51 protein-coding genes (2 of these 51 cut by a window edge) are annotated in these 57,671 nt (G+C 56.4%); 20 read left to right on the forward strand and 31 right to left on the reverse strand.

All coding sequences use genetic code 11. The features are described 5' to 3' along the window. The 11 genes from CSTAT_RS12005 to glf all read right to left on the reverse strand — a co-directional run. Positions 1-1,283 carry the 5' portion of a FadD32-like long-chain-fatty-acid--AMP ligase gene (locus tag CSTAT_RS12005; protein ID WP_075723625.1) on the reverse strand. It extends 568 nt beyond the left edge of the window, so the window shows 1,283 of its 1,851 coding nt (coding positions 1-1,283); the start codon lies at positions 1,281-1,283; its stop codon lies off the left edge, out of view. Positions 1,284-1,363: 80 nt separating this feature from the next. Then, positions 1,364-2,305: a cutinase family protein gene (locus tag CSTAT_RS12010; RefSeq protein ID WP_075723626.1), complete on the reverse strand. Its 942-nt coding sequence runs from the start codon at positions 2,303-2,305 to the stop codon at positions 1,364-1,366. Between the two features lie 46 nt (positions 2,306-2,351). Then, the gene (locus CSTAT_RS12015; RefSeq protein ID WP_075723627.1) at positions 2,352-2,852 is read right to left on the reverse strand and encodes a hypothetical protein; all 501 of its coding nucleotides are present in this window, start codon (positions 2,850-2,852) and stop codon (positions 2,352-2,354) included. A gap of 12 nt (positions 2,853-2,864) precedes the next feature. After that, positions 2,865-4,805, reverse strand: coding sequence for an alpha/beta hydrolase-fold protein (locus CSTAT_RS12020; protein WP_075723628.1), 1,941 nt, complete (start codon positions 4,803-4,805; stop codon positions 2,865-2,867). 423 nt (positions 4,806-5,228) lie between these two features. Next, positions 5,229-6,260, reverse strand: coding sequence for an alpha/beta hydrolase (locus tag CSTAT_RS12025; protein WP_075723629.1), 1,032 nt, complete (start codon positions 6,258-6,260; stop codon positions 5,229-5,231). A 167-nt stretch (positions 6,261-6,427) separates the two neighbouring features. Then, the gene (locus tag CSTAT_RS12030; protein WP_075723929.1) at positions 6,428-8,347 is read right to left on the reverse strand and encodes an arabinofuranosyltransferase AftB family protein; all 1,920 of its coding nucleotides are present in this window, start codon (positions 8,345-8,347) and stop codon (positions 6,428-6,430) included. Between the two features lie 146 nt (positions 8,348-8,493). Next, positions 8,494-9,501, reverse strand: coding sequence for a decaprenyl-phosphate phosphoribosyltransferase (locus tag CSTAT_RS12035; protein WP_066796763.1), 1,008 nt, complete (start codon positions 9,499-9,501; stop codon positions 8,494-8,496). Then, entirely contained in the window at positions 9,498-10,022 is a 525-nt protein-coding gene (locus tag CSTAT_RS12040) for a phosphatase PAP2 family protein (protein WP_075723630.1), read from the reverse strand. Before CSTAT_RS12040 ends, CSTAT_RS12035 begins: the two co-directional genes overlap by 4 nt. Beyond that, positions 10,015-11,961 (reverse strand): glycosyltransferase, encoded by a 1,947-nt coding sequence (locus CSTAT_RS12045; protein WP_075723631.1) that lies wholly within the window; start codon positions 11,959-11,961, stop codon positions 10,015-10,017. Before CSTAT_RS12045 ends, CSTAT_RS12040 begins: the two co-directional genes overlap by 8 nt. 207 nt (positions 11,962-12,168) lie before the next feature. Next, complete coding sequence (locus CSTAT_RS13685) at positions 12,169-12,777, reverse strand: three-helix bundle dimerization domain-containing protein (RefSeq protein ID WP_191374256.1); 609 nt, start codon at positions 12,775-12,777, stop codon at positions 12,169-12,171. Positions 12,778-13,272: 495 nt separating this feature from the next. Continuing rightward, on the reverse strand, positions 13,273-14,481 hold the full coding sequence (gene glf / locus CSTAT_RS12055; protein ID WP_066796772.1) for a UDP-galactopyranose mutase: 1,209 nt from the start codon (positions 14,479-14,481) through the stop codon (positions 13,273-13,275). Positions 14,482-14,638: 157 nt separating this feature from the next. Here glf and CSTAT_RS12060 point away from each other — a divergent pair, with 157 nt between their 5' ends. Further along, positions 14,639-16,900: an N-acetylmuramoyl-L-alanine amidase gene (locus CSTAT_RS12060; RefSeq protein ID WP_244892850.1), complete on the forward strand. Its 2,262-nt coding sequence runs from the start codon at positions 14,639-14,641 to the stop codon at positions 16,898-16,900. A gap of 681 nt (positions 16,901-17,581) precedes the next feature. Here the strand turns inward: CSTAT_RS12060 and glpK are convergent. The 4 genes from glpK to serS are packed head-to-tail and all read right to left on the reverse strand — an operon-like array spanning position 17,582 to position 22,175. Continuing rightward, complete coding sequence (glpK, locus tag CSTAT_RS12070) at positions 17,582-19,081, reverse strand: glycerol kinase GlpK (protein ID WP_075723632.1); 1,500 nt, start codon at positions 19,079-19,081, stop codon at positions 17,582-17,584. Then, complete coding sequence (locus CSTAT_RS12075; protein ID WP_066796786.1) at positions 19,081-19,905, reverse strand: Cof-type HAD-IIB family hydrolase; 825 nt, start codon at positions 19,903-19,905, stop codon at positions 19,081-19,083. Before CSTAT_RS12075 ends, glpK begins: the two co-directional genes overlap by 1 nt. 2 nt (positions 19,906-19,907) lie before the next feature. Then, the gene (locus CSTAT_RS12080; protein WP_075723633.1) at positions 19,908-20,867 is read right to left on the reverse strand and encodes a lysophospholipid acyltransferase family protein; all 960 of its coding nucleotides are present in this window, start codon (positions 20,865-20,867) and stop codon (positions 19,908-19,910) included. 48 nt (positions 20,868-20,915) lie between these two features. Further along, on the reverse strand, positions 20,916-22,175 hold the full coding sequence (serS, locus tag CSTAT_RS12085) for a serine--tRNA ligase (protein ID WP_075723634.1): 1,260 nt from the start codon (positions 22,173-22,175) through the stop codon (positions 20,916-20,918). Between the two features lie 129 nt (positions 22,176-22,304). On the opposite strand from serS, the gene CSTAT_RS12090 reads away from it, so the two are divergent. The 7 genes from CSTAT_RS12090 (at position 22,305) to CSTAT_RS12120 (ending at position 29,512) form a co-directional block, all read left to right on the forward strand. Beyond that, positions 22,305-23,057 (forward strand): GntR family transcriptional regulator, encoded by a 753-nt coding sequence (locus CSTAT_RS12090; RefSeq protein WP_075723635.1) that lies wholly within the window; start codon positions 22,305-22,307, stop codon positions 23,055-23,057. Positions 23,058-23,092: 35 nt separating this feature from the next. Beyond that, entirely contained in the window at positions 23,093-24,214 is a 1,122-nt protein-coding gene (locus CSTAT_RS12095) for a septum formation family protein (RefSeq protein WP_075723636.1), read from the forward strand. Positions 24,215-24,236: 22 nt separating this feature from the next. Continuing rightward, entirely contained in the window at positions 24,237-24,584 is a 348-nt protein-coding gene (locus CSTAT_RS12100; protein WP_066796799.1) for a metallopeptidase family protein, read from the forward strand. 230 nt (positions 24,585-24,814) lie between these two features. Then, on the forward strand, positions 24,815-25,576 hold the full coding sequence (locus tag CSTAT_RS12105) for a LamB/YcsF family protein (protein WP_066796801.1): 762 nt from the start codon (positions 24,815-24,817) through the stop codon (positions 25,574-25,576). Further along, entirely contained in the window at positions 25,576-27,129 is a 1,554-nt protein-coding gene (locus tag CSTAT_RS12110) for a 5-oxoprolinase subunit B/C family protein (protein WP_066796804.1), read from the forward strand. Before CSTAT_RS12105 ends, CSTAT_RS12110 begins: the two co-directional genes overlap by 1 nt. After that, positions 27,119-28,837: an acetyl/propionyl/methylcrotonyl-CoA carboxylase subunit alpha gene (locus CSTAT_RS12115; RefSeq protein ID WP_066796807.1), complete on the forward strand. Its 1,719-nt coding sequence runs from the start codon at positions 27,119-27,121 to the stop codon at positions 28,835-28,837. The genes CSTAT_RS12110 and CSTAT_RS12115 overlap by 11 nt, the downstream gene beginning before the upstream one ends. Positions 28,838-28,897: 60 nt before the next feature. Next, positions 28,898-29,512: a GntR family transcriptional regulator gene (locus tag CSTAT_RS12120; protein ID WP_066797996.1), complete on the forward strand. Its 615-nt coding sequence runs from the start codon at positions 28,898-28,900 to the stop codon at positions 29,510-29,512. A gap of 8 nt (positions 29,513-29,520) precedes the next feature. Here the strand turns inward: CSTAT_RS12120 and CSTAT_RS12125 are convergent, their stop codons facing one another. The 4 genes from CSTAT_RS12125 to pheA form a co-directional block, all read right to left on the reverse strand. Next, complete coding sequence (locus CSTAT_RS12125) at positions 29,521-30,288, reverse strand: putative hydro-lyase (protein WP_066796810.1); 768 nt, start codon at positions 30,286-30,288, stop codon at positions 29,521-29,523. Positions 30,289-30,326: 38 nt separating this feature from the next. Then, on the reverse strand, positions 30,327-31,490 hold the full coding sequence (locus CSTAT_RS12130) for an NRAMP family divalent metal transporter (RefSeq protein ID WP_156845167.1): 1,164 nt from the start codon (positions 31,488-31,490) through the stop codon (positions 30,327-30,329). A gap of 265 nt (positions 31,491-31,755) precedes the next feature. Then, positions 31,756-32,430, reverse strand: a complete 675-nt coding sequence (locus tag CSTAT_RS12135) for a histidine phosphatase family protein (RefSeq protein ID WP_066796816.1) — start codon at positions 32,428-32,430, stop codon at positions 31,756-31,758. A gap of 10 nt (positions 32,431-32,440) precedes the next feature. After that, complete coding sequence (gene pheA, locus CSTAT_RS12140; protein ID WP_066796819.1) at positions 32,441-33,355, reverse strand: prephenate dehydratase; 915 nt, start codon at positions 33,353-33,355, stop codon at positions 32,441-32,443. A 33-nt stretch (positions 33,356-33,388) separates the two neighbouring features. Here pheA and CSTAT_RS12145 point away from each other — a divergent pair, with 33 nt between their 5' ends. The 3 genes from CSTAT_RS12145 (at position 33,389) to CSTAT_RS13620 (ending at position 36,829) form a co-directional block, all read left to right on the forward strand. Continuing rightward, positions 33,389-34,516 carry an amidase gene (locus tag CSTAT_RS12145; protein WP_066796822.1) on the forward strand — a complete coding sequence of 376 codons (1,128 nt, stop codon included), beginning with the start codon at positions 33,389-33,391 and terminating at the stop codon, positions 34,514-34,516. A 14-nt stretch (positions 34,517-34,530) separates the two neighbouring features. Then, the gene (locus CSTAT_RS12150; RefSeq protein ID WP_066796826.1) at positions 34,531-35,268 is read left to right on the forward strand and encodes a CPBP family intramembrane glutamic endopeptidase; all 738 of its coding nucleotides are present in this window, start codon (positions 34,531-34,533) and stop codon (positions 35,266-35,268) included. A gap of 70 nt (positions 35,269-35,338) precedes the next feature. Then, on the forward strand, positions 35,339-36,829 hold the full coding sequence (locus tag CSTAT_RS13620) for an LCP family protein (protein ID WP_066796829.1): 1,491 nt from the start codon (positions 35,339-35,341) through the stop codon (positions 36,827-36,829). Positions 36,830-36,979: 150 nt separating this feature from the next. Here CSTAT_RS13620 and CSTAT_RS12160 read toward each other — a convergent pair whose 3' ends face one another. From CSTAT_RS12160 to CSTAT_RS12190, 7 genes are all read right to left on the reverse strand, one after another. Continuing rightward, complete coding sequence (locus CSTAT_RS12160) at positions 36,980-38,113, reverse strand: HNH endonuclease signature motif containing protein (RefSeq protein ID WP_066796832.1); 1,134 nt, start codon at positions 38,111-38,113, stop codon at positions 36,980-36,982. Positions 38,114-38,315: 202 nt separating this feature from the next. After that, a complete protein-coding gene (locus CSTAT_RS12165) occupies positions 38,316-39,236 on the reverse strand; it encodes a DUF5926 family protein (protein WP_066796835.1) in 921 nt (306 codons plus the stop codon). A gap of 32 nt (positions 39,237-39,268) precedes the next feature. Next, positions 39,269-39,985 (reverse strand): glycerophosphodiester phosphodiesterase family protein, encoded by a 717-nt coding sequence (locus CSTAT_RS12170; RefSeq protein WP_066797999.1) that lies wholly within the window; start codon positions 39,983-39,985, stop codon positions 39,269-39,271. 76 nt (positions 39,986-40,061) lie between these two features. After that, positions 40,062-40,958 carry a carboxylating nicotinate-nucleotide diphosphorylase gene (gene nadC, locus CSTAT_RS12175; protein ID WP_066796837.1) on the reverse strand — a complete coding sequence of 299 codons (897 nt, stop codon included), beginning with the start codon at positions 40,956-40,958 and terminating at the stop codon, positions 40,062-40,064. A gap of 1 nt (position 40,959) precedes the next feature. Next, complete coding sequence (gene nadB, locus CSTAT_RS12180; RefSeq protein WP_075723638.1) at positions 40,960-42,480, reverse strand: L-aspartate oxidase; 1,521 nt, start codon at positions 42,478-42,480, stop codon at positions 40,960-40,962. A 7-nt stretch (positions 42,481-42,487) separates the two neighbouring features. Continuing rightward, positions 42,488-43,543: a quinolinate synthase NadA gene (gene nadA, locus CSTAT_RS12185; protein ID WP_156845168.1), complete on the reverse strand. Its 1,056-nt coding sequence runs from the start codon at positions 43,541-43,543 to the stop codon at positions 42,488-42,490. 105 nt (positions 43,544-43,648) lie between these two features. Then, entirely contained in the window at positions 43,649-44,596 is a 948-nt protein-coding gene (locus CSTAT_RS12190) for an L-lactate dehydrogenase (RefSeq protein ID WP_075723639.1), read from the reverse strand. Positions 44,597-44,694: 98 nt separating this feature from the next. Here CSTAT_RS12190 and CSTAT_RS12195 point away from each other — a divergent pair, with 98 nt between their 5' ends. Continuing rightward, the gene (locus tag CSTAT_RS12195) at positions 44,695-46,623 is read left to right on the forward strand and encodes an alpha/beta-hydrolase family protein (protein WP_211273013.1); all 1,929 of its coding nucleotides are present in this window, start codon (positions 44,695-44,697) and stop codon (positions 46,621-46,623) included. Between the two features lie 10 nt (positions 46,624-46,633). Here the strand turns inward: CSTAT_RS12195 and msrA are convergent, their stop codons facing one another. Beyond that, positions 46,634-47,284 carry a peptide-methionine (S)-S-oxide reductase MsrA gene (gene msrA / locus CSTAT_RS12200; protein WP_066796850.1) on the reverse strand — a complete coding sequence of 217 codons (651 nt, stop codon included), beginning with the start codon at positions 47,282-47,284 and terminating at the stop codon, positions 46,634-46,636. Between the two features lie 149 nt (positions 47,285-47,433). On the opposite strand from msrA, the gene CSTAT_RS12205 reads away from it, so the two are divergent. The 5 genes from CSTAT_RS12205 to CSTAT_RS12225 all read left to right on the forward strand — a co-directional run bounded on the left by CSTAT_RS12205 (position 47,434) and on the right by CSTAT_RS12225 (position 50,778). Further along, a complete protein-coding gene (locus tag CSTAT_RS12205) occupies positions 47,434-48,036 on the forward strand; it encodes a superoxide dismutase (RefSeq protein ID WP_066838363.1) in 603 nt (200 codons plus the stop codon). A gap of 109 nt (positions 48,037-48,145) precedes the next feature. Further along, entirely contained in the window at positions 48,146-48,739 is a 594-nt protein-coding gene (locus tag CSTAT_RS12210) for a hypothetical protein (RefSeq protein ID WP_211273014.1), read from the forward strand. A 59-nt stretch (positions 48,740-48,798) separates the two neighbouring features. After that, positions 48,799-49,941, forward strand: coding sequence for an amidase (locus CSTAT_RS12215; RefSeq protein WP_075723641.1), 1,143 nt, complete (start codon positions 48,799-48,801; stop codon positions 49,939-49,941). 114 nt (positions 49,942-50,055) lie between these two features. Further along, positions 50,056-50,556: a hypothetical protein gene (locus CSTAT_RS12220; RefSeq protein WP_075723642.1), complete on the forward strand. Its 501-nt coding sequence runs from the start codon at positions 50,056-50,058 to the stop codon at positions 50,554-50,556. An 18-nt stretch (positions 50,557-50,574) separates the two neighbouring features. Next, on the forward strand, positions 50,575-50,778 hold the full coding sequence (locus CSTAT_RS12225; RefSeq protein ID WP_075723643.1) for a helix-turn-helix transcriptional regulator: 204 nt from the start codon (positions 50,575-50,577) through the stop codon (positions 50,776-50,778). On the opposite strand, the gene CSTAT_RS12230 is transcribed toward CSTAT_RS12225, so the two are convergent. Further along, positions 50,753-51,655 carry a LysR family transcriptional regulator gene (locus CSTAT_RS12230; RefSeq protein ID WP_075723644.1) on the reverse strand — a complete coding sequence of 301 codons (903 nt, stop codon included), beginning with the start codon at positions 51,653-51,655 and terminating at the stop codon, positions 50,753-50,755. The two genes, CSTAT_RS12225 and CSTAT_RS12230, sit on opposite strands and share 26 nt — an antisense overlap. A 97-nt stretch (positions 51,656-51,752) precedes the next feature. Between CSTAT_RS12230 and CSTAT_RS12235 the strand changes: the two genes are divergently transcribed. Beyond that, a complete protein-coding gene (locus CSTAT_RS12235; protein ID WP_075723645.1) occupies positions 51,753-52,934 on the forward strand; it encodes an MFS transporter in 1,182 nt (393 codons plus the stop codon). A gap of 35 nt (positions 52,935-52,969) precedes the next feature. Here CSTAT_RS12235 and CSTAT_RS12240 read toward each other — a convergent pair whose 3' ends face one another. After that, entirely contained in the window at positions 52,970-54,487 is a 1,518-nt protein-coding gene (locus CSTAT_RS12240; protein WP_083640871.1) for a TM0106 family RecB-like putative nuclease, read from the reverse strand. Between the two features lie 92 nt (positions 54,488-54,579). Here CSTAT_RS12240 and CSTAT_RS12245 point away from each other — a divergent pair, with 92 nt between their 5' ends. Continuing rightward, complete coding sequence (locus CSTAT_RS12245; protein ID WP_066796882.1) at positions 54,580-55,218, forward strand: DUF6474 family protein; 639 nt, start codon at positions 54,580-54,582, stop codon at positions 55,216-55,218. A gap of 146 nt (positions 55,219-55,364) precedes the next feature. On the opposite strand, the gene CSTAT_RS12250 is transcribed toward CSTAT_RS12245, so the two are convergent. Together CSTAT_RS12250 and CSTAT_RS12255 are read right to left on the reverse strand one after the other, a co-directional pair. Next, a complete protein-coding gene (locus CSTAT_RS12250; RefSeq protein ID WP_075723647.1) occupies positions 55,365-56,003 on the reverse strand; it encodes a response regulator in 639 nt (212 codons plus the stop codon). Between the two features lie 39 nt (positions 56,004-56,042). Continuing rightward, entirely contained in the window at positions 56,043-57,260 is a 1,218-nt protein-coding gene (locus tag CSTAT_RS12255) for a sensor histidine kinase (protein WP_066796886.1), read from the reverse strand. On the opposite strand from CSTAT_RS12255, the gene CSTAT_RS12260 reads away from it, so the two are divergent. Further along, on the forward strand, positions 57,259-57,671 hold the 5' portion of the coding sequence (locus CSTAT_RS12260; protein ID WP_075723648.1) for a DUF2020 domain-containing protein. 181 nt of this gene lie beyond the right edge of the window; the window shows 413 of its 594 coding nt (coding positions 1-413); it begins with the start codon at positions 57,259-57,261; the stop codon falls past the right edge of the window. The two genes, CSTAT_RS12255 and CSTAT_RS12260, sit on opposite strands and share 2 nt — an antisense overlap.

Below are 57,671 nucleotides of genomic sequence, written 5' to 3' on the forward strand. Positions count from 1 at the left end.
GGATCCACGATGGTCAGGTACTGTCCCGTAACCACCTGACCGTTGGACGCGAATGGCACGGTGTCATCCGATTTCTCCTGAGGCTTCGCCTCGCCATTGGCCAAGGCCTCGCGGTTAAAGTGGTTAAACACAGGGCGCTCATCATTTTGTGGCGTCGAAACCAGCAGCGATGCCTCAGCCAAGCCGTACGATGGACGCAGAACCTTGCGGTCTAGACCGAAGTCTTTGAATACCTCGTAGAAGTTCTCCACGGCGGTTTCGGTCACTGGCTCTGAACCAATGATGATGCCGTCGATATTGGACAAGTCCAGCTCTTCGCCCTCAGTTGGCTTGCCGTAGCGAGTAGCCAGCTCGAGTGCGAAGTTAGGTACAACGGCGTAGGTTGCTGCGAGCTTCTCGTCGATGTCCTTGCGTTTGAGCTGGTCAATCCAGCGCTTGGGCTGCTGGATGAAGTCACGCGGACGCATCATCTCAAATGGCAAGCCCATAATCACTACGAACAGCGACAAGATGATGCCCATGTCGTGGTGCAGCGGCAACCAGGTAACTAGGCGCAGCGGCATCTTCAGCTTCGCAGCAGCGTAAATCTGCAAAACGTTAGTCAAAATGGAGCGGTTGGTAAGCTCCACGCCCGCGGGCGTGCGGGTTGAACCGGAGGTGTACTGCAAGAATGCGGCTTGGTCGATCGGCATGACCGTCGACATCGCCAGCAACTGCTGGCCTTCCAGCGTCGACTGCGGGGTGACATAAGATTCCGCCAAGGAATCCGGCAAGGAATCAACCGACAAAATACGTGGACGCTCACGGGATGGCAGCGCCGAGAAGTGCGTGCGCACCGCCTGCGCCGATTCCGAGTTAGTCAGCACGAACTTGGGCTGGCAGTCTGCAAACACGGCGGTGAGGTGGTCCGCGTGGCCCGGCTCATTTGGATCATAAAGCGGCACAGGAACCATGCCGGCATACAGCGCGCCGATAAAGCCAAACAGGTACTCCGGGGAGTTACCTGCCAAGATGGCTACGCGGTCATTTAATTTGCCGACCTGCTGCAAGCGTGCGGCCACGGCCTTAATACGCGTATTGACTTCCTGGCGGGTAAATACCACCAGTTCGCCTTCGCGGGAGTTGGAGTAATCCCAATAGCGCAGAACCTTGCGGTCTCCGCCACCGGTGTGCAAGTCGCCTTGGTACAGCAACTCTGCCAAGCCCGCTAAAGAAAGCTGCGGGGCTAAGGTGATTTCTCCCTTATCGTTGTAGAACTGCTGCATTGCGGCATGCAAATCCATGGAATCTCCTTTTAAAGAAGTGTTAACTTAGGCATTTAAAACTATCAGTATTATTGTCTAAAACGTTACCTGATAGTAAGTTAGCCGCCGTTTATGATTTTCGATGCCCAGCCCACAACCCACTGATTGGTGGTCATGCCTGGGATAACATTGTCGTTGTAGGCATAGAGCGCGTGCACGCCGTTGGCGTCTATAAGCTCCATGGCGCGTTCTGCAGCATTGCCAATATTGTGTGGCGCGTCGCAGATGCTATCCGATGGCGCGCAGATCTGATAAGTCCTATCCGCCAAAGATCCGAAGTCATTCGGACGTGGCCCACGCATGGATGCGCCCGGCACAACCAACTGCACCAAACCGGTTACTGGCTGCAGCGCAATTTCTGCGCCGATGCCGTTGACTTTATTACCAGGATTAATACCGACGCCATTTTCACGACGGCCATCGGCAATCGCGGTTACGCCTGCGACGGATTCGGCAGGAATAACACCCGTGCCGCCGCCGATATCATCGGCAACGTCACCAACGATCACAGCGCCTTGGGAAAAGCCAGCCAAAATAAACTGCGTCTGTGGGCACTCACCGTGCATCCACTTGAGCTCACCTTCGAGCTTTGCGCGGCCTTCGTTGCGGGAGTCGTCGTAGCTCATCTCTTGTTGTGATTGAACACTGCGAAACTGCGCGGTATAAGGCAAGGTCCACACACGTACCTGGTCTTCACCGAATTGTTCTTTCAAAGGATTAGTTATAGACAGCATGAAAGAACGGGAGTTCGCCTGCGGGTTGAAGGGGTCATCGTCAGCCGATGATTCCCATGTACCTGGCGCAGAAATGAACTCATAAGCCGGGCACCATTCTGGTTGTTCCGGAGTCTCGGGCGCAGCTTCAGTAGACTCCCCAGGCGCCGGCGTGCGGTCGCCATCGCCGGATGGGCTGGAAGTCTCACGCATTAAGTACTGCGCGGCTCCCCCGCCGACCACCACTAGAACAATGATGACGGCGAGGATAGTCAGTGTTTTTCTCATAGGGGGAAGTTCTACTCCATTATCCTGGCAAGGATCAAGAATTTCGCTAGCAGTAGGCTGCCTGTGCCTGTTCGTTGATCAATGCAACGACTTCCTCAACGTCCTTGTCCGTGCGTTCTTGCTCTACAAGCTGTCCCGCGACGGCCAGTACGGTGACGTCATCGTCCGGGTCGCAGGCAGTGTGAGCTGCGCTAACAAGTTGGTTTTCTACTCCAGTTATGTCGACTCCGCCGCCGGCGACGGCATCGAGGAATCCAGCATTGGAAGTATCAACTTGCGGGGTGGGGGCTTGTTCTACTTCCTGCGCGCCACGGTCTTCAGGCGCTGGTTCGCTTTTGCTTGTCGATGCCTCCGTGCTCTCCTTCGAACTTCTCTCTTCTGAAGTTTCTGACTCAGACGAGGACAACAAATCGCCGTCACCGCGCTCTAGTGGTGCCACGGTGGCATCGGGAGATACTTCCGAGCCGCTTTCTACAGTGGCAGAGCCACACGCTGCCAAGGTGAAAGTAGCTAGCAGCGCGAGCGTGCCTGTCATTAGTCGCTTCATCGCTATTACTCCTTAGGACACACGGCCCATAATTTGGCGGATGGTGCCGCCTTGGAAGTCTTGCTTCAAGCCACCAGCTGGGATGTCTTCCTGGTCAGAGGTTGGGTAGCCGTACTTGCCGTTCTCGTAGCCGTTGTCGCCCCAGTGGTCAAAGATTTCACCGTAAGGGATGAAGTACGCGCCAGAGGAAGCGGACCAGTAGATATTGCCGTTTTCAAATTCCTGGAAGAAGCCGCCCTTGATCTTCTTCTCGCCACCGCGTGGTGCCCCAGCTGCGGAATTAGGGCCGCCCATCTCCTTGTACTTGGCGCCAATAGCGCCGTGGACGATGTAGCCCTTCTTGGAGTTTCCTTCCTTGGCTTCGACAAGGACACCGTTTTGGAAGTTCTGGAACTGGCCGCCACCTTCGATGTTGGTCACTGGACCAGTTGGGTACTTCAGATCGCCGTTTTCATAGCCATTGTTTCCCCAGATACCCATCATGGATTTGGTGACGGCATATGCGCCTGTCGATGCGGTCCAGTAGATTGAACCGTTTTCAAAGTGCACGAAGCGCCCCTTGCCATCCGGAGTGGTCTTCTCACCGGTAAGTGGGAAGCCCAACCACGAGCTTGGTCCGCCAATCTCGGCGTAGCGCGCGTTGATGCGTCCGAAGAGCGCGTGTGCGCCGTTATCTGGTGACCAGTACGCGGTTCCCTTAGAGAAATCCTGCGCCTTGCCGTCCTCCACGTCGTATTCATTGTTAAGGCAGTTACCAATATCGACGTTGCCGGTGACGGTTGCGATATCGCCGGTGACTTCACAGTCAGCACCGCGGTCGACTTCACCAAGGCCGAAGGTATCGGCGACATATGGCCACGCCTGGGTCATTTCGAACTGCCAGTATTCCCAGCTGTGAACACCAGAGGGGCGCAGCTTGGAGATGACATCGACGCCTTCGCGCTTTGCGCGCTTGACGAAGGAGTCAGTGGTCATGCGGGAGATCACCTCCAGTCCCATGCCAGCATAGTTAGCCTCGCCCTTGGCTACCGAGTTTTCCTGGCCATAGTCATCTTGGCCGGAACCAGCAGAGACATAGGTGGTGATGTCCTTGAGTTCTTTAATTCCCAGCTTTGGATCGTGGTTGTACCATTCCTGCGAGTAGGGCTCTCCCCACATCTTTGTGGAGTCGTATCCACCAGCATCCGCCTGCGCTGCCTGAATTGCCCGCGGCATACCCGTGGAGGTCGTATCCAAGTAGCCGGAGAAAGAACCGACGAAGTCGAACAGGTATGGGTGGCGCTCTGCCAAGTTCACCGCTGCGGTACCGCCCATGGATATACCGACGACGGCGCGCTGCTTGTTGGAGCGGAACTCATTGTCCAAAATTGGCACGAGTTCCTGGGTCAGGAAGGTCTCCCACATGTAGTGCTTGCCGTTATCAGGCTCAGCCCAGTCAGAGTAGAAAGAGGATTCGCCGCCCACTGGCATGATCACGTTGACGTTCTTGTCGGCGTAGTACTGCTCGATATTGGTCTCAATGGTCCAGCCGGATTCATCGTCACGCGCACGCAGGCCATCGAGTGCCCACACCTCTGGGAACTGCTTATCTGGCTGGGAGTACCAGTCACGAGCCAGGAGGATTTGTACTACCTGCTCATGCTCGGGCATGGCGGCAGACTTGATGTAGACCTTAACGTGGCGTGGGGAGAGGTACTCCACGCGGTTGACATCAACGCCTTCTGGCAAGCCTTCTACCTCTGGGTAGGTGGTGTTGATGGGATCGCGCTGCGGTGGGTTGCCTGGTGCAACCGAGTCAGAAAGGCTCGAGCCACCTGGCAACAAGGACTGTGCGCCTGCGAAAGGAATCAGGGATAACCCCAGCACGGCTGCGGTCGGCAGCGCTACCAGCGCCATGCGGCGACGCTTTGCAGAGGGGTTAGACACGGTGGAACGGGAATCTTTAGAGCGCATGAACATGTCCTCATCGTTGGTGTGTAGGTGAATTAAATTTATGTTCTCTCGCTAGAAAAAGTGGACACACCTGTATTCCATGCGCCACCAAGATGTGTGTGGCAACGGTAAACACACAAAATACGTTGTCAGTCCAACACTTGTTTAAAGTGTCATGAGATAGCCAAAAATCAGGTGCCACAGGTTGTGGCACCAAAGAGCGGTACTACCGTCATGCTCTTCCCATCTCCCGAAGGTTCCCCTCCTCCGGCAGCTGCGAATTTTAAAGTAAGTAGCTGTCTGTTGTGTGCTTAAGTTTAAGTTGAACTTCAGACTTTCGTGATGGCGACACACCGCACCATAAAGAAAACCACCCCGCCCCCTGCCTCTTGCTTTAAGCAAGAAATCAGGGGGCGCGGTGGTAATTGCGCTAGGACGAAAGTATTACCAAGCGTTCATGACATCCAGAACGCGGTTCTTGGTCTTGGACAGCTGTGAACCAAACTGGTTCCAGTTGTGAATACCAGTTGCTGGGTAGTTCGCGGTGAAGTTCACGCCCAGTGCGCGCGCCTTAGTATCCCAGATGCGGGTGGTGCCCAAGGCTACTGCTTCCAAAGCCGCGCCAGACAATGCGAGGTTCCATGGGTAATTCGCATCAGATGGACTTGGAATACCGGAGCCTGCAGAGATGTAGACATCAGCACCGCGCAGGTTTTCAATCTGGTTGAATGGGTCGTTTTCGAAGCGACGCGGGCTAATTATAGAGCCGTACATTGCGTTGAGGTTGAAACCGCCAGCATCAAGTAACGCTAAACGCATCAGGGTCTGCGCACCTGGAACAGTAGTCGCTAGGTAACCAGAGTAGGACAGAGTCTGGCGGAACTGGTCACGGTGCTTACCAGCCAAGGTGATGGCAGCGGTGCCGCCCATGGACAGACCAGCAATCGAGTTATTGGTTGGAGAAACACCGAACTGACGCTGCAGGTAGCCCTTGAGCTCCTTGGTCAAGAAGGTTTCCCACTGGTAGTTGACCGGATCAGTCAGGTCGTATTTTGCTGGACCATCCCAGTCAGCGTAGAAGGAAGCCGCGCCACCGATTGGCATAACCAAGGTGATGTTGTGTGGTTCGTACAGACGTGCCGCGTTGACGTCGTTGACCCAAGCGTTGGTGCGTTCGGTCGCGCGCAGACCATCAAGCAGGTACAAAGCTGCGTTGCCGCCGCGCTTTGCTGGCTGGATTTGAACCGGAACGGTACGACCCATGGAAGCAGACCACACGTCACAACGCTGAACCCAGTACTTAACGGGGTCCCAATCGCACTTGCCATTGGCGTCTGGGCGCAGCCAGTCACGGTTAGCAGCTTCTGCCTTCGGTGCGCCCGCAACAGTGAGCATGGTCGCCACCATGACTACTGCCGCGAGCACGGCGATGGCACGGCGATAAAACCCCGTGCTGGTCGCAGTAAGGAACTTCATGTTTCTCCTAATAACTTTTGCTACAACGTCCAAGTCGCAATTTTTATGTACTTCACATCTATCGCTTAGAAAGTCCCAAGCGTTAACATCACGAAAGGATAACAGTTGACGTAAGCGTAACGCACATCAAGTGAAATTAGTAGTTTTTAAAAATTCACTGGCAGATTCTACCGCTCAGAGAAGTTTTCCGGCAGGTAATCGTAAGGATCAGAGGAAAGCTGCATCGTACGGCCATCGCTAAGCGAAAATGCGATATTGGCCAAAAAGCGCTTAACCGTCAGCGGGTCGCGGTAGGTGGCAAAGAGCTTCTGGAATTCCTCCGTCTCCAATGCCGCACGCGCTGCCTTCGCGTCATCTTTATCAATCCACTCCGGCAGTTGCTCAAGGTCAGCTGCAGAATCTGCGACCTGCCAGATGCGGTCCAAATTCTTATCGTGCCCCACGCGCCCATCTTCGATCCGCGGCTGACGTGCAGCAATCGGAGTGGCAAGGCCGATATTGTCCAGGACACGCACATTCAGTGGGGCATTCATCGACGACATACCCATGTTGACCAAGTACACGGTGGGCGGGTCAGTTCGATTTTCATCGCGCGGGATGGGCTGCCAATCAAATTCTTCTGGTTCTGGTGTTTTCAGATAGCGCAGCATCATTGCATCGCCCGAATCCAACGCTGCGATTCCACCATCCCAGCCGTTCAGGAATGGGGATCCGTGGAAATCCTCGGCGTTCAAGGGCGGGTGGCCTTGCTCGCGGCCGGTGGCATAAGTCCAAAATTCACGCTCATCAACAATGATGCGCCCGGTATCAAACTCAGACCAATCATTTGGCAGACCGCGGTAGGCAATAACTAGTGACCAAAGAGCAATCGCTGCGGTGATGACCGCGCCAATAATGATATTTCCAAAGAGATTCAGTGGAAGCACAAATACTGGCAGCAGCAAGGCGAACAGTGGCAAGAGGAACATGCGTCCGTGCATGAAGTCACCGCCGACGCGCAGTACATAAATAATGTGTAAGAGGGCGCAGCCGACCAGCACGATGACCGCAGCCTTTTCGGAGCGGGCGTCATCCATCCACGTCCACATTGCGCGGCGCTGTTTCTTATTATCTGTCTCAGATGCGTCCCGGTACCGACGGCGCGAGGACAGAGCTTGAGCCCTCGCGGTTGCGAGATTCAACGGGTGCCTCAGCGCGAAGGCGCCGACAACGGCGAGCACCAAAACGGGCAACGACAGCCAATAAGGGCCAATGAAATCGCCTAAGTAGTTAAAGCCCGAGCCCCACTGTGAATCACTGGCGGATTTTGCCACCGCGGTGTGCGGGGTGAGCAGTCCGTAATAACCCATGCGGAAGATTTCATAACCACCGGGAACGGGCAAAGCTACTGCGAGGATTAAAAGCCACTTTTTCCAATTGCGGTGTGCGAGGAAAAGCACGATGCCCGCCACCCCGCCGTAGAGCGCAAGTTCGGGGCGTACCAGCCAGCTCAGCCCGGCCCAGAAGGCTAAAACGAGAGCGGAAAGATCTAGGTTCTTGCTGCCATCCGTGTTGCCGGCCCACCACAACAGCAGCGCCCACAGCACCGCGAGGTAGAAAATGGACAGACCCCACTCCAAACCGGAGGTAAAGAAGTCGCGGGCAGGCGGCAAGGAAATGTAGATCAGTACGCCTGCGGGAATGACCGTCCACGTGGACCAGTGCACGGGCGTTGCAGCCGGTCCACTTTCGGGTTTATACAACCGGGCGGTAGCCCAGCAGCCGATAACAACGGCGAGCACGGAGAGCCCGAGTGCGCAATACAGTGCGACGACCGCTAATTCTTGGCGGGTAATGATGTGCACCAGCGTGATGATGTACTGCCACAGCGTAGAAGTATTAGCCTCCACGCGTTCACCGGCGTTAAAGACTGGGCCGTTGCCAGCAAGTAAGTTACGTACGGTACGCAGCACGATGAGTCCATCGTCTGACATCCAGCGGCGCTGGAAACCGACGATAAACGCCACAACTCCGACGATCACAGCCGTACCGTAAGCCCACCAGGTGGACTGACGCTCTACTAAAGTACGGGTTGAGGCATGGTGCATGATTTTAGAGGTTACTCGGTGCCCACCCACCCGGGAAACTTAACACACAGGAGAATCACCTTTGTCTCCCCCGAGACGCCAAAAGCACCCCACCAAAGAAAAATTCCTGATGAGGTGCATTCGAGTTCTGCTTAAATAAGTTGCGCTTAAGCGAACAGCGGGAAGACGTAAACGGCCATGGCGATACATGCCAGCCACAGCAGTGCCAAGATCTGCAAGGTGCGATCTTCTAGGGCAATCTCATCCGGTGCGCCGCCGCGGCCGCGGTCCACATCGGCTGCGTAGCGCAGGATGGCGATGGTAAATGGCACCATGGAAATCTGGTACCAGACAGCCGCCCAGCCTTCAGTTTCATTAGCGAGCTGAAAGCCCCACAGCGAGTAGCTCATTACCACCGCGGTAGCCGAAAGAGTCCATACAAAGCGCAGGTAGGTCGGGGTATAGCCAGCCAAAGACTTGCGAATCTTGGCGCCGGTGCGCTCTGCCAGAAGAATCTCGGAGTAGCGCTTACCAGAAGCCATGAACAAAGAGCCAAAGGCTGCAACCAGCAAGAACCACTGGGACAGTTCGATGCCTGCAGCAACACCGCCGGCCATCGTACGCAACATAAAGCCGGACGAGACTAGGGCGATATCGATAACTGGCATGTGCTTCCAGCCGAAGCAGTAGCCCAGCTGTAGCGCGATGTAGACCGCAATGACCAGTGCCAGTTGCAAACCAGATGTGGCCAGGAAGGACAGCCCCACCGCCGCGACGATGAGCACAACCGACATGACATAGGCCAGGTTGACTGGCAGCACGCCAGCGGCGATTGGGCGGAAACGCTTGGTCGGGTGCGCACGGTCAGCGTCGACGTCGCGCGCGTCATTGATTAAGTAGATCGAAGAGGCGCCAAGGCAAAAGACGATGAACGCTAAGGCCACATCCAATAAGGTGCGGGTGTGAAAGAGCGCATCAGCACCGGCAGCTGCAGGAGCTGCCAGGACCAGAACGTTTTTTACCCACTGCTTAGGACGCAGCGCTTTGATCATGCCATCGGCAAGGTTCTTCGGCGGCTGGCGCTTGCGGGAGTCCTCAATACCCTGGGTATGTGGTTCAGGGTGGAAAAACTTCTGCTGGCCGTCACCTTCAAAGGTTTCAGGCTTCTCGGTCATGCAGTTTTCCTTTCATAACGAGTGATCGCTTCAGCGGTTGCCGCACCCAAAGCTGCTCCGAAAGCAGTATCGGTCGGATAATGCACACCGAGCACCATGCGTGAGAGCATCATGACTGGAATTCCGGCAAGCGGCGCGGAGGTTCCATACAGGCGTGCGACAGCAACCAAAAAGGCAGTAGTCGAGGTCGAGTGTGAAGAAGGAAACGACAATTTAGACGGTGTTCCAACTCCAACGCGCACGTAAGAATAATCTGGACGCTTGCGCCTGACAATTCGCTTGATGACAACAGAGGCGGCATGGGCGGTAAAAGCCGAGGCGCCCACGGCAATCCACTGCCGGCGACGTTTCTTATCCAGGCTCCAGCCCAGCGCCGATAGGCCCATCCAGCCCAGTGCGTGTTCGCCCATGTGGCTTAGACCGCGTGCGGTGGGCAAAACCCCAGGTGTATCGAAAGCTACATTCTGGATGCTTTCGAGAATGTGGGATTCAGCCGTGCTCAACTTATTCGAGCTACTCAAAGATCTTCCTCCAAGATTCACGCGAAGTTAGCTCCGGCAAGGCCTTGCGGTACTCAGTGCGCATCTCGTCGAAGTTGTCTTCAATATCACTTAGCAGCTCACGGGTTTGCTCCACTAGGTCACGCGCCAAGTCACGGTCGCGCTTGCGGAAAGCCACGCCAGTGCCGCCGGCGGTGGATACGGTCGCAGAATCGACGCGAGACAAGGTAAACCAGCGGGCCTCATCTGGGGTGAGGTTAAGCTGCGGTGCCTCGTGGTGACGCGGGTCTTCCTTCGACAGCAGGTGCTTTAGTCCCTTGACTGCCCATGGAATCTTCTTGATCTTGGCCAAGCGCCCACCAATGTTTTGAGTTGGCACACCTGGTGCACCGGTTGGCGCTGGCAGTTGGTCAGCAGAGTCGACGATGACAGCATCCGAGTAGTTAGAGCGCAGCTTAGCGATGCGCGGCAACGACGACTCCAGGATGTCAAAAAGTTGGTCGGGACCAGCCAAGAAGTCTTTCATGGCCTCAATTTGGATGGCCATGGTGGAGTATTCCATGCACATGGTGTGCTTCAAGGTGGACTTGAAGATGGAACGGGTAATGCCCTTGGCATCACCATCGTGGTACAACGCGGCGACAATCAAGCGGTTGCGCAGGTGGAAGTAGGCCTGCCAGTCAATGGCATCGTCCTTGTCTGCCCACGCCATGTGCCAAATAGCAGCGCCTGGCCAGGTCACGGTTGGGAAACCGTTGGCGGCAGCACGCAGGGAGTATTCGGTGTCATCCCACTTGATAAACAGCGGCAGCGGCTGGCCATTGGTCTCAGCAACGATGCGTGGGAATAGGCACATCCACCAGCCGTTGTATTCGACGTCGACGCGGCGGTGCAGCGCGCGCGAGTCATAGGAATTCGGATCCTTATGGCTTTGACCGTCGCCGATAGCTGAGAGTGGGTACTTGGCAAAGTCATGATCGTAGACGGCATGCGGAGCAGCCCCCCACATGAAATCGCCACGGTTGACCTGCTCACCGGTGGTACGCAGCTGGCTGCGCTCCTGCAGGTTCAGCATCTGACCACCGACGATGATGGGGCTAGCGGCATAACGTGCGGCTTGGACTGCGCGCAGGATGGAGTCCGGTTCAATCGCGATGTCATCATCCATGTACAAGATGAAAGGCGAATCGGTGTTTTCCAGCGCTTCAAACATGATGCGCGAGTAGCCGCCGGAGCCGCCCAGGTTGCCCTGGCGGAATTCACGGAAACGCTCTCCGAAGTGTGCGACTGCCTCGTCGTAGCCTGGCTCATCCGCGGGGTGCTGGTTGCCTTGGTCCGGCATAAGAACAAAGTCGATGATGCCATCAACCACGGGGTCTTCTGCCAGTGCCTGTAATGCCGCGACGGCATCGGTTGGCCGGTTAAAGGTCGGAATACCTACTGCGACGCGCTTTTCAGATGGCTCGATGATTGAGCCATCAGGCATGGTTTGCGGACCAGGAGCGGAAGGAGCGCACCATGCTGCCTGTGAGATGGTGGCCTCAGACTCTGCGGTGACATCGAACCAGAGCCAGCCGCCGTCTTCAAAGTTCTTTAAGGCCAGTTCAAACTCGTGGTGGCCAGAACTTACCAAGTGGTTAGCCACGGAGATGCGCTGGCCATCCTGCTTGGAGCGGTAGATAGAGATATTTGCTTCTCCATCAATATCTAAAGCCAAGATAATGGAGTCGAGCTGGGACCAGCGACGCCAGTAGGATGCCGGGAAGGCATTGAAGTAAGTCTGGAATGAGACTTCTTCACCCGCCGGTACCGTTAGCGAGGTCCGGTCAGACCAGCGCAGGCGCTCGCGGTTTTGTTCCGCTTCGATGATGTACAGCATGCGAACATCGAAGGGTTCGCCCCGCTTGGGCAATAAAATGCGCTGAACGGCATTGTCAGAAACAGTGTTGTTTGCTGTCACGATGGTTTCAATTCTCCCATTTCACTACAGTCTTCAAACATTCACAGTACTGGTTACCACCGTGGCATACCTTGCTCAACGCGCATCGGGGGCGCTGTTAATCACCTGAGAACTTAAATACGAAAAAAGGGGCTGCGGTGACGGTGTGGTCATCGCAGCCCCTTTAGTTCAGGTTGTGCTTGTTCTAGTTCACTTATATAAGCGAAACTAAGCGGAGAGTTTTACCTGCTCACTCTGTGGCGTGATGCCGAGCTTGTTGAGCATGTAGAGCACGCGTGCTTCCAAGTCATCAGCCAGTTCGCGGGTTTGCTCCATGTCTTGGGCATGTGCGATTGGCCAAATCTTGATGTCCTTGCCAGCTTCATCACGTGGGACGTCTGCGCCCAGGTAGATGATGTAGTCAGGGATGGTCACGGTACGAGCTTCGTGTACATGACGCTCATCTGCACTGAGTCCGCGCTCTCCCAGGACATATGCCATATGCCCCTCCGAGTGGTTTTCAGGATGCGATACTGCGCCGTCGACGATCAGTGCATCGCCAGCGTGCTTTTTGGTCAACGCGATCGCGGCCTTAACCAAGTCTGTATTGAGACCCGCCGCGAAGCGGACGTGGTTGCGGTGCGCGCCGAAGTATTCCATTACTTCTCGCTCAACCAGAACAGCGATGTAGTCATCCAAAATGGCCTTGCTCTTATGCTTCGTGATGATTTCATCAAGCTTGGCATTGATAGTCTTCGCATCATGAGCATGGCCATACGCCTCGTGCAAATCTTGACGAAGAGTTTCAAACCGTGACTCATTATTAACAATAAACATTTCTTCCCCCCACTCACTTTCTGGTATTTGGGTGTAAGGCAATTTAGCGTATCTAAATTCAACCTCTTGTTAACCTACCGTTAACTTTAGGTGAACCCATGGGCGCTGTCAAATAGTTGGCGCAAACCCAGTACTTTTTCAGCCGCGAATGTGCGGAAATCCTCCCCCAAGAATCGAAGTAAAACCGCAGGCCACAGACTTGAACTGAAAAACTCCCGACCCGTTTTGACTAAGTTAAATCTGTGTGCAGCCCTTCTACCCCCGCCCACAGTGCAAAACATGCGGCCTAAAACTCTCAACGCAAGGTTTAGGCCTGCCAGAGATAGAGCTCACAGACGATCTTTTATGTGGCGACGTCGTTGCCCCCGTGAGATTTCCCTATGGAAAAATCCCACCCCCGTTAACAACAAACGCCTGACGCCACCCGTGGTTAATTCCCGGGCAGCATCAGGCAGTGTCGCCAAGCCGCTAGCTAAATGCTTATCTACTCAGCACTTAGTGACCGCGCTCTTGCTCGAGCGGTTTACCTTCCGTAAAGAATGGCTCGAGCTTGTTATCAAACATCGACAGCGCAGAACCGATAGCCATGTGCATGTCCAAGTACTGATAGGTACCCAAGCGTCCGCCGAAGAGCACGTTATTTTCACGCGCTTCCTGCGCAGCGAGTGCGCGGTACTTCTTCAGCATCTCGCGGTCTTCCGGAGTGTTGATTGGGTAATAAGGCTCATCGCCCTTTTCTGCCGCGCGGGAGTATTCCTTCATAATGACGGTCTTATCCGCTGGATACTGCTTCTCGCGCTCAGGGTGGAAGTGGCGGAACTCGTGGATGCGGGTATAGGGAACGTCAGCATCGTTGTAGTTCATCACTGAGGTGCCCTGGAAGTCACCAGTGTTGAGAACTTCCATGTCGAAGTCCAAGGTACGCCAGCCCAAGTCGCCCTCTGAGAAATCAAAGTAGCGATCCAAAGGACCGGTGTACACAACTGGCGCCTCAGGGGAAGCTGCGCGCACTTGGTCACGAACCTCAAACCAATCGGTGTCGAGGGTGACATCGATAAGCTCTGATGCACACATATTTTCCAGCCACGCGGTATACCCATTAACTGGCAGACCTTCATAGGTGTCACTGAAGTAGCGGTTATTAAAGGTATAGCGAACCGGCAAACGAGTGATATTGCCCGCTGGCAAGTTCTTCGGATCGGTCTGCCACTGCTTCGCCGTGTAATCACGAATGAAGGCCTCATATAAAGGACGACCAATCAAAGAGATGGCCTTCTCCTCAAGGTTCTGCGCTTCATCCACATTCATTTCCGCAGCCTGCTCCTTGATGAGCTCACGTGCTTCATCTGGGGAGTAGTACTTGCCAAAGAACTGGTTAATCAGACCCAATCCCATAGGGAATTGGTATGCGGTGCCATCATGCATGGCGAAAACGCGGTGCTGGTAGTCGGTGAATTCCGTGAATTGGGTGACATAGTCCCACACGCGCTTATTAGAGGTGTGGAAAAGGTGCGCTCCGTACTTGTGAACCTCGATGCCGGTTTCTGGCTCTGGCTCGGAGTAAGCGTTGCCGCCCAGATGGTTGCGGCGCTCGATTACCAAAACGCGCTTGCCCAGCTGTGTTGCAGCACGTTCTGCAACGGTCAGGCCGAAAAATCCGGAGCCGACGACGATGAGATCGTAAGTCTTATCAAGGTTGGTCATAAAAGACACCCTATTAGATTCACTCCGCAATACTGCAAAGGCACGCAACGAGAAGTGCATCTGAGACCAACACGCCACGCGTTTCAACCTGCGCCACACTATTCACACCTGTATCATTAGCTCCAGCTGTTTACTAATACCACTATGGTCACTTAAGATGACCATCGGGAAGGCGCCGGCAACCGCCTTTTCGAACCCTGGCAGGACATCACTTGTTGAGGGCGAAGTAACTGATAGGGAGATTCCAGTGCAACAACGACGCCGACTCGTTCCCACGAAGTCCACGTGGGCTACCCCGGTGACCGCCACCTTGGCGGCTATCGCCGTGGCTGCGGCCGCGGCTTTCGGGGGCAACCAAATCCTTAATACGCAATCTGGTGGCTCAGGGCCTATCGATGCCACCTCTTCTTCCGCCAACTTTGGCGACGGCAACACTGTCGTGGTCGATGACCCAGCCATCGCTTCCCAAGGCGAAGGCGCAGGCCCTCGTGCGGTGAAAGAATTCCGCCAGGATGATCCTTTCTCCATGTTCGCGTTGACCTGGCAGGGACAAAAAGATGTCGCTGCCTTTGTCCGCGCCGAACAAGAAGACGGTTCCTGGGGCGAATGGTTCAGCGCCGAGCCTGTGGACGTAACCACTGAAGGCACCAACGGCACTGACCTCATCTTCGTTGGCGACACCAATGCCGTGCAGGTCTCCGTCGGCAATGTTGACCTAGGCATTCCTTCTGACCAAGAGGTCGAAGAAGAGCTCGATTCCAACGAAGACGCACAAGACGCGCCTGCCGATGATTCAGCTCCGGCTCCCTCGGATGCTCCAGCTTCAGAAGAGACAGCTGATACTCAAAATTATGACGCGCAGGTCGAAGCACCAGAACAAGAGAATTCAGCTTCCAATGGAGCAGAATCTGGCGAAACGGACGAAGACGTAGCCGAGACCGCACAGCGTGTTGGCCAGCAGGTATCTGCAGGTGTTGCTCCGAAGCCGAGTGATATTGGCAAGATTAAGCCCGTTGCCGATTCTGAAGATCTCCCGGCAGAAAGCGGTGCTGTCTCTGCAGCTGACCTCGAAGCTGTCTTTATTGACGGCAAGGCGCAAGATGGCGGCATTGCCAACATGGCTGATACCGACGGCATGCCGCCGGTAGTCACCCGCGCTGGCTGGGGCGCCAATGAGGGCATGCGCTGTTCCAACCCTGATTACACTGAGCCAACCAAGGCGCTAACCCTGCACCATACCGCTGGTAACAACAACTACACCCCAGCTGAGGCTGCCGCTCAGGTTCGTGGCATCTTCAAGTACCACGCACAGACTCTTGGCTGGTGCGATATGGGCTACAACGTGCTGGTTGACAAGTACGGCACCATCTACGAAGGCCGCTACGGCGGACTTGAGCGTGGTGTCATGGGTGCTCACGTAGGTGGCTTTAACAGCAACACCTGGGGCATTTCCATGATTGGTAACTATGAAACTGCGCAACCTTCAGCAGAGATGCTCAATTCTGTTACTAGCATCGCTGCATGGAAGGCCGCCCAATCTGGGTTTGATCCTTCCGGCACTGTGAGCTTGCGCTCCGGTGGTTTCAGCAATGCACGTTACGCAGCTGGAACTACTGCTACCGTGCCTACCTTCCACGGTCACTCCGACCTGCACTACACTGCATGCCCTGGCGGATACGTCATCTCGCGCTGGGATGAAATTCGCAACGCTACAAAAACCAAGTACAACGCGATCGCTTCAGGAAACGCGATCAGCCAGCCACCGACAGGCGACACCTCTGCTCCTGTCCTCGGTGGTAATGGCAGCAATGCGGGCAACGAGCAGGCCGGCACCAACGATCTAGCTGCCGTACTGCCCGGGCTATCATCGATAGCTCAGCGCGGCGCCAACCAGCAGGGCTCCTCTGATTTCAGCGATGAAGAAATCCAGGCTGTAACCGCGGTTGCCGCTGCGGTTGCGGGTCTTGCAATTACCGCTGGCGCAGTTACCCTGCCGGAATCCGGCGGTGAAGTCGCACCAGGTGTTAGCGCCGATGCTTTGCCTGGAATCATTTCCCAGTTACTAGCTATTGCCGGTAATGAAGAAGCAATCGCTGCTTTTGATTCCATCCTTAACATCTTTGGACCAATTTTGGGCGCACCAGTGGGCGGACCTGATTCTGAGAACGCGCAGCTTGTTTACCAGCTCTTTAACAACGGCGTAGTGCTATCTTCCGAAGACACCGGTACTCACGCGCTGATTGGTGAATTCGCTCGTGCCTGGGCACAAGGTGACACTGCAGCACAGTTGGGTCTGCCTACGACTGACCAGTACGCTGTGGGCGGCGAAGCCAGCGGCAATTCCGTCCGCGTGGATTTCCAGGGCGGCTACATCACCTACGATCCAAACACCGCAACCGTGGATGTGCACACCAACTAATCTTTGAGTGCCGCCATGCCGGTGGCAGCACTTGATTGAGAATCTCCTCCCCGCGGCGTCTAGCTTATGTACAGCTAGGCGCCGCTTTTGCAGGCCCAAAGTCGCTGAGTCGGGCAGTGGGCTCAGGTCTAATTCACTGGGGGATTTCAACCGAAAGGGAAATAGATGACTGTGTACTCCATAATTATGGCCGTAACTTTTCTTATTGCGGGATCAGGTTTGTTCTATGTAGCCAATAAAATGGCCCGCGGACAATTGCCAATGAACTCATGGGTCGGGCTACGTACGCCGAAACTTATGGCCAGCGACGAAGCATGGATTTAGGGACACAAAGCTGCCTCTGGCTATCTGAAATTCAGCGGGAGCGCTCTGGCTATCTTCGGAGTCCTTTGCCTCTTCATTGAAGAATCCGCCATTGGCTTACTGAGCATCCCTATTATTATCGTGCTGTTTATTGGCACCGTGCTAGCTAATCAGAAGGCCAATGCTGCGATCACACAATAAGAAACTCTGAGGTTTCTCCCATGATTACGTTCTACGACGCGTTAACAACCACTGTGGTTCTAACGGCGCTTTTATTGCTGGTATCGAGTGTTTATCTCATTTTCAAAGCAAAGATGCGGCCGACCACGGGACCGCTCGCGCTCACCTTCTACTTGAAGTTCTTCCCGCTGCGCAAAACTAGTCTTCCCAGTTAAAAGTACGCTCGACTGCTTTGTTCCACTCGGTATAAAGTCGGTCGCGTTCTTTAGTGTCCATATTCGGGGTCCAGCACTTATCCGTAGCTACTAGTTCCCCCAACGACTTCAAGTCTTCCCAGAAGCCTTGGCCCAGACCGGCAGCAAAAGCAGCACCGAGCGCCGTGGTTTCAATCTCACGCGGACGAATGACTTCTGTGTCTAAGATGTCAGCTTGTAGCTGCATGAGCAGTTCATTGGCCACCATGCCGCCGTCAACGTGCAGCGCGGTGAGCTCAATACCGGAATCAGCTTCCATGGCTTCAACAACTTCGCGGGTTTGGAAACACGTTGCCTCTAGGGCAGCGCGGACAATATGGGTGCGGTCGGCAAAACGCGTCAACCCGACGATAACGCCTCGGGCATCGGGACGCCAGCGAGGCGCGAACAGGCCGGAGAATGCAGGGACAACATAGACTCCGCCGTTGTCTTTCGCTGCGATCTTTTCACTGGACGTGGCATTTGGAATGATACCCAGCTGGTCACGCAGCCACTGAATAAGTGACCCGCCCACCGCGACTGAGCCTTCTAATGCGTAGACCGGCTTTTGCCCTTCGCACTGGAAAGCTACGGTAGTGAGCAATCCATTGCCTGACCAGCGGGGTTGTTCACCGGTATTAAGCAGCATGAACAGGCCTGTGCCATAAGTGTTTTTAGCTTCGCCCTCTTCAAAAGCGGCCTGGCCGAAAAGTGCGGCTTGCTGGTCGCCGAGCACACCAGTAATCGGGACTCTGGCCAAAGAGTCAGCTGCGCGTACGTGTCCAAAGTCGCCAATGCTAGGACGAATCTCCGGCAGAATCGACAGCGGCACGCCGACTTCTTTGCACAGCTCCTCATCCCACTGCAGGGTACGAATATCCATGAGCAAGGTGCGCGAAGCATTAGTGACGTCGGTGAGGTGCAAAGCCTTCTTGCCCTGATCCCCACGAGCACCGCCGGTGAGGTGCCATAGCAGCCAGGTATCGATAGTGCCGGCAAGAAGCTCGCCATTCTCAGCGCGCTCGCGCGCGCCCTCAACATTATCGAGGATCCATGCAATCTTCGGACCAGCGGGATAAGAGTTAGCAAGAAGACCAGTGCGATCCAACCATTTATCATCCGGGTTAAGGGCGTGTGAAGTGCGCGTATCTTGCCACACAATCGCGTTATAGATTGGTTTTCCGGTTTGCTTATCCCATACCACGGCGGTTTCTCGTTGGTTGGTGATTCCTAGGGCAACAAAGTCTTCGGGGGAACCATCCACATCCACCATTGCCGCGGACACAGCACGGCGGGCGTTGTACCAAATCTCCGTCGCATCGTGCTCCACCCAACCTTGACGCGGCATGATTTGCTTATGCTCAAACTGCGCGGAGGCACAAATTTGTCCTTCATGGTCAACAATAATGCACCGTGTTGATGTAGTGCCTTGATCAATAGCAGCGACGAAGCGTTGCTTTCCCATCAGAACCACCGTTCAAGGACATGCGCTACACCCGCTTCAGCATTAGAAACCGTCACCATATCGGCAGCGTCTTTCACCGCCTGGTCGGCATTCGCCATCGCAACACCAAGCCCTGCCCACTGCAGCATCTCAATGTCATTGGGCATATCGCCAAAAGCAATAACATCCTTTTGCGCAATACCATAGTGGCTGGCGAGGAATGCCACGCCGATTTCTTTGGTGATTCCAGGAGCAGCAACTTCCAACATTCCGTCCGGAATGGAGAAGGTTACATGCGCGACATCAGGATCCACATGCGGATTAATGAGATCGAAGAGTTCCTGCGACTGCATGTCAGGATTGCGGATGATCAGCTTCACCGCTGGCTGGCCAACCACACCGTGCACTGGCGCTACACCGAAGCCTTCGAAAGGTGCCTGCTCAGCATAGATTTCATCGACCACATACAATGTGTCCAACGGATCGTTTGAAGAAACGCCCGCGCGCTCCACAGCGAAGGAAACCTCCCCGTGGCGCGCCATAATTTCTTGCACGGTGGTGACAATCTCATTCATGGCGGCAGAATCCATTTCAATGGCGCGCAAAATCCGATCTTGGTCAGAGTCATAGACCACCGCACCATTGGACGTTACGCATAATGGGCGAAGCGGAATCTGTTCCAGAATTGGTTGAATCCAGCGATGAGGGCGTCCTGTAGCCAAAGCAAATTTCGCGCCGTCTTCCACCGCGCGGGTAACGACGTCGCGGTTGCGCGGAACTACTCGGTGATCCGGGTTTAGGAAGGTTCCATCAATATCCGAGGCAATAAACTTCGGAGCATCCATGGTTATTGTTGTTCCTTCCGCGCCCTCATAGCCATCTTCTTCAATTGTTTTTGCGCACGCTTGGCTAGCTTATCTTCTTGCTTGCGTGCGTCTTTAGCAGCTTTTTGCTCTGCCTCTTTGGCTTTTCGCGCCGCACGGGCAGCGCGGTCTGCCGCATCCATCCGGTTGGCTTCCTCCAACGAAGGCGCAGCACCATTCATGGACGCTGGACGCCAGGCAAGGCCGTCTTCGAAAGGGCCGTAGCGTTCATCGTAAAGCTGGCGTGCCTGCTCCAACATGGATTTCATGGCAAAGTACAGCGCGTCAATATCTTTGTCGGCATCACCGCTAGTGGGAATTGCTTCCCCCACCATCATGATGATCGGCGTCTTCGAGCGCCCCAGGTTTTTCACTCCGCCCTTGGGGTAGATGCGATGCGAGCCCCAGCACACCATAGGTAGCAACGGAGCATCGGCAGCATTTGCGATGCGCGCAGCCCCGTTTTTCATGTCCTTAATTTCAAAAGAACGCGAAATAGTAGCTTCTGGGAAAATGCCGACGAGGTTGCCCTCTTTGATGCTGTCCACCGCAACGCTTATCGATGAACCACCAGCAGACCTATCCACAGGAATGTGCTTCATCTTTTTGCCTAGCCACTCGATGAAGGAGTTGCCGAAGATTTCCTTCTTTGCCATAAACCGCACCATGCGCTTGCCGCGCAAATACGCAGGTACACCACCTAAAATGAAGTCATAATAGCTGGTGTGGTTCATCGCTAAGACCGCGCCACCATCGGCAGGGATATTCTCCGCGCCCAACACGGTAATGCGCAGCCCTTGTGCTTGCATGATGTTTCGTGCAAGCGAAACAATGCCCGCGTAAAGACGTTCTGTCCGCTCTTTATGGGGCGGCAGACGTTCTAAGTCAACAGGCACCCAGAAAATGCGGTCGCGCAGCTCGAGCGCGGTATTCGAATTAACCATGACGTTTCTTGTCTAGCTTTCTGTGTGCCCGGGATAGAAGGTTCGCAATTACTTGATTGGCTCCAGGATGTCCTTGCCCATCATTGGACGCAGTGCTTCTGGGATAACAACAGAGCCATCAGCCTGCTGGTTATTTTCCAGAATTGCAACCAGCCAGCGGGTAGTCGCCAAAGTGCCGTTGAGGGTCGCAGCAATCTGGGTCTTGCCGTTTTCATCACGGTAGCGAGTTTGCAGACGACGCGCTTGGAAGGTGGTGCAGTTCGAGGTCGAGGTCAGCTCGCGGTAAGCATCCTGGGTTGGAACCCACGCTTCGGTGTCGAACTTGCGTGCAGCTGATGCGCCCAAGTCACCACCGGCAACATCAATGACTCGGTAGTGCAGATTCATAGCATCGAGCATCTCGCGCTCCATGGCCAGCAATTGCTGGTGCTGCTTTTCCGCATCCTCAGGCTTGCAGTAGGTAAACATTTCCACCTTGTCGAACTGGTGCACGCGCAAGATACCGCGGGTGTCCTTGCCGTGGGAACCAGCTTCACGACGGAAGCACGAAGACCAGCCCGCGTACTGAATTGGACCATTGGAAAGGTCGATGATTTCATCTTTGTGGTAGCCCGCAAGTGCCACCTCAGAGGTACCAACAAGGTACAAGTCATCGCGTTCTAGGTAGTAGATTTCATCCGAGTGGTCACCCAAGAAACCAGTACCAGCCATGATTTCTGGACGTACCAGCACTGGTGGAATCATCAGAGTGAATCCAGCAGCGCGGGCCTTTTGCGCAGCGAGAAGCATCATGCTCAGCTGCAAGAAAGCACCATCACCGGTGAGGTAGTAAAAACGCGCGCCACCGATTTTCGCACCGCGCTTGGTGTCAATAAGTCCTAAGGATTCGCCCAGCTCCAAGTGGTCCTTAGGCTCAAAGTCGAACTGCGGCTTTGTGCCGTAGTGGTCCAAGACCACGAAGTCATCTTCGCCGCCGGCAGGTGCGCCCTCAACAACGTTGGAGAGCTTGTACTGCAGGGTTTCTACGTGCTCTTCGGCAGCACGCTGGGATTCTTCGGCCTGCTTGACCTTTTCTTTAAGCTCATTTGAGCCTTCCAGCAGTGCTGGACGCTCCTCCGGAGATGCTTGACCGATCTTCTTGCCGAAAGCTTTTTGCTCTGCACGCAGCTCATCGGCAGCTAAGATCGCAGATCGACGTGCAGCATCTGCTTCCAGCAGCTGATCAACAAGCTGCGGGTCCTCACCACGGGTGACCTGTGAGGCACGGACGACGTCAGGGGATTCACGGAGGAATTTAAGATCAATCACGAGCTCAATCCTACCGCACCCCTCCTCGCGTTACAGTCACAACCACCAGCCAGCAGCACTCCTATTTAAAGGAGAGTACATCGTCCATTCCGGTTGCAGTGGTCATAACCAGAAGCCTAGGATGGATCTATGTCCGAAGCGCCGATTCTTCCCCACAAGGAAATTATTGATGGCCCGACGCCGAAGCATGCCCAATTGCGCGAAATCCTCGCCGAGGTGTGCCGCACTACTTTAAAACCGGGCGATCCCCTGCCTGGTGAACGGCTTTTGGAAGATTTCTATGGCGTCTCGCGCATCACGGTACGCAGAGCAATTGGCGATCTAGTCGCGGCCGGCCGCCTGCGGCGTGTGCGCGGCAAGGGTACCTTCGTTGCCCCTAACCCACTGGTCTCACGCCTGCACTTGGCGTCTTTTTCCGATGAGATGGGCGCGCAAGATGTCTCTGCGAGCTCACGGATTTTGCTTTCCGGCCGGGCCACAGCACCGACTGATGTCAATAAGTTCTTTCAAACCGAAGAAAGTACTCCGCACATTCACCTGCGCCGCTTGCGCCTTGGCGACGGTGAGCCCTACTCCATCGATGATGGCTGGTACAACTCCGAACTGGCGCCAACTTTGCTCGAGAATGACGTTTATAACTCCGTCTATTCAATTTTAGAAAATGATTTTGACCTGCCCATTTCCGGCGCAGATCAAACCGTGACCGCCGTGGCAGCCGACGAAGAAGTCGCATCGCTTCTCGATGTCACCCCTGGCACACCACTTTTGCACATCATTAGATATTCCAGCTCAGGGGATAAACCCGTAGAGTGGTGTTCATCTGTATATCGCACTGACCGTTACCGACTGTCCACCCGAATTGCTCGCGCGCTGGAATTCTAGACTCGCCCAAACAGTCGGCTAAACTAAGGTTTCTTATGACTACTGCAAGCACATCGAAGGCCTGGAGATCCGCGGCCGCCCCACGCATTGCACTTGTCGCTGCTGCTTGTGCCGCTGCATTTTTAGGCACTTACGATTACGTCAGTGGCAACGCTGCACAAATTGCAGCTGAGTCCGATGTCATCAATACCACTACTTCTGCGCCATCGCCGGGCAATAGTTCTACGCCTTTTACCGAAGCTAGCGCCGGTGATTGTGTCACCTGGGATGTGGGAAGCGATGGTAATTTCTCTAATTTCAACGTTACCGATTGCGCCGATGAGCACCGATTCGAAGTCGCGACCGTAGAGAACTTGGCTATCTACCCCACCAGCGAATTCGGTCCTGAGGCTGAGATTCCGGATTTGGATCGCCAAGCTCAGCTGCGTGAAGAGCTATGCCAAGGGTCCACGCTGAATTACCTCGACGGACAGTTCGATCCTGCGGGTAAGTATTCTATTGCTCCTATTTTGCCGCCAGCCGATGCTTGGGTCAATGGCGATCGCACCATGCTCTGCGGTCTACAAACCACCAATGAAGAAGGCATCCCGCAGCGCACCGAAGGCCGCGTCTCAGAAGTAGACCAAGCAAATATTGCCCAGCCTGGCGAGTGCCGTGAGATCAGCGATGACCAAGTGCTGCGCACCGTCGATTGCGCACAACCGCACCAGATGGAAACCATCTCCGTGGTCAACCTGGCTGAAGAATTCTCGCGCGGTACTCCATCTATCGACGACCAGAATGATTTCCTTGCTTCACGATGCGCCGATGATGCCATCGCTTATCTTGGCGATGAGGAAAATCTCTACCAATCCACACTGCAGCCTTACTGGGGAACCATTTCAGAAACTTCCTGGAATGGCGGTACGCGTTCGGTGAACTGTTCCTTGATCCATGCCGGCGATGATGGCGATTCCTTCTCTGAAATCGTTGGCACCGCCACCGATGGCCGCGATGGTTTCACTATCAACGGCAAGGCTCCCGAAAAGCAGCCTGAGCGCAATCCCCTGCGTGGTTCCGAAGACAATAACAGCCCCGCTCCTAGCACTCCTGCCAGTGGCGATTCCACCAGTGGCGATTCAGCAGCAAGCGAGCCCGAGGCTGCACCAGCGCAGTAGCGTCGGGCATCGGTGAGTGCACATGGTGGAAGTTACTGAAGAGCGTTTCGATGAAATGGTCAACGATGCTCTGGACAAAATCCCAGACCAATTCGTTGCCAAGATGCGCAATCTGGTCATCCTGGTGCGCGATTTCAACGAAGACAGCCCCGGCATTTTAGGGCTCTACGAAGGCGTATCACTGACCGAGCGCACCCACCACCACACCGGCTTTTTACCCGACGCCATCTTCATCTATCGCGGTGCACTTCAAAATATGTGCTCCACCGAAGAGCAACTAGCCCACGAAGTTAAAGTCACCGTCTTCCACGAACTCGGACACTACTTCGGCTTTAGCGAAGAAGAACTCCACCGCCTCGGCTGGGGGTAACTCGCTATCGCTGCGTTACCGAGAAAGCAAAACTCACCAAAAGCACCGGGGAACACCCACACCGCGGACCCCACCAGAAAGAAACCTCCACCACGGCAGCAGGAAATCGCGCGCGAAAGGCGCGATTTCCCGGACACTTTAAATAATTAAAGTAATGGTCTTCACAAATCTTAGTGATTGGCGCTACACTGTTCCCATAGATTGTTCAACAACTTTTGGGATGGTGCTGTATGTCTTCGGTGCATATTGATCTGAATGCCGATCTAGGCGAAACCACCGCTGGTAACCCCGTTGCTGACGATGGAGCCATGCTGCAAATGGTCTCATCAGCCAACGTGGCGACAGGTTTCCACGCAGGTGACCCGCACTCCATTGCTGGCACGCTCAAAGCGGCAGCCGCAGCCGGCGTGACCGTGGGTGCGCACCCTGGATACAACGATCCAGCTGCGTTTGGCCGGCGATTTCTCGATTACGATCCGGCAGAGCTTGCCGATGAAGTCACGTATCAAATCGGTGCACTCGACGCCCTCGCGCGAGCCAACGGCACCAGGATTTCCTACGTGAAGCCACATGGCGCAATGTACAACGCCATCGTGCACCACCACGCACAAGCGCAAGCAGTTATCGATGGCATCAAAGCATTTGGCGACATCCCAGTAATGTTGCTGCCTGGTGGCGTGGCCGTCGAGATCGCAGAGAAGTCCGGCCTGACGGTCATTCGCGAGGCCTTTGCCGACCGCAATTACAATCCAGACGGCACGTTGGTCAGCCGTCGTGAAGCCAATGCGGTCTTGCACGACCCAGCCGATGTGGTTGTCCGCGTACTCGAAGTCGCAGAACATGGCTCGATCACGGCTATCGATGGCAGCGTCTTGCACGTCGATGCACAGTCCGTATGCACCCACGGCGATTCCCCGGGCTCCGTTAATCTTCTGCGCGAAGTGGTCGCGGAGCTAAACCGTCGCGATATCGAGATCCGGAGCTTTGCCTAATGCAGATCCACCCCGTTGGAACCCGCGCGCTGCTCATCGATCTCGATGGACTTAACCAAGTCATGGACTATCACGCAGCACTTAGCGCCCGCCCGCTAAAAAACCAGGTGGATTGCATTGCTGCAGCCACCACCGTGTTGCTTACTTTCGAGACTCCTGACTCAGCGCGCCATGCCGCGAATTTCTTAGAAGACTTCACGCCAGGACCTGCCAAGATGTCCGAGGCACGCACAGTAGAAATCGACGTACTTTATGACGGCGAAGACATCGATGAAGTAGCGAACCTTCTCGGAATGTCACGCGAAGGTGTCATCGACTGGCATACCTCCACCGAGTGGACTGCTGCCTTTGGTGGTTTCGCACCTGGCTTTAGCTACTGCGCACCCGCCAACCCTGCCGACGCGCGGTCAATTCCGCGGCGATCCAGCCCGCGTACCGCTGTCCCCGCAGGTGCAGTGGCTATCGCCGGCGATTTCTCGGCGGTCTACCCACGCCAGTCCCCCGGCGGCTGGCAACTCCTGGGAACCACGAATACGCCCATGTGGGATTCCCAAGCTGAGCCACCCGCGCTGGTCCAACCCGGTGACCGCGTGCGCTACCGGGCAGTGAGTTCTTTGCCCGAAATCTACGACGCTGGCTCTATCGCCAAGCGTTCCCCGGCGCGCCTCCCGCGCATGGAAGTGGTAGACGCAGGCCTTTTGACCTTGTACCAAGATTTGGGCCGCCCAGGATTCGGCGACCTTGGTGTGACTTCCTCGGGTGCGGCAGATAGGGCATCGGCAGCAACCGCAAATATTGCAGTGGGCAACCCCCGGCAGTCGACGGTTTTGGAAAACATCGGCGGCATGGAACTGCGCGCTTTAAGCGATACCGTCGTATGTGTAACAGGTGCCGCAGCGCGCGTCCGCCTCGGCGATATGCCAGTGCAGCTCGCACGACCGATTCTGGTCACCGCTGGCCAAACGGTGATCATCGAGCCAGCTGAATACGGCATGCGCAACTACGTCGCTATCCGCGGCGGGTTAATCGCCGACTCCGAGCTGGGCTCTTCGGCCACAGATGTTCTCTCCGGCTTGGGCCCAGCACCTGTCAGCGCCGGCGACATTCTTGGCGTGCTTCCACGCTCCACCGGTATGACTGACGGCCAACTGGCGAACCCACTGCGCGTCAGCCAATCCAACGATGGGCGCACCGTTGCCACGCTGCGCTGCGTGCTCGGCCCGCGCGATAACTGGTTCGGCGACAATGTCCAGCAGTTCCTAGATACCGAGTGGACCGTGAGCTCTCATTCCAACCGTGTCGGACTGCGCTTGGACTCAGACACCACCGTCGAGCGCGTACTCGATGGCGAGCTGCCATCAGAAGGCATGGTCGCAGGCTCCGTGCAGATTCCTCCCAATGGCAAGCCCGTGCTCTTTCTGCGCGACCACGCCGTGACCGGCGGCTATCCGGTTATCGCCACCGTTTTAGATGAAGATATTGATATTGCCGCACAGCTCCCACCCGGGGCTCTAGTGCGCTTTGAAGTTAAGGGAAACACTCATGACCATTAAGACTATTCTCATTGCCAACCGCGGTGAAATCGCCGTGCGCATCGCCCGTGTCGCACGTGACCTGGGCATTAAGTCCATTGCCATCTACTCGGAAGCAGATGCTGGGGCTTTGCACACGCAGCTTGCCGATGAAGCCTACGCGCTGACCGGCAACTCCGCCTCGGATACTTACATGAATGTCCCCGCGCTGCTCGATATCGCAACGCGCGCCGGCGCTGACGCGATTCACCCAGGCTACGGCTTCTTGTCTGAGAACGCCGATTTCGCCCGTGCGGTCACAGACGCCGGCATGGTCTGGATTGGCCCGCAGCCAGAGGCCATCGAGTTGCTTGGCGATAAGATTGCCGCCCGTCGCGTCGCCGAAGAAGTCGGCGCACCGCTGGCGCCTGGTACTTCTGACCCCATCGATGATTGGCAAGAAGCCCGCGAATTCGCCGAAGAGCACGGCCTTCCAATTGCGATTAAGGCAGCTTATGGCGGTGGCGGACGTGGCCTGAAGGTCGTAGACAACCTCGATGACATCGAGGAAGCTTTCAACTCCGCAGGCCGCGAAGCAATGGAAGCGTTCGGGCGCGCAGAGTGCTACGTGGAGAAATTCCTCACCCACCCACGTCACGTCGAAGCCCAGGTGCTTGCCGATACCCACGGCAATGTCGCCGTGCTTGGCACCCGCGATTGTTCTACCCAGCGCCGCTTCCAAAAGCTCATTGAGGAAGCACCCGCACCGGATCTCACCGATAAGCAGCGCACCGGCATTATCGAAGGCGCCCGCGCAATTTGCTCCAAGGTTAACTACACCGGCGCCGGCACCGTCGAGTTCATCGTCTCCGAAGACGGCACTATCTCCTTCCTCGAAGTCAACACCCGTGTGCAGGTTGAGCACCCAGTGACCGAAGCTGTGACGGGCGTGGACATCATAGCCGAGCAAATCCGCATCGCCGCTGGCGAGCCCCTGTCTTTCACCGAAGATCCAACCTCCAACGGCCATGCCTTCGAGTTCCGCATTAACGCCGAAGACATCCTCAACGGTTTTGCGCCGTGCCCAGGAAGTATCGTTAGCTTTGAACCCCCAACCGGCCCTGGCATCCGTGTGGATGCTGCCGTGCGCTCTGGCTCCATCATCCCGCCTTACTACGATTCGCTTATTGCCAAGCTGATTGTGTGGGGCCCAACCCGCGAGGTCGCGCTACGCCGCGCCAAGCGTGCCCTGCGCGAATTCAACATAGAAGGCGTACGCACCGTGCTGCCCTTCCACCGCGATATGATGGAAGAAACGGCGCTGACGGGCGACAAGCTCGGGGTGTTTACTGACTGGGTCGACCACAACTACCGCCCATCGGCCGCGCATCAGGTCGAAAAGGTCGAGGCCATCTACGCCCAGCGCCAGAACATCGCCGTGGAAATCGACGGCAAGCTCATCAACGTTGGCATCCCAGTGGAGTTTTTCAATTCCTCCGCCCCAGCCTCCAGCCCGAGCACAGACAGCGCGCAGAGCCCTGACGGCGCAGTCACTTCGCCTTTCGATGCCAACCTCGTCGCCTGGAAAGTCGCCGACGGTGACTCCGTTTCCGAAGGCGATGCCATCGCTACCGTTGAAGCCATGAAGATGGAATCTGCCATCAAGGCTCCACGCACCGGCACCATCAAGTTGCAGGCCAAAGAAGGCGACCGGCTTTCTACTTCCACGGTCATCGCGACCATCGAATAATGCCCGATCACATGAGAAAGCTAACCGCGCACCTTTAGCAGGTTAGCTAAACTTGTGGTTATGCTTTTTCAGTCCGTGGCATCCGCAATCAGGGATGCAATCTCTGCTGGTGAGTACCAGCCCGGTCAGCAACTTAGTGAAGTCAAGGCCGCAGAACGCTTCGAGTGCTCCCGCAATACCTTGCGGGAGGCTTTTACTGAACTAACAGCAGAGCGCCTGGTAGAGCGCATCCCCAACCGCGGGGTTTTTATTGCGACCCCGGATACGGATTATGTAAAAGACCTCTATCTCGCGCGCATGGCGCTCGAGCACGCCGGCGTGCTGTGGGGTGATTTCCCCGCCGCTGATCGCCTCATTGAGCTGGCCGCTTCCGCGCGTCGTTTTGCCGAAAGCGGCGACGCTCAAGCGGTATCTACCATCAACCAGCGATTCCACCGCGCGCTGGTGGCATCGCTGGGCTCAGAGACTCTCGATGAACAAATGAGCAGCCTGCTCGCACGCATGCGCCTGACATTCTTGCTGGCGCTGCCACATCTTCCCGATATCCACAACGAGCACATTGAAAACAACGTCCGCTTGGCCACTCTTATCGCTGCCGGGCAACGCGAAGAGGCTGCCACGGTTTCCCGTGACAGCCTCCTTAAGGCGTATAACTCAATCCGTTTTGTTCTCTAAGCCCTAAGCTACGGAACTTGGTACTCCAGGTCCCGGGCGTCAGTCACCAGCATCTTGCCTGGCTCATGCGTAATCGCCAGACGTGGGCGCGAATTCATCACCACTGCCTGTGGAGTTACACCGCACGCCCAGAACACCGGAATATGTCCTTCGGGGATTTCTACTGGCTCGCCGAAGTCAGGCGCGGATAAATCTGTAATTCCAATAGCCTCTGGGTTGCCCACGTGCACCGGCGCCCCATGCACCGATGGATAGCGGGAGGTAATCCGCACAGCATCGGCAACGCGGTCCGCAGGTATTGGCCGCATGGATACCACCTGCGGTCCCGAGAACATGCCAGCCGGCACGGTGGGGGTGCTGGTGCGATACATCGCCACGTTGCGCCCTTGTTCAATGTGCTCCAGCTTGATTCCGTTTTCTACCAGCGCAGTTTCAAAGGTAAACGAGCAGCCAATCAAAAAGGCCACCATGTCCTCGCTCCAGTACCCAGTCGCATCCGTGACCGTGTCCACGAGCTCGCCTTCTTCGAAGACGCGGTAGCTCGGAATATCGGTGCGGATATCGCCCTCGGGCAGAAGGGACGAGGAATACTCTCCTGCTTCCAAGACCCCGACGATGGGACAGGACTTGGGGTTGCGCTGCGCAAAAAGCAGGAAGTCAAAGGCGTATTCTTGCGGCACGGCCAGCAGGTTCGCCTGCATAAAGCCAGGCGCATAGCCTGAGGTTGTAGTCAGGTTCTCAGCGCGGGCAAGCTTGCGCACATCCGCAGCGGTCATCTCATGAGGTTGCACATCTGTCTCCTTCTGCTCCTGCGTTAAGCCCACATATTCACGATGCCAGAGAAAGCCTTGATGCCGATGTAGATTTCCAGAATCAGCGCCAGGGAACCAGCGACCAGCAGCCAGACTGGGTGCTTCACGCCTCCCAAGAGGTCACGGCGGCGGAATGCTACCCACATCACCAGGGCGAAAGCGATAGGCAAGATGATGCCGTTGAAAGCGCCCGCGAAAATCAGCAGCTTCTGCGGCGCGGAGTTCAAGATGACGAACAAGATGGTGCAGCCGATAACAAAGCCCACGGTGAGGAAGTTACGGATACGCGGTGCGACCCGCTGAGTGGTCACGAACGTAATCGAGGTGTACGAAGCACCGATAACCGAAGACAGACCGGCCGCGAAGAGAACCACACCGAATGCACGGAGACCGAAATCGCCGGCAGCGTGGAAGAAGGCATCGGCAGCAGTGTTGTCTTCAGACAGCGCCACACCGGTTGCAGCAACGCCTAGCACCGCCAGGAACAACAGCACGCGCATCACACCAGTGATGATAATGCCCATGACGGAGGTAGTGGTGATGTCTTTGACGTGCTCTGGGCCAGAAAGCCCCGAGTCAATCAGGCGGTGGGCACCAGCGAAGGTAATGTAGCCGCCGACGGTGCCACCAATCAGCGTGGTGATGACAAAGAAATCAATCTGCTCCGGCATCACGGCGTTCTTCAGAGCCTCGCCCACTGGTGGCTGCGAAACGATAGCCACGTAGAGCATAAGCAGAATCATGATGGCACCGAGTGCTGCGACGATGCGGTCTAGCGCAATGCCGGCCTTCTTGGACAAGAAAATGAAGATTGCGATGGCTGCAGACACTACGCCGCCGATGCGCGCGTCGATGCCTAACATCGCATTGAGGCCCAAGCCAGAGCCAGCGATGTTGCCGATATTAAAGACTACGCCGCCGATGAAGACCAAGATGGCCAAGAACCATCCGAGTCCTGGAAGCACGGTGTTGCCCAGTTCGTTGGCGCGTAAGCCGGAGACACACAAAACGCGCCAGACGTTGAGCTGGATTGCGATGTCCACGAGGATACTCAGCAAAATCGCAAAAGCGAACGCCGCACCCATCTGGACGGTGAAGACGGAAGTTTGGGTTAGAAAGCCCGGACCAATTGCTGAGGTAGCCATGAGGAACATGGCACCCGCCATCGCTCCTAATCCTCGTGGCGGATTCTTGGCTGGGGTGACTGTTTCAGCACTCACGGGAACTCACTTTCGTGATGGGGGTCGCACTTAAAATGTGATGCGCATCATCTTAAGCGTTTGTTGAACAATCCCGAAAGGGGCATTTAAGCTGCAGCCAATAGCAGCAGGTCACCACGTTACGACGGGGGTAGACCTGCCCACCCCCGGACACGAAAAAGCCCCACCGTAGAAACGATGAGGCTCCAAGACAACGCTGAGGCAACTGCTACTAGTCTACTTCTGTATCCGCCCAGCGCGTGACCGTCCACTTCCCGAATCCTTGGCCACGCGGCTCCAGAACCACGAAGCGGCAGTTTTGTATGTAGCCAGTAAAGGCGAAGTCTGCATCAATACCGGAGGCATGCGTTGCCACCAAACGGATCGCAGCGCCGTGGGAGACCACCACGACATCGTCGTCATCACCAAGTCCCGCGGCGATATTCTCCAGCACTGGCTGATAGCGCGCCAAAACATCCTGGTAGTTCTCCCCACCTGGACACCGGGCTTCAACATCGCCATCTAACCAGCCGCGCAGCGCCGTGGAATAACTACGATGCGCATCTTCCGAATTGCTCATCTCATAATCACCGGTAAAAACCTCATGAATTCCCGTGCGCACTTCAACGTCCACGCTAAAAGGCGGCAGCCCGACGGTGGATTCAAAAGAACGCGCAGCCAGCATCGCAGTCTGCTGTGCACGCAAAGCAACCGAGGTAACAAAACCGCGCAGGCGGCCTTGCTCGCCTTTCCATGCATCAACCAAATGAGCCAATTCAATGCCCACATCCGTGGCCTGTTCACGGCCGCGTTCGGTCAGTTCTGCCCCGGGTGGACGAGTATCCAGCAAACGTTCTACGTTGGAAAATGTTTGGCCGTGGCGCAGCAAGATGATTCGTCCAGTCATAACATCAAACCTAGCGACCCGCGCGCACCTTTGCTACCCAAGCCGTTGCCTTATCAAACTCCGTAGTATCCAGCTTCGGGCCAGACTGATCCGCTGCCGGCCAAGAACCAATAAAGCGCAAGTTATCCGTACGCAGCCACAGCGCGCGCAGCGCTTCAGACAAAGGTTCATCTTCAATATGGCCGGCCAAATCGATGAAGAAGTTATAGGTACCGAATTTCTTACGCGTTGGACGCGACTCAATGCGCAGCATATCTACATTGCGGTAGGAAAATTCCTGCAAGATGCTCGCCAAAGACCCCGGCTCATGCGGCACTGTAAACACCACCGAGGTGCGGTCATTGCCGGTGCGCTCAGTAGGCCGGCCAGGCTTACCGACGAGCACAAAACGCGTCGTAGCCCCCTTGACATCAGCTACAGAATTCGCCAGCACATCCAGGCCAAAAATCTCTGCCGCACGCTCCGGTGCAGCTGCCGCATCAACCTCACCGCGCGACACCGCCTCAGCCGCAGCGCCATTCGATGACGCCGGCTGGAACTTCGCATCCGGAATATTCTCCGTTAACCAGCCACGGACCTGCTGGTAGGCAACGGGGTGCGTGGCGATCGTGTGGACATCGTCAAGCGATAAGCCCTTTTTCACCATGATGGCGAAAGCGACCTCCAAGTCCACTTCCTGGTAGACCTGCAGCGCATCCCCTTCTGTAAAAGCATCAAAAGTAGTCGTCACCGCGCCATCCACGGAATTTTCAATGGCCACACACGCAAAATCCGCACGCCCCTCGCGCACGGCCTGGAAAGCCTCCGAGGGGGAATTAACGGGCAACTGCTGCACGTCACTGACCGCGCCCGCCTTCTCAAAGGCCACGAGCGCTGCCTCAGTAAAAGTTCCTGCTGGTCCCAAAAAAGCCACGGTTGAAGTCATGCCTTCTAATCTAAACCACTAACGTGGGTGTGTATGGATTCTAGGTTTAGCCTTTCGCAATTGTCCCGTGATTTATCGACGCTGACGCCGCAAGAACATGGCTTTACCTACATTGATATCTCGCGGCGCCCGCTTGCGGAAGGCCGGTTGTCGGGGTGGATTTTATCTGCGAAAGACCTCAATGATGTCGCCGGGATGCCCACGTCGAAGGGTGCCAAGCACCGCGCCTATAACGCTGAGACTTCCGATGCCACCATCGCCGCACTGGAGGAGCAAGGCGCGCTGATTGTGGGGAAATCTGCCACGCCGGAGCTGGGCCTGCGCGTGGATACGGAACCGGTGGATATGCCGCATCCGGCCAATCCGCTGCATCCCGGCGCGACTCCTGGCGGGTCTTCCGGCGGTGCCGCGGTGCAGGTGGCTCGCGGTTTGCTGCGCGCGGCACATGGTTCGGATGGCGGCGGTTCGCTGCGCGTTCCGGCTGCGGCCTGCGGCGTGGTGGGCTTCAAACAGTCCGGCACCGACTTGGGCGTTTCGGGGTTTATCACCCGCACAGTTGCCGATGCTGCCTTCCTCCACGACATCACCCCACGCCCCGCGCCCGCGCGCATTGGCGTGCTCAAGCAGCCACTTTTCGCGCACACCCGCATCGACCCGCGGCATCTGCGCGCGGTGGATGAGGCCGCCGCACAGCTTTCTGCCGCGGGCTACCCGGTCGAAGAGATTAAGCCCTACCCCACCGCCGATGTCACCTTTGAAGCTTTCCGGCATATTTTCACCTCGCGGCTAGCCGGCATGGATGCCGGTGAAGGCTACTTCGAGTGGGTCAGGCAGCAAGGTCTTAAGGTGTCCAAGCGCATGCTTGCCGATGCCCTCCGCCACGCCTCCGGTCTTCCCCGCCTTTTGGCCGATTGCTGGCAAGTCGATGCGATCCTCACTCCCATGCTTGCCTATACCCCGCCACCGATTGGCACGTTCTTGGCGCTGGACCACGAGGAGAACTTCATGGAACAGACCCGGTGGTCGCCGTGGGGTTCGTTGTTTAATGTCGCGCAGCTGCCGGCAATTTCCGTCCCGTGGTCCTCAATCGGCGTTCAAGTAGGCTCAATCACGCTATCTGATGCCGAGCTTTTGCACCTGGCATCGTCGCTTCACGCTTAAGGTTTTATTTCCTCATGACCGTTTCGGATTCCCCGCAGCGCATCCGCGCGGAAATTCTCATCGTCCTAGCGATTACCTTTGGTATCTCCGGCGTACGCGCCATCTTGCGGCTTGTCGATGCCCTCCTAGACCCCGCACCTTTAAACGAACAAAGCGTCACGCTGAATGCACCGCAGTCTGACTTGGCGTGGTTGGATATTGCGTTGCAGCTGTGCTCGGCTGGGGTGTTATTTGCCTATGGCGCGCTCGCGTTGTTTTTGCTCGCCGGCTCTGGGATTCGCTTGGCCATGCCGAAACTTTCCGATATCAGCTGGGGTGCCGGTCTCGCCGCCCTGATCGGCATTCCGGGGCTTGTCCTCTATGTCTCCGCCGTGCACCTGGGCCTGTCCATGGAAGTTATCCCTACCGCATTTACTAACCCGTGGGTTGAAGCGCCCGCGCTGCTGTTATGGTCGGGCGCCAATGCTTTCGGCGAGGAAATCGTGGTGGTCATGTGGCTGATGACTAGGCTCAAGCACCTCGGCTGGTCACTTCCCGCGATTATCGGCGCGTCTTCGCTGTTGCGCGGCTCTTATCACCTCTACCAAGGTGTCTCCGCTGGCTTCGGCAATATCATCATGGGCCTCGTCTTTTGCTACTTCTACCACCGCACCGGGCGCGTGTGGCCCCTTGTCATCGCACATTTTCTTATCGATGCCATCGCTTTTGTCGGTTATTCCTTGCTGGGAGATCTCTCCATATTCGGTCTGTAATCCCGCACGAATCCTGCGCGCCGCTGCAGATTGGTTCTAGATCAGGGCCTAAGGCTTGTAGTCTTAATCCATGAATTCTTCCGGCCATGACCCCGACCGCGAATCCCGCCGTGCTGGCGACCGCTCGTCTCGTTATGTCATTGGCGCCGATGGGCAGCCTTTAAGAGACCGCTACGGTCGCCCCGTCATGCGCCGCGAAGGTGGAAGTCCACAGCGTCCTGGGTCCCAGCGTCCTGCGTCCCAGCGTCCTGCGTCCCAGCGTCCCGCTCCCCAGGGTGGTGCGCAGCAGCCGCCCCGCACGCCGCGCAACCCGCAGCCGCAGAGCCGCCAAGAGCCTTCGGCCGGGTCTTTCCGTGCGGTCAATCCTTCCGCCAACCGTCAGCAGCCTGAGGCCACCCGCTTCGATATCGGCCCTCACGCAGCACGCACCACGGGTGCCTCTGCGGGGTCTGCCGCTGCTGGCACCGCTGGAGCGAATGCTTCCCAGCGACGCCCTCGCCAGCAGATGCCGCCGGAAGGCTATAACGACAACCAGGCACCTGTTCAGCGGCAATTTCAAGGCGCCGGGCAGGTCGGCGGATCCCGCGGTCGTGGAACCAGGCGTGGAACGGTCCGTGGTATTCCCCCACGTCAAGGCGGAGCCCGACGCAAACGTGGCAACCCCGTCAAGCGTTTCTTCGGCTGCTCAGGCTGGATTGTTCTCGCGCTGGTTATCTCCCTCGTGCTTTTTGTCTTCTGGACAGATTCTCGGCTCTCGCGCACCGATGCGCTGCCTCCTGGCAATGCCTCCAGCGGTTCCGGCACAAATTGGTTACTGGTTGGTTCGGACTCCCGCCAAGGCTTAAGCGAAGAAGACCAAGCTGAGCTCGGAACTGGTGGCGATGTCGGCATCGGCCGCACCGACACGATTATGCTGTTGCATATTCCACGTTCTGGCACAGCGCAATTGGTGTCTATCCCACGTGATAGCTACGTCAATGTGCCAGGATTCGGCTCCGATAAGATCAACGCTGCCTTTACCTACGGCGGCCCGCAACTGCTGGCACAAACCGTCGAGGAGGCAACGGGCGTCGGTATTGACCACTACGCCGAAATCGGTATGGGCGGACTTGCGAATGTCGTCGATTCCGTCGGTGGTGTAGAAATCTGTGTGGAAGAAGCCATCACAGATCCTCTCGCTGGTATTGATTTGGCCGCCGGGTGCCAAGACCTAAAAGGCGCCGACGCACTAGGCTATGTCCGCACCCGCGCTACCGCGCAAGGCGATTTGGATCGCGTACAGCGACAACGTGAATTCTTCGCCGCCCTCCTGGACAAAATCACCTCTCCAGCAACTTTGATCAATCCATTCCGCGCTATCTCTTTGATCAACAACACCTCGAAGTCGTTTATGGTCAACGAAGATGACCACGTCTGGCACCTTGCCCGCGTAGCACTAGCGATGTCTTCCGGCGTGGACACCGAAACCGTACCGGTCGGTGGATTCATGGACACCAACGTCGGCAACGTTGTCCTCTGGGACGAAGCCGGCGCCCAGGAGTTGTTTAGCTCCATGCAGTAAATCCTCGGAGTAAATGCTCCTGGCTAAAGCCAGTCCGCTTTACCGGCTCCGCGAGATCTGGTTTCTAAAAAGGGATCGCCAAATTACCCGATTAGACCGAGTTCCTAATCGGGTCTTGCGTGCTCACCGTCTACTGGGCGCGGCTGAGCGTTAGATCAGGTCCATCGCCCCCATGTTGCTCAGGTCATGCGTGTTGCCCACCAGCTTTCCGCCTGGGGTGTGCAGGCGTACTTTGCCGCGGTGACGTCGCATCCTGCCGCGTTTCGGCTTTCCGCGTTTTGTTTTCCCAGGTCTGTGCTTCTTGCGCGGGCCGTCGTCATCATTGACACCGTTGTGGTACTTGCACAACATGGTCAGATTCGATGGTTTGGTGTGTCCACCATTCTTGTGTGAGTCGATATGGTGAACCTGGCACCTATCGGCCGGCACATTGCAATCCGGCCACGGACAGACCAGATTCTCGGCCATGGCCAAGGTGCGCAGCTTCTCTGATGCGAAACGGGCCTCATAAAGATTCACGGGGCCGGCGGTGGGATGAAAGAGCCCAACGTAGAGCTTGTCACCAAGGGAGCCGGCCATCGCAGCGTTAATGAACTCAGCGCCCGTCATGGTCGTGCCATCAGAAAGCGCCACGATGACTTCCTCGCCGCGACCGCAGGAAACTTTCGCGAAATCATCGAGACCAATAGCAATCACAGTGCGGTACTCGGGCTTGATAAGCCCGGTGCCGCCTCCTTCGACTAAATCCCAGAATGGTTCTAATAGTGCTTCGGAACGAGGCTGGTCGTCGTCTTTGATGGCGGCGTCGAGGGTTTTCACTAGGTCAGTGATGCGGCGCTGCGTATCGGTAATACTGATGGTGCGCAGGCCGTCGATGACGCGTCCTACGCGCACGCCGCGCTGTTTCGGTTTGTTGCCGCCTTCTTCCGTGACGCGGGTTTTAGCGTAGGCTTCGACTTCTTCCAAAGAGCCCTCACGGGCAATAAGTTCGGCGCGCAGGTTCCACGCCGCACCGCGGGCTTTAAGCTTCTTCGCGTGTTTGTTGATCATCAACAGATGGTTGACGCTTAACTGGCGCTCTTCGGCAAGCGCGATGGCTTCACGTTGGATGAGCGGGGAGTCGCAGGGGCTAAAAAGGGTGTCTGCAAGTTTGGCGTATTTTTTGGCTAAGGATATTTCAATGCCGTCATCGGCGAGATCGTAGGGTGAGCACTCAGCACACAGCCGTAGGAATCCGATGCCGTTGCTGGTAAGAAGCTTGAAAGCTTTCATTAATTCGTCCATGACTTCGACACTAAAAGCCGCCGCAACCCCACGCTAGGGCAAGTTCAAAAAACTGCTCAAATTTCATATGACACGTCACCCAAACGGCATAGTTATCCACAGGTGCCGCCGAAAACGCCGAAAAGCACAGAAAAAGCCTGCTTTCGCACCCCCTCGGGAGCCAGAAAGCAGGCCTTGAGCCACGCGAGCGTTAACGCGGGTACTAGCGCAGGGTCACCTGACGCGACTTCAGGTTCTCCAGCTGCTTGCGCTCATCAGGATTGAGCTGTGCATCATTGTCGATTTCGGCCTTCAAGGCCTTCTCGACGCGAGCAAGCTCGGACTCATAAGAGTCATAAGCAACATCTGGCTGCAGGTCAAAAACCGGCGCAATCAAACCGTGGGTACGGAAAACACCAGCGAACTTGGTGCCCTCGCCAAGGTTCATCTCACCACGAGCAGCAACGCGGGCAATCGCGTTCAACAAACCGGTTTCGTTCTCAATTGGGAATACCCAGCGGATGTGCGCTTTATCCCCGCCGGAGTTAGCCCAGAACAAAGTGCCATCGATATCCGCACCCACCTGGTGGGATTCAATGACAGTCTCATTCGCCTGGTTCAGGGTCTGCGCGATCTCTGGGGTGATCTGCGTGCCCTCAGGAATCCACCATGCGAAGTCCTGGTGGTCAGTAATCTCCAAAACAGCAGACTCATCGACCAAGTCCTTGAGATCTGGCTGCGCGCCATCAGCGGCGGTTGATTCCAAAGTCTCGCCTGGCTGCGCGTTCTTTGCCCAGTTCAGAGCATATGCCAGGTCACGACCTGGGTTGTGGGTGTGCGTGCGAACCTGCAGCGCAACATAGGCAGCGCCGCCAGCTTCCGCGTCGCGCACCATGCCTGCCGATGCCCCCGGCAAAATCGAGCACACGTACACGTCACGGTCAAAGCCCTTGACACTGAGCTTTGCGGTGGCGGAAGGAACGAATTCCTGCAGCGCAATAAGCTGGGTTTCAGCAGCTAAACCGCCATATGGTCGGGGATCCTTTTCCAAAGCCGCACGCTCTGCCGCACGGGCAGCAAGCTTAGCTTGGCGGCGAGACATACCCTCAGGTAGTTCTTCTTTGTTCTTTTTCTTCTTGGCCATGCCCTACACGATACAGTGACGTTTTAACCTGCTCACATTTGAATGGCGTGCAGCGCGACTTCGGGTTGGTTGGTGGCAAGAATGTCGACACCGTTGGCCCAAGCCCATTTCATGTCTTCAGGCTTATCGATGGTCCACATGTACGTCGGCAAACCATGCGCCCCGATGGCAGATGGTTGTAGTTTGCCGCGCAGCAAAGACATGCCCAGGCCCGTTGGCTCAGAGAGCAAGACGTCAGGACGGTTGAAATGGCGTTCCCAATCACGGCGCAGATAAATCCGGTCCATGTGCGGCGCCAGGGATTTCATGCGGCGGATAGCCCGGTGGGAAAAGGAGATGATGTGAATGCGGGGGTCATCGATAAGCCCTGCATAACGCAGACGAAGCACCACCTGCTCCTCCAAAATGTCCCCCGCCGCACCCGGGTGCTTGGTCTCAATATAAAGATGCTGGCCGCTTGGCTCCCACATCTCTAAAAGCTCATCTAGCAGCAGCGGATACTGCTGCGGATGCTTTTCACTACCGATGTCGGCGAGCTTTATCTCCGCCCAATCCAGTGCAGAGAGCTTACCGATGCGATCTGAAGTCCTATCCAACGTTGCATCATGATTGACCACGACCTTGCCATCCCGCGACATCCGCACATCGCATTCTATGCCATGAATAGGCAGCTCCAAGGCCTTTTCAAAAGCCAGCGGGCTTAGCTCCGGGTACTTTCCCGAATAGCCTCTGTGCGCAACAATCTTCAACGTCGGACGTCCCTTAAGGTCTGCTTTCTCGTGCTCCACCGACTCTAGTTCACTGCTGACGAAGGCGTCGGTATGCTCAGGCGAGATCGAAGCCTAAATCGAGGACGCGGTTGGAGTGGGTCAACGCGCCGACGGCAATGTAATCGACGCCGGTGCCGCGATAAGCAGCGACGTTGTCGAAGGTAATGCCTCCACTGGCCTCGGTGCGCACGCCAGCCGGGTGACAGATTTCCACAGCGGCTTTGGCAATATCCGGCGACATATTATCGAGAAGAATCAGCTCCGCGCCGACATCTACTGCCTCGGCGACCTGCTCAAGCGTGTCGCACTCGACCTCCACGGGAAGAACTGGGAATTGCTCGCGGACGGCTCGAAATGCGGCGGCCAGCGAACCTGTGGCCAAGATGTGATTGTCCTTGATCAACGCGCTATCGCCTAAGCCCATGCGGTGATTGGTACCGCCACCGCAGCGCACCGCGTACTTCTGTAAAACACGTAGGCCTGGAACAGTCTTGCGGGTATCGCGCACCGCAGTTCCTGTGCCCTCCAGCGCCTTGGCCCAGTGATGGGTAGCCGTGGCCACGCCCGATAGCTGGGATACGTAATTTAGAGAAGTGCGCTCGGCAGTCAAAAGGGTGCGCACCGGGCCCGTTGCCCGCAGGATGGGGTCGCCTGCGGCAACGGTCGCGCCGTCCTCGCGCAGGATTTCAATATCGAGGTCAACGCCATCACGCTCGGCAGTAATCTGCAGAGCCAGCGCCGCGACGGGAACGCCCGCCAAGCAGCCAGGCTCGCGGGCGACGATTTCCGCGGTACCGGTGACATCGGCACCAATGGTGGCGAGGGTTGTCGCGTCCGGGCCCCAGGCGAGATCCTCATCGAGGGCCGCTGCAATATGCAAGCTTGTCGCCTCTACATCAAGACCGGCCGCATCCAGCGCGGTATGAATGGTGCTCACTGGTGAGATGGTCATATTATGCTCCTGCAAAGTGGTAGTTCTTGGTGGTTGCGGCAGCGTTGTCGCTACGACGGTGACAGCCGAGTGAGTCGGTTCGCTCGCGTGCAGCTTGCACGATGGCAAGACCGGCCGCGGCCATATTCGTGGAATCTAAGCTTGCATCATTCAACTCCGCTGCCTTAGGCAGCGATGAGAGGATGTCTAACGCGGCGCTCAGGCCGGCATCATTACGGCTAACACCAACATAGGAATCCATCGCTGAGCGGATGGTTGCAGCTCCGTCAACAGGCGTGACCTGCGTTCGTGCGATTGGATTTTGAGCTTTCCCGGCGCGCTTTGAGATGGCCAGGCGGTTCCCGCATCGATGGCCCGCTACGAGTGCTTCCGTCAAAGAATTCGAGGCCAGCCGGTTTGCGCCTTGCACGCCCGTGCCGGCGACTTCGCCGATGGCGCTAAGTCCTTTAAGGCTGGTGCGCCCGTCAAGATCAGCCGCGACGCCGCCGCAATGATAGTGCGCGCCTGGGCGGACTGGAATGGGATCGACGGTGGCATCGATGCCGCGGGCCAGAAGTTCGGCGTGGATCGTCGGAAAGCGTTGCGGGAAATCAATAATTGAGCGGGCATCGAGAAAGACCTGCTCAGCGCCGGTATCCTTGAGGTGGTTGATAATTTCGGCGGAGACCACATCGCGTGGGGCAAGCTCGGCCAAAGGGTGGAGGGCTTTCATGAAGCGGGTGCCCTGGGCATCGATAAGCACTGCTCCTTCGCCGCGAACTGCCTCCGAGATGAGCACATCGCGACCGCCTGTGCGGGGAAGATCCAACACAGTGGGGTGGAACTGCACAAATTCGATATCGCGCGTGGCTGCCCCGGCGCGCAGGGCCATGGCCAGGCCATCAGCGGTGGCAACGGCCGGATTGGAGGTCAGCGTCCACAGCGCGCCGACACCGCCGGCGGCCAGCACGACGTCATCGGCAAGCCAGCGACCAACCTGGCCATTATGGAAGCCGCGCACTCCACACACGGTGCCATCGGCGGTGGTCAACAGGTCAATCGCGCGGGCATGGGAGATGATGTTAATGCCGCGGTCACGGGCTGCCCGCAGGAGAGTTTTCTCCACTTCCCACCCAGATTGGTCGCCGGCGTGCACGATGCGACGTAGGCTGTGCCCGCCCTCTAGGTGCAGGTCATCGGCGAATTGGGCACCGTGGGATACTAGGCGGTCGATGGCTTCTTTTGCCTGCTGGACTAGTTCGGTGACGCGGGCGCGGTCGCCGTGGAAACCCCCCGCGGCCATCGTGTCCTCGATGTGCAGGTCAAAAGAGTCTCCCGGGGAGATGACTGCCGCAAGGCCGCCTTGGGCCCATGCCGTGGAGCTGTCCGCCGGCTCACCGCGGGTGATAACGGTAACCGAGCGTGTTGGGTCTGCCTCAGCAATGGTCAGCGCAGCGGTGAGTCCTGCCGCGCCGGAACCGATGATGAGCACGTCGGTGCGCTCGGCAAAGCTCTCAGCAGGAGTGATAAGTTCCGTGGTCATGCTTTTCCTATTCGCCGGAGCCAGGGTTGCCGATGGCAATCATGCGCTCGACCGCGGTGCGCGCGGCATCCGCAGTCTGCTTCTCGACGAATACCTCATCCTTTCCCTCCTGCAAGCACTTGAGTAACTTTTCTGGGGTAATCATCTGCATGAATGGGCACGCGGCCTGCGGGTTGACCGGCATGAACTCCGTGGTCGGGTTGGCTTTACGCAGCTGGTGCAACATGCCGATTTCGGTGGCGACTAAGACGCGCTCACTGGTGGTCTTCTTGGCCTCTTCCAGCATGCCGCCGGTTGACAGGATGTGCGTGTTGTCGCCTGGAATTTCACCGGATTCCGCCATCCACAAAGCGCTGGTGGTGCAGCCGCATTCTGGGTGGACGTAGAGTTCCGCACCCTCGTTGGCACGGACCGTATCCACCAAGGCACTCGGGGAAATATCTGCGTGCACGTGGCATTCGCCTGCCCAGACGTGGATATTCTTGCGGCCGGTCACGCGACGTACGTGTGCGCCGAGGAACTGATCTGGGAGAAATAGAATTTCTTTGTCCTCGGCGATGGAACGCACGACGTCGGCAGCGTTGGAGGAGGTGCAGCAGACATCGGTGAGCGCTTTGACCTCAGCGGTGGTGTTCACGTAGCTAACCACCACCGCATCAGGGTGTTGTGCTTTCCACTCACGTAGTTGGTCGGCGTTAATGGTGTCCGCCAAAGAACAGCCGGCATTAGCATCCGGGATAAACACGCGCTTTTCCGGCGAGAGGATCTTTGCGGTCTCAGCCATAAAGTGCACGCCGCAGAAAATCACTTCATCAGCGTCTGTTTCCGCCGCGATGCGCGAAAGCCCCAAAGAATCTCCGACGTAGTCAGCTACGTCTTGGATCTCTGGCAGCTGGTAGTTGTGCGCCAGGATGACAGCATTGCGCTGGCTTGCCAGTTCACGGACTGTTTCCATCCAGTCAGTTTCTACGGTGGTGTCTAATTTGATTGCCATGGTGGGTCCTTTCTTTTGGGTTTTTGCCTCACAGTCGATAACCCCGGCTACGGTAGCACCACCCCCCATCAAAATAAAAAAGTGACCCACCGCACGGCAGGCGTAATGCGTTTTCGCAATCGCCAGCATGCAGCGGGAACACCCGGAATTAGCCCCGCGGGCTAAAACTGAATTTTAATCGAATACTTGGTTCTTGATGTCCAGTAGCGTGTTCACGGAGGCATCGAGACGCTCTTTCTCGTGCTCGTCGAGGTCTAGCTCCAGCACGCGAGCAACGCCCCCACGATTGATAATTGCTGGGGTCCCGAAGTAGATGTCGTTGTAGCCATAGTGGCCATCGATATACGCAGAGACTGGCAGCGCAACGTCTTGGTTCTGGATAATCGCGCGAGTAATGCGCGCCAGCGCCATGCCGATGCCATAGCTCGTCGAGCCTTTAGCATCGATGATGTGATAGGCCGCATCACGGGTTTGTTCAAAGATTTCTTCGATACGTTCGTTGAACCCCGGCTCTTTTTCCGCCCGGCGCGCAAGCGGGACGCCACCAATATTTGCCGAGGATACAACTGGCAATTCAGAATCGCCGTGCTCACCGATGATGTAGGCATGCACTGACGTGGGCGCGATACCTGCCATTTCCCCGAGCATGTAGCGATAGCGCGCAGAATCCAGCACCGTGCCCGAACCGATGACGCGCGAGGTCGGCAAACCGGAGGCTTTCCACACGGCATAGGTCAACAGATCTACTGGGTTGGTCGCTACAACAAAAAGGCCATCGAAGCCTGCCTCCATGGCAGATTCAACGATGGCATTCATGATAGTGACATTCTTATCCACCAAGTCCAGGCGAGTTTCGCCGGGCTTTTGCGCAGCGCCTGCGCAAATCACGACGATGGATGCATCCTTGCAATCTTCGTAAGTGCCTTCAGTTACTCGCGTGCGCGAAGGCGCCCACACCACGCCATGGTTTAAGTCCATGACGTTTCCTTTAAGCTTCTTTTCATCAATATCGATGATGGCGAGATGGTCAACGGTTCCCTGGTTTACCAATGCATATGCGTAGGCGACACCAACATCACCCGCGCCGATGAGGACAACTTTGTTTCCAACATTTGGGCTCATACTTCTTCATTATGCGCGAGGTTTTACAACGGCGCTGCCCAGTCAAAAATCGACTACTATGTATGCAGAAAATTTCGCGTTCTGGGACAATAGTACCCATGAGCAAAAAAGCACGTAAGCCCCGGATAGGACAGCTTGCGTGCTCGTTACTTCAGAAAATTTCGTGCCCTCAGCCGCAGTCGGTGGAGCCGCGAAAAAGTGTGGCGCCGCCTCTTCCCCGTTCCCTGCGGCGAGTAGCCCTTGAAACCGCGTCATCGTCACTGAAACTAGCCTCAGGTGCGCTGCAGGTATCCATCATCGGTTTAGAAGTGCTCAGCGATATCACCCCAGCGGTGCGCATGGCACGACGCAATCGACTTCCGCACAATATGGCAGCAGGCATTTTAGGTGCGGAAGTTGCAACCTGGGCAGCAATTTGGCCCTCACTATTGCCTAGGCCCTGGTGGGTAACGGCGCTCAATGTGGCCATAGGGCAGGCCATCGGACATTTCTTTGCCGCATCGGCCGCTTTTGGCTTGAAGAATGCGCTACGCGCTGCCGGAAAACGCCCGCAGGATCATCTCACTCCGCGGCTCAAACGCAATGCTCACTGGGTCTTGGGAACCATCACTATCGCGGCCATGGCTAAATCCGTGCGCAACCAGGGCATTCAGGCAGACCTGGTCGGTAAATCGCTGGACCGCGGCCCAGTGCAGGCTGCCCTCGGCCTTTCCCTCGGCTCCCTGGGATACGGTGCGCTGTTATTGCTCGGAGAAATTGTGCAATTTACCGTCTCCAAAATATCCCAACAGCTGGGGCGTGCAGTGCCAATGTTGGTGGCCTGGCCTCTGGCTGTAACAACATTTATCGTGGTCATCGTCGCTTTATCTGACCGGGTAGTATTGCGCCGTTTCATCCACTCTGCATCGGTACGCGCACAAAAGATTAATAGGTCAGTCTTTCCTGGCTCCATCATGCCGTGGGAACCAGAACGCTCCGGCAGCCCGTGGTCTTATGAACATTGGACAGCAGTGGGAGCCCATGGCCGCCGCTTTTTATCCGGCGGTCCGCGTGCACGTGATATCGCGGAAGTCATGGAATTTACCCGTGCCCGTGAGCCCATTCGGATTTACGCCGGTCTCATGTCCGGGCGGACAGTACGAGGACAAGTACGTCGCGTGCTCTTAGAAATGGAAAGAACCGGCGCTTTTCACCGCAACACCATCGTGATTCAGATGCCCTCTGGTTCCGGCTGGGTCAGTGAATGGATGTCTGCTGCCCCAGAATTTCTTACCAAGGGAAATTGCGCTTCAGTAACCCTACAGTATTCGATTCTGCCATCGGCTTTTTCTTATGTCGTCGACAAGCAAGCCCCTATTGATGGAGCACATTCACTTATTCGCGCGGTGCGCAACCGACTTGATTCCATGCCCGAAGATAACCGTCCCAAGCTGTACTTATCGGGCGAATCCTTAGGCGCGTATGCACACCTCGATGGCTATGACAACTTTGAAGATCTCCTAGCCTCCTGCGACGGTGCAGTATTTACCGGCCCACCAAGCATGACAAAACTGCTTGCCAATTTAGAGCACGATCCGGGCTCTCTGGAACGCGCACCTATCGTCGACGGCGGCCGACATATCCGCTTTGCCGCAGCACCTGCGCACACGCGTCACGATGCCTTCGGTCGCAGCTATAGCCATGAATGGCAACGACCCCGAGTATTAATTGCCCAGCACACCTCTGATCCCATCGTGTGGTGGTCCCGCAAACTCATCTACCGCCGCCCCACGTGGATGCATGAGCCCGCACCATCGACGCTGTACGCCGATACTTTTCACGACATGGGCTGGGCGCCGCTGATTAGTTTTTGGCAGATCGGGCTCGACCAAATTAACTCTTTAAACGTCCCCGGCGGACACGGGCACAACTACTACGAAGAAACCTTCTGGTACTGGGATTCGGTGCTCGGATCCCAGTCACGAGCACCACTGACTCCGCGGCTAGCGCAGCGCGCGGAGAAGTGGATACGCGATCACCCCAGCTAATTGGCACAAACTAATCGCACTTCACGCCGGTGGAGTGGTGTGGGCAGTAGCCATTAGGCACCTTGTAGAGGTATTGCTGGTGCTCGTCTTCTGCTAGATAGTACTCGCCAGAGTCAGTGTCACTGAGCAGTTTGACCTCAGTGGTCATGGCGCCAAAGCCGTTTTCGGCGAGCTTCTTGTCATAGCTATCCACCAGTTCCTGGATGATTTCCAGTTCTTCCTGAGTACGTGGATAAAACGCGGAACGGTACTGGGTGCCCACGTCATTACCTTGCCTAAAGCCCTGGGTTGGGTCGTGGGCTTCAAGCGCCATCACCACGAGTTCCTTCAGGCTAATCTTTTCCGGGTCATAGGTAATTTCTACGACCTCAGCGTGATTGGTTTGGCCACGGCAGACCTCAAAATAAGTCGGGTTGGGGGTGGTACCGCCGGCATAGCCTACCGATGTAGATTCCACCCCATCTGTCTCCCAGTACATTTTTTCATGACCCCAGAAACATCCCAGCGCTACTAATAGGGAGCGTTGACCTTCCTTCCACGGACCGGTAATCGGAGTGCCTAAAACCGCATGCGGCTTAGGCTCCAAGATAGGTTCTGCGCGGCCGGGTAATGCATCTTCTTTAGCAACAAGTTGAGGGGTAGGTGCAAATAAGAACGACATAGAAATCGTCTCCTTTCTGTTTTTAATCAACATACACCACCACCTAAAAATTCCCCGACCAGCAAGTTCACAGTATTCGGGCACAATATCGTTGCCAAAATATTGTTTCGGAATATCATGGGATACGTACCCAACGAAAGGAAACACTCATGGCTGTTTATGAACTACCAGAACTTGATTACGCTTATGACGCACTGGAGCCACACATCTCCGCTGAGATCATGGAGCTGCACCACTCCAAGCACCACGCTACCTACGTAGCTGGCGCAAACGCTGCTCTTGAGGCTTTGGAAGCAGAGCGCAACGGTGACGCAAACCCAGATAAGGTTCGCGCACTGTCCAAGAACCTGGCGTTCAACTTGGGTGGCCACACCAACCACTCCGTATTCTGGAAGAACCTTTCTCCAAACGGTGGCGGCGAGCCAACCGGCGACTTGGCAGAAGCTATCAACCGCGACTTCGGTTCCTTCGACAAGTTCAAGGCTCACTTCTCTGCTGCAGCACTTGGCCTGCAGGGCTCCGGCTGGGCGGTTCTTGGTTACGATCACATCGCAGGCCGCCTGATCATTCAGCAGCTGACCGATCAGCAGGGCAATGTTTCTGTAGACTTCACCCCACTGCTTATGCTCGATATGTGGGAGCACGCTTTCTACCTGCAGTACAAGAACGTTAAGGCTGACTACGTTAAGGCAGTCTGGAACGTCTTCAACTGGGATGACGTTGCAGAGCGTTTCGCAGCTGCGTCCAAGTAATTAAAGTTTCTTAGCGCAGCCTTTAGTGCGCGGAAACACACCTGCCCCTGCCGGCTTCTTCTGATTTTCAGAAGTTCCGGCAGGGGTTTTGGCATTTGAGTACTTTCCCGTGACGATGACACAGCACTGGCGAGGGGTTATATCTCAGACCTGTGAAACCGAGTTCCTAGATGTGGAATCTTTCATTACCTCTCAGAATGGGCAAGGTTTCCTCAGTGCCCATTTGAAGGCTGCGATTAATGTTTGGGAAAATTCCGCGGTCATTTCGGGATCTCAAGTTGTAGACGGCGTGAGCACGCAATACCCCACGTCATACTTGGTTGAAGATGACTTATATGTTGGCGCCGATGACGATATGTTCCTACTATTCGCGGAAGCGGAACTCTCCAACACTCCAGTAGCACCATTATTTTGGTTTAATAAAGCCCCAATCTTTCAGCAGCTATCCGACAACCAGGCATTAGCCGCCGTCCCATGTTCACAATTAGCTAAGGGAGGAAGCTTCGAGCTCAGCGGAGATTTATCGGTGTCAGCATCAAGTGATTACGTCGAAATACACCTCACTGAGAAGAACGGCCTAATCAGCACAGTTGTCGTTGAAATTGAACTAGACGGCTCAACCACGAGAACAGATTTGGGCATAAGCCCTAGGGACAATGAAGTACAAGTAGCTCGCCCACCTGCCCGTAAAATAAATGAGTGACTTAACTGCCACCTTCTGCTCCGACCAGCTTGCCCTGTGCTGGCTCTATGATGGGGCGCATGACGGAATCAATTTCAGATCTTGCCAATGCCCTGGACCATCTCACTCCGGAAGAACACGGATTTTCCTATATTGCCCTTGACCGCGAGCCGGTAGCGCAAGGCGATTTGTCGGGGTGGATTATCCCGGCCAAAGACCTTTATGACGTTGCAGGTATGCCCACCACCTTCGGCTCCAAGGCGCGCACGCGCATGGCAACGGAGACAGACCCTTTCATCACCGCCTACGAAGCGCGCGGAGCACGCATTCCTGGAAAGTCGGTGTCTTCAGAGCTGGGATTAACCGTGGATGCCGAGCCACGCGACCTGCCGGCGGTAGATAACCCAATCTGGCCAGGACATACACCAGGTGGTTCCTCGGGCGGTGCGGCAGCGATGGTGGCGCGCGGGCTGGTGCGCGCCGCACACGCCTCTGACGCGGGTGGATCCATTCGTATTCCGGCGGCTGCCTGCGGAATTGTCGGATTCAAGCCATCCGCCGATACGCTCGCCGTGCATGGCTACTTGACTACTTCCGTGCAAGACCAGGCATTTTTGCACCAGATTGAGCCGCGTCTAGAGCGCAAACTTCGTATCGGCGTGCTGACCACCCCAATTATCGCTAAGACACAGGTGCAGCAGGAGTACCTCACGGCAGTGGCAGAGGCCGCACAGCAGCTTGCCGATGCCGGCCACGACATCATCGAGGTCGGCGACTGGCCAGAAGCCGAGATAACTTTCGGGCATTTCACCAACCTATTTTCGCATCGGTTAGTGGAATTGGAGCACTATGACTACATCGCTGAGTGGCTGCGCGAAAAGGGGCTTAAGGTAACGCCAGAACAGGTCACGGGGTCCGAAGTCTACGCCCGCGAGTTGAAAGGCAAGCTCGCAGAGCATTGGGGTGTGGATGTCATTCTCAATCCCACCATCGCATCCGATCCGCCAAAGATTGGCGCATTCTCATCCCTGCCGCCGGCAGAGAACTTCGCAGCCCAAGCCAAATGGGTGCCGTGGACATCGTTGTTCAATATCGCGGGTACCTGCGCGATTTCATTGCCGTGGCCGGTGCCGGGCCGTTTCCAGCCAGCGGCGGTTCATTTGGGCTCGCTGACTTTAGACGATCCTGAGCTATTAGCGCTGGCAGAAGGCCTACACGTCTAATACAGTCGCGCCGCCACCCAACCAAACCTGTAAAGTTCCCTTGACACGCAAAGGGCGCTTTACATATGCTGAGGTTAGTTCACACGCACACCACTTCCAAGAGGAGCAATTCTCATGAACACCACGGCAGCACATGGCGCAGCAAATAACGTGGAGCAGCCCAAGCCGCGGTCTCGTTTCGGGCGCTCGAAGTTCGGCGGTTCGCCGGCGGCACTGATCGCCGGTTCCATAGTGGCCGGTTTGGCGGCCGCTTTTGCGGCGGCGTTAATTCTCTGGGCGATTGTGCATCCGGAAGAATCCATAGGGTTGTACCTCGGCGTCTTCACGCTGTGCTTGTTCCCCGTAGCATCGGCAGGAGCGTGGGTATTCATGGTCGACCGCGACACTATCGTGGGCGCTACACCGAACCCCGAAGACTCCATTGAGTCCACGTGGTATGACAACGCGACGCAGAATACGTTCCACATCATTTTGTTCGCCATCGGCGCCTTGGGGGTAGCCAGTGCCTTTACGGACGTGAAGCTTTCGCTAGGCGCATTCGCGATCGCCAGCTACGTCTTTATCCTGGTTGCTTTCGGCGGCAGCTACTATCTCAACAAGCGCCGCGATTCATAAGCCGGCCCTACTAAGACTATGGACAATAACTTGAAATCCCTGCGCGAGCAGCACGGTCTTTCGCAACAAAAGCTTGCCGATGCCTTGGGCGTTTCCCGCCAGACCATCATCAGTATTGAAAAAGGCCGCTACGATCCCTCACTGCCGCTCGCGTTCCAGCTTGCCGCGCAGTTCGATTGCGCCATCGAGGACCTATTTATCCCTGATTCCCCGACGCCCTAATAAAATCCCGGAATTGTTTCACCGGCGGGGCATCATCTCCGTCGCGCCACACCATGCCGAGTTCACGGTAGCGCGCGGGCTCGAGTGGAATTAAGTTTGTGGCATTTAGATACGGGTCGTCTAAAGGCAGCAGTGCGCAGCCCAAACCAGCGGTGACCAGCCCGGAGACCGTGGTCAGTTCCATGGATTCAAACACGAACCGCGGCACAAAGCCCGCCTCAGCAGCCAAAGAATTTAATAGCATGCGCGTGCCGTAGCCAGGCAACATACCGATAAAGGGTTCATCGGCAAGCTCTGCCATGGCGATGCTTTTTCTTGTCGATGCCCAATGCCCTTCCGGCACCGCAATCGCCAGCCGTTGCATCTCCAACTGGTGCCAGCGCAGCTGAACTTGGCCCGGCGCGGCCAGATCCTGTGGCTTCGGGCCCACGAGCGCGATATCACTGACCCCAGCGCGAATCCGATCCGTCAAATACTGCGCCGCTCCTTGGTGCAGCGCAAATTGCACATGCGGGTACATCTGCCGGTAGCTACGCAAAAGGTCAGGCACCATCCAGGTGCCCAAGGAGTGCATGAAATCTAGGCGCACACGGCCGCGTCCCGGATCCATCAAGCGTGCGACGTTATCTATTGCCTGCGTGCGTTCATCGATCATGGCTTGTGCGTGCGGCAAAAATGCCTGCCCACGGGTGTTTAGGGCCAACTTGCGGCCATGGCGCTCAAACAAAGAAGTGCCCAGCTCCTGCTCTAGTCGCTGCAGCCTGCGAGTTAAGGCAGATTGCGAAAGATACAGGTCATCCGCGGCGTCGGTGAGATTCTCCCCGGCATCCACTGCGCGCACGATCGCCAGAAATCCTTCAATGTCGTGAAAATTCATGGGCTTCTCCCTGGCACGGTCACTTATGCACGCTACGCATTGAACTGGGTACTAAAATGCATTTTACTCATACTTCGCGGTGAGGGACTATAGGTACATGCAAAGAAATACCCGCGCCATGGTCGCCGTGCTCTTTGTGGGCTTGGCAATCTTTTCAGGTCTGTACTCCACCCAGGCTATGCTGCCGACCTTCGTCGAAGTGCTGGGCTTTACCCCGACTGAGGCCGCGCTGACCGTTTCTGCTGCGACCGGTGCTTTGGCGCTGTGCATCGTGCCGCTATCTATCTTGTCTGAGCGTTTTGGACGCGGGCGGCTATTGGTTATCTCTGTAGTACTCGCTACCATCTTGGCTTTTGCAGTGCCACTGGTTGGCGAGAATGTTTTGGCTATCATTGCCGTCCGCGCACTACAGGGGGCTGTTTTGGCCGGTGCCCCGGCTGTGGCGATGGCGTGGTTGTCAGAAGAACTCGACGAGGATATCTTGCCGCGCGCGATGGGACTGTACATCGCCGGCAATACCCTCGGCGGAATCGCCGGCCGCCTGATTCCCACCGGGCTGCTGGACTTTACCGGCTGGCGCGGCGCACTGTTGGGATCTGCGGCAGTGTCAGCGATTTTCGCTGTGCTCTTTGTCATTTTGCTGCCTAAACAGGAAAACTTCCGGCCTAAGCAGCTGCACTTTAAAGCCGAAATACGCGCGATGATTAATCACTGGCGCAATCTGGAGCTCGGCCTGCTTTTCCTTTTCGCCTTCTTAGGCATGGGCGCTTTTGTCTCCATGTATAACTTCATTACATTCCGGCTCATCCACCACTTTGGCTTACCAGTGACACTGACGGGCCTGGTGTTTTTGATGTATCTGGCGGGCACGTGGTCATCAGCACGTGTGGGCACCATCATCAATAAATACGGCCACAGCAAGACTTTCGTTGTCTCCTCAGTGCTGTATGCCTTGGGCATTGTGATGACACTCGGGCCGCTGCCGGTGCTGTTGGCCGGCATGTTCATTTTTACCGCGGGCTTTTTCGCGGCCCACTCCACCGCCTCTGGCTGGGTCGGCCACGCCGCTGCCACCAACCGCGCTGAGGCGTCCAGCATGTATCTGCTGTGCTACTACGCCGGCTCGTCCGCCGTCGGCGCTGCGTCCGGCCTTGTCTTTGAAGCCACCTCGTGGACTGGCTTTATCGCCTTTATCTCCTGTTTCACCGTCGCGGTCATCCTCATCGGCGCATGGCTGCTGAAATCCACCAGCCGTGTTAAAGAGCCCGTTGCGGTGTAAGCAGCTACAGATTCGTTGCCTCCTCTACCGATAAATCACAGACGTGGGACGCCCGGCGCGTTATCGCTCATCCACTCACGCACCGCGAGCGTTGCCTGCACGTCATCGGCGTTATAGGTCAATAGCATCTCCCGCGCACGCATTGCCGTCTCATCTATGCCAATAGCAACCCGGCGCGCGTTGACGGATTCTTCGCCGTCGAAATCGCCCTGCTCCCAGTTAAAACCAGCCTGTGGTGCCACCGTCTTCAGGCTCAAACCATAGGGACCGTCGAAGTTCTTCTTCACGTGGACGAACATGTCCACCCATTCACCTGAATTGATAAACGCGTTGACTTCCTCCACTGAGGGAACGCCCGGGGTGTGCTCATGAAAACGCTGCGCTGACATGCGCATCCAGTGGTTTTCACCGTGCGCCGAGTAGCAATAGGCAGCAAAAGTCTTGCCCGCCGCATGCGCCTCGTCACGCCTTTCCATCAACCAGGTCCAAAAGTCCGCGAAATTATGCGCCTCAGCCTTGGAACCCAGCTTCTCCCAGGTGACGAAGTCGTAGTAGGTACCGTCCATCCACGCACCCCACAGGTATGCGCCTTGGTCCATGTACGCTTCCATGTCCACATCAATTTCAACATCGGCACGCGGCATGGTGATATCTCCGTGGGCTAATAACACTGTGCCGTCGCGCCACGCGGAGGCGAGCTGTGAAGGAAGGCCGAGGGAGGCATCGATAAGCCCTTGCACCGTATTAATTCCGTCTTCGCGATATGCTCGCGCGCGGTCGCCAGGGAGAAAGAGGCTGATATCATCCATGGCTTTGAGCTCTGGTTCACACAAAGGCCAAAAGCGGCAGCTAGCACACTCTTTGACCCGCCGCGGCTGGGTGGGCAGGTTCGCCGGCTCCACCGCCGCCAAAGCCGCGTCCAAGGCTGGCTGGTAGCTTGCGGTATCAGAATAAAAGGCCAGAGACTGGTCTTGGCCTACCAGCGCACCACGGCCCGAATTCAGCCCTAGGTCTTCGAGCGCCCGCGCGGCCATCGCCAAATGGTAGCCATCAAGCACGTGGTGCCGCGGCTTATAACCAAGTTCTAAAGGCTCACTTAAGCCCAGCCGGTGGGTGGGCACGCCCAGAATTTTCACGGAGTCATGTTTGCGCGCCACACGGTGGGTAGAGACCATCACCGGGGTATAGGAGCTTTCGCTTGTCGATGCCCCCTCGCGCACCAACATATCCACCCCCACCAGCCACTTCTCATTGGTGAAGACTGCACCGGTGATGTGCGTTGCGCCAGTGGCGAGAGCTTCTAAGGTCTCTAAAGAACGCAGCCTCGGATCTTCAGCGGGAAGAGGACCCAGATCGATGCGACGAAAAACTCTGCGACGCGAATCTGATTTGCGGGGGAATTTCTCCCACACGGCCTCACGCGCGGCGTCATAGCGTGCGGCACGGGCTTGTGCTGCATCGGTGCGCGGGACCTCGGGGTGGGTGCGACGCTGGACGAGCCGATATCGGCAGCCCACGAGATCTGACGCACGTACCTGTTTTTCCACTCTCATGAGCTTAACCCACTCATCAAGGTAATGTTGAATACAGTAAATACAATAAGTACTGCACTTGATGAACAAAAGAAATGGACGGAAACTAATCCATGAGCCTTCTGAAGAAATTCCGCAAGTCACGTCGCGCCGCTAAAGCTGAGTTGAAGGCGGCAAAAACCAAGGCGAAAGCCGAGGTCAAGTCCGCAGACAAGGCGCGCAAGCGCCAGCAGAAGCTTCTGGCCAATCAGGAGAAGCAGCTGGTTAAGTCCGAAGAGAAGGGGCTAAAGCAGCGCCGCAAGCATGAGCTTAACCTTGCTAAGACCGAATTGGAAAAGCTGCGCGCGGGCCGCTTTAATACCGATAACGTCAAACGCTACGCCGGCGCGGCGCGCACTGCCGCTCCTTTGCTGTTGCCTTTGCTTTACCGCGCTATTGTCTCCGGCCGCCAGCAATTCGAGCAAAGCCGCGCGAAAAAGGCCGGTGTCACTACCGATCAGCTCGCTTCTTTCGCTGGCCACGGCGCTTCTATCAAGGCCCGCACCCAAGGTATCCGCAACACACTTGATGAGAATGGTTCCTTGCCGGCGGGTTTCAAGCGTGACATCAAAGAACGCCTCGATGACCTTGATGCTGCCGTTGATAACGCCGAGCTCATGACCCCACAGCAGCGCCGCCGCGCGCACAGCTCGATTAACCGCGAGATCGATATGGTGACCCAAGAAATCCAGGACCGCATCACCCGGGGTTAAATTCGGTCAAGCCGAATTTAACGCCAAAGAATAATGACCTTGGAGAATTTACTTCCCAAGGTCATTTTGATGCCAAGCCCGGCGTGTGCCGCTAGGACTTAACGTGTTCTGGTAGCTCCGCGTGGCGTGTGCTGAAGCGCATAGCGCTAAAGCACACCCTGCTCGCGGGCAGCTGCGACAGCAGAGGTGCGAGAGCGCACGCCTAACTTGTCGTAGATGTGCACGAGGTGCGATTTCACGGTTGCTTCCGAAAGCATCAGTTCCTGGCCGATTTCGCGGTTCGAGGAGCCACCTGCGACTAGTTGCAGAACCTCTAGCTCGCGCGGGGTCAGCGAGGAGCGCGGGGTGCGCACGCGGGTCATCAAACGGTCAGCGACCATCGACGACAGCGCGGAATCACCCTCGGCTGCGGAACGCACCGCGTTGGTGAGCTCCAGCGGCGGCGCATCTTTGAGCAGGTAGCCAACAGCGCCTGCTTCGATGGCACCGAGGATATCGGCGTCCGTGTCGTAGTTTGTCACCACTAGCACCTTCGGCGGTTTATCCATCGCCTGACGGATCCGCTGGGTTGCCTCGGCACCACCCATCACGCGGGTTCCTTCAATACCTGCGCCGAAACGCAGGTCCATCAAGATGACGTCGATTCCGCCTGCTTGGGCCGCGGTGATCGCAGCCTCGGCTGTGGCTACCTCGCCGACCACTTCAATGTCTTGGGCTTCTTCCAAAATTGCACGAAGGCCCAGACGAACGATTTCGTGGTCGTCAGCTAGCAAGACACGAATCACTTCATCACTCCTTTTTGCTATGTATCGTCCACCAAAAGTTTAATGGGCGTTCGTTGTTAAGGGTACACTAACGCTGACTGCAGTTCCGTTGCCTGGGCTCGATTCAATTACTACTTCGCCCGAGACTTCTTCCGCACGCCGTTTCATAGCCGCAAGACCAATGTGTCCCAAGCCTGCCGGGCGTGACTCGACGGCTTTCACATCAAAACCGACGCCATTGTCGACGATGTCTACTCGCACCGCGTCGTCAGAATAAGACACTGTAATTCGCGCGCGCGTAGCCTGAGCATGTTTTGCCACATTACCCACAGCCCCCTGTGCGATGCGCAGCAAGACGGCTTCGAGCTTCATCGGCAGCTGAGTAACCTCACCATCTGCTTCCACCTCGATATTAAGGTCCGCCGCTGCGGCAAAGCCTTGTGCCATTCGGTCCAACGCACCCACCAGTGAGGTTTGCGACAGCGCTGCCGGCTGCAGCGCGGCAATCATGGCGCGGGCTTCTTGGAGATTATCCGCCGCGGTTTGTCGCGCCAGGCCAATGCGCTCACGTGCTTTATCCACGTTAATATCACCGTCTAAATCCCGGTTAGCCGCATGCAAGAGCATTTGTATCGACGATAGTCCTTGCGCGAGCGTGTCATGAATTTCATGGGCAATGCGCTGGCGCTCCCCCGCGACACCAGCCGCGCGCTCGGTCTCTGCCAGCTGCTCGCGCGTTTCCATCAATTCCCGAATCAATGCCGTGCGCTCAGTATTAATCTCATGAAGGCGCGTAAAGGCATAAAAAATCGCCACGGTGACCAGCGCGGAAACGACAGGCCCCATCACCCCGCCAAAGGTCAGACCCTGCGGAATTTGAATACCAACGGATACCGCGGTTCCAAAAATCACTGAGATGCTGCCCCAGACCATTCCGAGTACACGCAAATACAAGAAAAACAGCACGAAGAGCAGGTAGATGCCTGCAGAAGCAACCAGAATATCGGCTATCCACACAACCGTCAGCGCTATCAACCACGCTAATTTCCAGACGCCAGTCATGCGCTCCAGATAGTAGCTGCCTACAAAATACAGCCCAGCAAACAGCGAGAGCAGTACCAAATTCAGCACGGCGAGCGACAGGTCCATGCGCACCGACATCAAAATTGCCACCACGAGGATTGTCGCGGTGAGAATATGCACGCCGTTGCGCATGATTTCTGCGCCCTCAGAGGACTCGATGGCTTCTAGCTCGTCCTGATCTAGACTGTAACTCATGCCATTGAGCCTACTTCCCCGAGCAATCTCCCTGGTAGTTGCAGCAGGAGTTCTCTCCTCCTGCGCCGCAGACACGCCCACCGACCCCAACAATACCTCCGAATCATCGCCCTCGTCGCCGGCAATATCGAGTGCGCCGGTCGCACCTCGTGATGGGCTCGCGGTCGATGCCCTTCCGGAGGTCGGCCGCGGCGGACAGGAAGCATGCCCGTACCTGGATACGCAGTTCGTGGCGGATGCCAATGGCCAGCGCGTGACCGATTTTGGGGTGGATACACGCTTTAACCCGCCAGCATGCGTGTTTTATTCCTACCCTGATGAGCCTCAGCTCATCGTGATGGTTCGTAGGTTGTCAAGCTTCGGACAAGCCATGGAAGTCGTTGATTTCGCAGCGCCTATCGATTCCACCTC

Origin of the sequence: Corynebacterium stationis (assembly GCF_001941345.1) — a bacterium.
Lineage (GTDB): Bacteria > Actinomycetota > Actinomycetes > Mycobacteriales > Mycobacteriaceae > Corynebacterium > Corynebacterium stationis.

Excerpts from the sequence above, each read along its gene's own strand:
- CSTAT_RS12010 (WP_075723626.1), bottom strand. The coding sequence starts at position 2,305 with ATGAGAAAAACACTGACTATCCTCGCCGTCATCATTGTTCTAGTGGTG.
- CSTAT_RS12015 (WP_075723627.1), bottom strand. The coding sequence starts at position 2,852 with ATGAAGCGACTAATGACAGGCACGCTCGCGCTGCTAGCTACTTTCACC.
- CSTAT_RS12020 (WP_075723628.1), bottom strand. The coding sequence starts at position 4,805 with ATGCGCTCTAAAGATTCCCGTTCCACCGTGTCTAACCCCTCTGCAAAG.
- CSTAT_RS12025 (WP_075723629.1), bottom strand. The coding sequence starts at position 6,260 with ATGAAGTTCCTTACTGCGACCAGCACGGGGTTTTATCGCCGTGCCATC.
- CSTAT_RS12030 (WP_075723929.1), bottom strand. The coding sequence starts at position 8,347 with ATGCACCATGCCTCAACCCGTACTTTAGTAGAGCGTCAGTCCACCTGG.
- CSTAT_RS12035 (WP_066796763.1), bottom strand. The coding sequence starts at position 9,501 with ATGACCGAGAAGCCTGAAACCTTTGAAGGTGACGGCCAGCAGAAGTTT.
- CSTAT_RS13685 (WP_191374256.1), bottom strand. The coding sequence starts at position 12,777 with ATGTTTATTGTTAATAATGAGTCACGGTTTGAAACTCTTCGTCAAGAT.
- glf (WP_066796772.1), bottom strand. The coding sequence starts at position 14,481 with ATGACCAACCTTGATAAGACTTACGATCTCATCGTCGTCGGCTCCGGA.
- CSTAT_RS12060 (WP_244892850.1), top strand. The coding sequence starts at position 14,639 with ATGACCATCGGGAAGGCGCCGGCAACCGCCTTTTCGAACCCTGGCAGG.
- glpK (WP_075723632.1), bottom strand. The coding sequence starts at position 19,081 with ATGGGAAAGCAACGCTTCGTCGCTGCTATTGATCAAGGCACTACATCA.
- CSTAT_RS12075 (WP_066796786.1), bottom strand. The coding sequence starts at position 19,905 with ATGGATGCTCCGAAGTTTATTGCCTCGGATATTGATGGAACCTTCCTA.
- CSTAT_RS12080 (WP_075723633.1), bottom strand. The coding sequence starts at position 20,867 with ATGGTTAATTCGAATACCGCGCTCGAGCTGCGCGACCGCATTTTCTGG.
- CSTAT_RS12090 (WP_075723635.1), top strand. The coding sequence starts at position 22,305 with ATGTCCGAAGCGCCGATTCTTCCCCACAAGGAAATTATTGATGGCCCG.
- CSTAT_RS12095 (WP_075723636.1), top strand. The coding sequence starts at position 23,093 with ATGACTACTGCAAGCACATCGAAGGCCTGGAGATCCGCGGCCGCCCCA.
- CSTAT_RS12100 (WP_066796799.1), top strand. The coding sequence starts at position 24,237 with ATGGTGGAAGTTACTGAAGAGCGTTTCGATGAAATGGTCAACGATGCT.
- CSTAT_RS12105 (WP_066796801.1), top strand. The coding sequence starts at position 24,815 with ATGTCTTCGGTGCATATTGATCTGAATGCCGATCTAGGCGAAACCACC.
- CSTAT_RS12110 (WP_066796804.1), top strand. The coding sequence starts at position 25,576 with ATGCAGATCCACCCCGTTGGAACCCGCGCGCTGCTCATCGATCTCGAT.
- CSTAT_RS12115 (WP_066796807.1), top strand. The coding sequence starts at position 27,119 with ATGACCATTAAGACTATTCTCATTGCCAACCGCGGTGAAATCGCCGTG.
- CSTAT_RS12120 (WP_066797996.1), top strand. The coding sequence starts at position 28,898 with ATGCTTTTTCAGTCCGTGGCATCCGCAATCAGGGATGCAATCTCTGCT.
- CSTAT_RS12125 (WP_066796810.1), bottom strand. The coding sequence starts at position 30,288 with ATGACCGCTGCGGATGTGCGCAAGCTTGCCCGCGCTGAGAACCTGACT.
- CSTAT_RS12130 (WP_156845167.1), bottom strand. The coding sequence starts at position 31,490 with ATGGCGGGTGCCATGTTCCTCATGGCTACCTCAGCAATTGGTCCGGGC.
- CSTAT_RS12135 (WP_066796816.1), bottom strand. The coding sequence starts at position 32,430 with ATGACTGGACGAATCATCTTGCTGCGCCACGGCCAAACATTTTCCAAC.
- pheA (WP_066796819.1), bottom strand. The coding sequence starts at position 33,355 with ATGACTTCAACCGTGGCTTTTTTGGGACCAGCAGGAACTTTTACTGAG.
- CSTAT_RS12145 (WP_066796822.1), top strand. The coding sequence starts at position 33,389 with ATGGATTCTAGGTTTAGCCTTTCGCAATTGTCCCGTGATTTATCGACG.
- CSTAT_RS12150 (WP_066796826.1), top strand. The coding sequence starts at position 34,531 with ATGACCGTTTCGGATTCCCCGCAGCGCATCCGCGCGGAAATTCTCATC.
- CSTAT_RS13620 (WP_066796829.1), top strand. The coding sequence starts at position 35,339 with ATGAATTCTTCCGGCCATGACCCCGACCGCGAATCCCGCCGTGCTGGC.
- CSTAT_RS12160 (WP_066796832.1), bottom strand. The coding sequence starts at position 38,113 with ATGGACGAATTAATGAAAGCTTTCAAGCTTCTTACCAGCAACGGCATC.
- CSTAT_RS12165 (WP_066796835.1), bottom strand. The coding sequence starts at position 39,236 with ATGGCCAAGAAGAAAAAGAACAAAGAAGAACTACCTGAGGGTATGTCT.
- nadC (WP_066796837.1), bottom strand. The coding sequence starts at position 40,958 with ATGACCATCTCACCAGTGAGCACCATTCATACCGCGCTGGATGCGGCC.
- nadB (WP_075723638.1), bottom strand. The coding sequence starts at position 42,480 with ATGACCACGGAACTTATCACTCCTGCTGAGAGCTTTGCCGAGCGCACC.
- nadA (WP_156845168.1), bottom strand. The coding sequence starts at position 43,543 with ATGGGGGGTGGTGCTACCGTAGCCGGGGTTATCGACTGTGAGGCAAAA.
- CSTAT_RS12190 (WP_075723639.1), bottom strand. The coding sequence starts at position 44,596 with ATGAGCCCAAATGTTGGAAACAAAGTTGTCCTCATCGGCGCGGGTGAT.
- CSTAT_RS12195 (WP_211273013.1), top strand. The coding sequence starts at position 44,695 with ATGAGCAAAAAAGCACGTAAGCCCCGGATAGGACAGCTTGCGTGCTCG.
- msrA (WP_066796850.1), bottom strand. The coding sequence starts at position 47,284 with ATGTCGTTCTTATTTGCACCTACCCCTCAACTTGTTGCTAAAGAAGAT.
- CSTAT_RS12205 (WP_066838363.1), top strand. The coding sequence starts at position 47,434 with ATGGCTGTTTATGAACTACCAGAACTTGATTACGCTTATGACGCACTG.
- CSTAT_RS12215 (WP_075723641.1), top strand. The coding sequence starts at position 48,799 with ATGACGGAATCAATTTCAGATCTTGCCAATGCCCTGGACCATCTCACT.
- CSTAT_RS12220 (WP_075723642.1), top strand. The coding sequence starts at position 50,056 with ATGAACACCACGGCAGCACATGGCGCAGCAAATAACGTGGAGCAGCCC.
- CSTAT_RS12225 (WP_075723643.1), top strand. The coding sequence starts at position 50,575 with ATGGACAATAACTTGAAATCCCTGCGCGAGCAGCACGGTCTTTCGCAA.
- CSTAT_RS12230 (WP_075723644.1), bottom strand. The coding sequence starts at position 51,655 with ATGAATTTTCACGACATTGAAGGATTTCTGGCGATCGTGCGCGCAGTG.
- CSTAT_RS12235 (WP_075723645.1), top strand. The coding sequence starts at position 51,753 with ATGCAAAGAAATACCCGCGCCATGGTCGCCGTGCTCTTTGTGGGCTTG.
- CSTAT_RS12240 (WP_083640871.1), bottom strand. The coding sequence starts at position 54,487 with ATGAGAGTGGAAAAACAGGTACGTGCGTCAGATCTCGTGGGCTGCCGA.
- CSTAT_RS12245 (WP_066796882.1), top strand. The coding sequence starts at position 54,580 with ATGAGCCTTCTGAAGAAATTCCGCAAGTCACGTCGCGCCGCTAAAGCT.
- CSTAT_RS12255 (WP_066796886.1), bottom strand. The coding sequence starts at position 57,260 with ATGAGTTACAGTCTAGATCAGGACGAGCTAGAAGCCATCGAGTCCTCT.